The organism is Streptomyces sp. SX-6 (assembly GCF_059089585.1).
Map to the genome: position 1 here is coordinate 1 of NZ_JBTHHU010000014.1, position 55,591 is coordinate 55,591.

The 55,591-nt window shown below is 69.8% G+C and carries 51 protein-coding genes and 4 pseudogenes (1 of these 55 cut by a window edge); 19 read left to right on the top strand and 36 right to left on the bottom strand.

Annotation, left to right across the window (positions count from 1 at the left end; genetic code table 11):
- Positions 1–115, top strand: a pseudogene (locus ACV530_RS18540) (IS5/IS1182 family transposase); the annotation flags it as partial.
- A gap of 220 nt (positions 116–335) precedes the next feature.
- Here ACV530_RS18540 and ACV530_RS18545 read toward each other — a convergent pair.
- Positions 336–629, bottom strand: a complete 294-nt coding sequence (locus ACV530_RS18545; RefSeq protein ID WP_494333635.1) for a hypothetical protein — start codon at positions 627–629, stop codon at positions 336–338.
- Positions 630–755: 126 nt separating this feature from the next.
- Positions 756–2,438: a CocE/NonD family hydrolase gene (locus ACV530_RS18550; protein ID WP_494333636.1), complete on the bottom strand. Its 1,683-nt coding sequence runs from the start codon at positions 2,436–2,438 to the stop codon at positions 756–758.
- A gap of 459 nt (positions 2,439–2,897) precedes the next feature.
- Here ACV530_RS18550 and ACV530_RS18555 point away from each other — a divergent pair, with 459 nt between their 5' ends.
- Positions 2,898–3,992 carry a serine hydrolase domain-containing protein gene (locus ACV530_RS18555; RefSeq protein ID WP_494333637.1) on the top strand — a complete coding sequence of 365 codons (1,095 nt, stop codon included), beginning with the start codon at positions 2,898–2,900 and terminating at the stop codon, positions 3,990–3,992.
- Positions 3,993–4,152: 160 nt separating this feature from the next.
- Here ACV530_RS18555 and ACV530_RS18560 read toward each other — a convergent pair whose 3' ends face one another.
- Positions 4,153–4,875 carry a Pr6Pr family membrane protein gene (locus ACV530_RS18560; protein ID WP_494333638.1) on the bottom strand — a complete coding sequence of 241 codons (723 nt, stop codon included), beginning with the start codon at positions 4,873–4,875 and terminating at the stop codon, positions 4,153–4,155.
- Positions 4,876–5,090: 215 nt separating this feature from the next.
- Here ACV530_RS18560 and ACV530_RS18565 point away from each other — a divergent pair, with 215 nt between their 5' ends.
- Positions 5,091–6,257: an alpha/beta hydrolase family protein gene (locus ACV530_RS18565; protein WP_494333639.1), complete on the top strand. Its 1,167-nt coding sequence runs from the start codon at positions 5,091–5,093 to the stop codon at positions 6,255–6,257.
- 8 nt (positions 6,258–6,265) lie between these two features.
- Here ACV530_RS18565 and ACV530_RS18570 read toward each other — a convergent pair whose 3' ends face one another.
- From ACV530_RS18570 to ACV530_RS18585, 4 genes are all read right to left on the bottom strand, one after another.
- Positions 6,266–6,853 (bottom strand): hypothetical protein, encoded by a 588-nt coding sequence (locus ACV530_RS18570; protein ID WP_494333640.1) that lies wholly within the window; start codon positions 6,851–6,853, stop codon positions 6,266–6,268.
- Positions 6,854–7,090: 237 nt separating this feature from the next.
- Positions 7,091–7,702, bottom strand: coding sequence for a DUF4360 domain-containing protein (locus ACV530_RS18575; protein ID WP_494333641.1), 612 nt, complete (start codon positions 7,700–7,702; stop codon positions 7,091–7,093).
- 77 nt (positions 7,703–7,779) lie between these two features.
- Positions 7,780–8,508 carry a hypothetical protein gene (locus tag ACV530_RS18580; RefSeq protein ID WP_494333642.1) on the bottom strand — a complete coding sequence of 243 codons (729 nt, stop codon included), beginning with the start codon at positions 8,506–8,508 and terminating at the stop codon, positions 7,780–7,782.
- A 101-nt stretch (positions 8,509–8,609) separates the two neighbouring features.
- The gene (locus tag ACV530_RS18585; RefSeq protein ID WP_494333643.1) at positions 8,610–9,443 is read right to left on the bottom strand and encodes a TIGR02452 family protein; all 834 of its coding nucleotides are present in this window, start codon (positions 9,441–9,443) and stop codon (positions 8,610–8,612) included.
- Positions 9,444–9,667: 224 nt separating this feature from the next.
- On the opposite strand from ACV530_RS18585, the gene ACV530_RS18590 reads away from it, so the two are divergent.
- On the top strand, positions 9,668–10,066 hold the full coding sequence (locus ACV530_RS18590) for an SSI family serine proteinase inhibitor (RefSeq protein ID WP_494333644.1): 399 nt from the start codon (positions 9,668–9,670) through the stop codon (positions 10,064–10,066).
- 8 nt (positions 10,067–10,074) lie between these two features.
- On the opposite strand, the gene ACV530_RS18595 is transcribed toward ACV530_RS18590, so the two are convergent.
- The 5 genes from ACV530_RS18595 to ACV530_RS18615 form a co-directional block, all read right to left on the bottom strand.
- A complete protein-coding gene (locus ACV530_RS18595; protein WP_494333645.1) occupies positions 10,075–10,233 on the bottom strand; it encodes a hypothetical protein in 159 nt (52 codons plus the stop codon).
- Between the two features lie 120 nt (positions 10,234–10,353).
- Positions 10,354–11,310 (bottom strand): cytochrome c oxidase assembly protein, encoded by a 957-nt coding sequence (locus ACV530_RS18600; protein WP_494333646.1) that lies wholly within the window; start codon positions 11,308–11,310, stop codon positions 10,354–10,356.
- 125 nt (positions 11,311–11,435) lie between these two features.
- Positions 11,436–12,461 carry a 6-phosphofructokinase gene (locus ACV530_RS18605; protein ID WP_494333647.1) on the bottom strand — a complete coding sequence of 342 codons (1,026 nt, stop codon included), beginning with the start codon at positions 12,459–12,461 and terminating at the stop codon, positions 11,436–11,438.
- Positions 12,462–12,563: 102 nt separating this feature from the next.
- Positions 12,564–13,292: a type 1 glutamine amidotransferase gene (locus ACV530_RS18610; RefSeq protein ID WP_494333648.1), complete on the bottom strand. Its 729-nt coding sequence runs from the start codon at positions 13,290–13,292 to the stop codon at positions 12,564–12,566.
- Between the two features lie 19 nt (positions 13,293–13,311).
- On the bottom strand, positions 13,312–14,550 hold the full coding sequence (locus ACV530_RS18615; protein WP_494333649.1) for a Mur ligase family protein: 1,239 nt from the start codon (positions 14,548–14,550) through the stop codon (positions 13,312–13,314).
- 168 nt (positions 14,551–14,718) lie between these two features.
- Here ACV530_RS18615 and def point away from each other — a divergent pair, with 168 nt between their 5' ends.
- Positions 14,719–15,270, top strand: a complete 552-nt coding sequence (def, locus tag ACV530_RS18620; protein ID WP_494333650.1) for a peptide deformylase — start codon at positions 14,719–14,721, stop codon at positions 15,268–15,270.
- 37 nt (positions 15,271–15,307) lie between these two features.
- Here the strand turns inward: def and ACV530_RS18625 are convergent, their stop codons facing one another.
- On the bottom strand, positions 15,308–15,955 hold the full coding sequence (locus ACV530_RS18625) for a TetR/AcrR family transcriptional regulator (protein ID WP_494333651.1): 648 nt from the start codon (positions 15,953–15,955) through the stop codon (positions 15,308–15,310).
- Positions 15,956–16,118: 163 nt separating this feature from the next.
- Between ACV530_RS18625 and ACV530_RS18630 the strand changes: the two genes are divergently transcribed.
- On the top strand, positions 16,119–17,315 hold the full coding sequence (locus tag ACV530_RS18630) for an acyl-CoA dehydrogenase family protein (protein ID WP_494333795.1): 1,197 nt from the start codon (positions 16,119–16,121) through the stop codon (positions 17,313–17,315).
- Positions 17,316–17,650: 335 nt separating this feature from the next.
- Here the strand turns inward: ACV530_RS18630 and ACV530_RS18635 are convergent, their stop codons facing one another.
- The 3 genes and pseudogenes from ACV530_RS18635 to ACV530_RS18645 form a co-directional block, all read right to left on the bottom strand.
- On the bottom strand, positions 17,651–18,256 hold the full coding sequence (locus ACV530_RS18635) for a site-specific integrase (RefSeq protein WP_494333802.1): 606 nt from the start codon (positions 18,254–18,256) through the stop codon (positions 17,651–17,653).
- Between the two features lie 15 nt (positions 18,257–18,271).
- A pseudogene (locus ACV530_RS18640) lies at positions 18,272–18,429 on the bottom strand (IS5/IS1182 family transposase); the annotation flags it as partial.
- Positions 18,430–18,543: 114 nt separating this feature from the next.
- Positions 18,544–19,014, bottom strand: coding sequence for an RICIN domain-containing protein (locus ACV530_RS18645; RefSeq protein WP_494333652.1), 471 nt, complete (start codon positions 19,012–19,014; stop codon positions 18,544–18,546).
- A gap of 409 nt (positions 19,015–19,423) precedes the next feature.
- Here ACV530_RS18645 and ACV530_RS18650 point away from each other — a divergent pair.
- Positions 19,424–20,189, top strand: a pseudogene (locus ACV530_RS18650) (transposase family protein).
- Here the strand turns inward: ACV530_RS18650 and ACV530_RS18655 are convergent.
- From ACV530_RS18655 to ACV530_RS18670, 4 genes are all read right to left on the bottom strand, one after another.
- Complete coding sequence (locus tag ACV530_RS18655; RefSeq protein ID WP_494333653.1) at positions 20,177–20,941, bottom strand: WXG100-like domain-containing protein; 765 nt, start codon at positions 20,939–20,941, stop codon at positions 20,177–20,179. The pseudogene ACV530_RS18650 and the gene ACV530_RS18655 sit on opposite strands and share 13 nt — an antisense overlap.
- A gap of 102 nt (positions 20,942–21,043) precedes the next feature.
- Positions 21,044–21,514 carry a DNA-directed RNA polymerase subunit alpha C-terminal domain-containing protein gene (locus tag ACV530_RS18660; protein WP_494333654.1) on the bottom strand — a complete coding sequence of 157 codons (471 nt, stop codon included), beginning with the start codon at positions 21,512–21,514 and terminating at the stop codon, positions 21,044–21,046.
- Between the two features lie 340 nt (positions 21,515–21,854).
- A complete protein-coding gene (locus ACV530_RS18665) occupies positions 21,855–22,838 on the bottom strand; it encodes a TIGR01777 family oxidoreductase (protein WP_494333655.1) in 984 nt (327 codons plus the stop codon).
- 217 nt (positions 22,839–23,055) lie between these two features.
- Positions 23,056–24,390, bottom strand: a complete 1,335-nt coding sequence (locus tag ACV530_RS18670; RefSeq protein ID WP_494333656.1) for a hypothetical protein — start codon at positions 24,388–24,390, stop codon at positions 23,056–23,058.
- Between the two features lie 620 nt (positions 24,391–25,010).
- On the opposite strand from ACV530_RS18670, the gene ACV530_RS18675 reads away from it, so the two are divergent.
- Both ACV530_RS18675 and ACV530_RS18680 read left to right on the top strand, forming a co-directional pair.
- Entirely contained in the window at positions 25,011–25,811 is an 801-nt protein-coding gene (locus ACV530_RS18675) for an N-acetylmuramoyl-L-alanine amidase (RefSeq protein WP_494333657.1), read from the top strand.
- Between the two features lie 213 nt (positions 25,812–26,024).
- A complete protein-coding gene (locus tag ACV530_RS18680; RefSeq protein WP_494333658.1) occupies positions 26,025–26,657 on the top strand; it encodes an SMI1/KNR4 family protein in 633 nt (210 codons plus the stop codon).
- A gap of 289 nt (positions 26,658–26,946) precedes the next feature.
- On the opposite strand, the gene ACV530_RS18685 is transcribed toward ACV530_RS18680, so the two are convergent.
- Both ACV530_RS18685 and ACV530_RS18690 read right to left on the bottom strand, forming a co-directional pair.
- Positions 26,947–27,714, bottom strand: coding sequence for a hypothetical protein (locus tag ACV530_RS18685; protein WP_494333659.1), 768 nt, complete (start codon positions 27,712–27,714; stop codon positions 26,947–26,949).
- Positions 27,642–28,211: a hypothetical protein gene (locus tag ACV530_RS18690; protein WP_494333660.1), complete on the bottom strand. Its 570-nt coding sequence runs from the start codon at positions 28,209–28,211 to the stop codon at positions 27,642–27,644. The genes ACV530_RS18685 and ACV530_RS18690 overlap by 73 nt, the downstream gene beginning before the upstream one ends.
- Positions 28,212–28,610: 399 nt before the next feature.
- Here ACV530_RS18690 and ACV530_RS18695 point away from each other — a divergent pair.
- From ACV530_RS18695 to ACV530_RS18710, 4 genes and pseudogenes are all read left to right on the top strand, one after another.
- Positions 28,611–28,961: pseudogene (locus tag ACV530_RS18695) on the top strand (radical SAM protein); the annotation flags it as partial.
- Positions 28,962–29,163: 202 nt separating this feature from the next.
- Positions 29,164–29,436, top strand: coding sequence for a hypothetical protein (locus tag ACV530_RS18700; protein WP_494333803.1), 273 nt, complete (start codon positions 29,164–29,166; stop codon positions 29,434–29,436).
- Positions 29,437–29,503: 67 nt separating this feature from the next.
- Positions 29,504–30,091 carry a TetR/AcrR family transcriptional regulator gene (locus tag ACV530_RS18705; RefSeq protein WP_494333661.1) on the top strand — a complete coding sequence of 196 codons (588 nt, stop codon included), beginning with the start codon at positions 29,504–29,506 and terminating at the stop codon, positions 30,089–30,091.
- A 4-nt stretch (positions 30,092–30,095) separates the two neighbouring features.
- Positions 30,096–31,301 carry a GDSL-type esterase/lipase family protein gene (locus ACV530_RS18710; protein ID WP_494333662.1) on the top strand — a complete coding sequence of 402 codons (1,206 nt, stop codon included), beginning with the start codon at positions 30,096–30,098 and terminating at the stop codon, positions 31,299–31,301.
- 37 nt (positions 31,302–31,338) lie between these two features.
- On the opposite strand, the gene ACV530_RS18715 is transcribed toward ACV530_RS18710, so the two are convergent.
- From ACV530_RS18715 to ACV530_RS18740, 6 genes are all read right to left on the bottom strand, one after another.
- Positions 31,339–34,422 (bottom strand): amino acid adenylation domain-containing protein, encoded by a 3,084-nt coding sequence (locus ACV530_RS18715; RefSeq protein ID WP_494333796.1) that lies wholly within the window; start codon positions 34,420–34,422, stop codon positions 31,339–31,341.
- Positions 34,423–34,439: 17 nt separating this feature from the next.
- The gene (locus tag ACV530_RS18720) at positions 34,440–34,892 is read right to left on the bottom strand and encodes a pyridoxamine 5'-phosphate oxidase family protein (protein WP_494333663.1); all 453 of its coding nucleotides are present in this window, start codon (positions 34,890–34,892) and stop codon (positions 34,440–34,442) included.
- Positions 34,893–34,990: 98 nt separating this feature from the next.
- A complete protein-coding gene (locus tag ACV530_RS18725; RefSeq protein WP_494333664.1) occupies positions 34,991–36,019 on the bottom strand; it encodes a sulfotransferase in 1,029 nt (342 codons plus the stop codon).
- An 84-nt stretch (positions 36,020–36,103) separates the two neighbouring features.
- The gene (locus ACV530_RS18730; protein WP_494333665.1) at positions 36,104–36,340 is read right to left on the bottom strand and encodes a chaplin; all 237 of its coding nucleotides are present in this window, start codon (positions 36,338–36,340) and stop codon (positions 36,104–36,106) included.
- A gap of 97 nt (positions 36,341–36,437) precedes the next feature.
- Positions 36,438–38,057, bottom strand: a complete 1,620-nt coding sequence (locus ACV530_RS18735; protein ID WP_494333666.1) for a purple acid phosphatase family protein — start codon at positions 38,055–38,057, stop codon at positions 36,438–36,440.
- Between the two features lie 77 nt (positions 38,058–38,134).
- A complete protein-coding gene (locus ACV530_RS18740) occupies positions 38,135–39,181 on the bottom strand; it encodes a chitinase (RefSeq protein ID WP_494333667.1) in 1,047 nt (348 codons plus the stop codon).
- 126 nt (positions 39,182–39,307) lie between these two features.
- On the opposite strand from ACV530_RS18740, the gene ACV530_RS18745 reads away from it, so the two are divergent.
- On the top strand, positions 39,308–40,957 hold the full coding sequence (locus tag ACV530_RS18745; RefSeq protein WP_494333668.1) for a GMC oxidoreductase: 1,650 nt from the start codon (positions 39,308–39,310) through the stop codon (positions 40,955–40,957).
- Positions 40,958–40,983: 26 nt separating this feature from the next.
- Positions 40,984–41,748 carry a thioesterase II family protein gene (locus tag ACV530_RS18750; RefSeq protein WP_494333669.1) on the top strand — a complete coding sequence of 255 codons (765 nt, stop codon included), beginning with the start codon at positions 40,984–40,986 and terminating at the stop codon, positions 41,746–41,748.
- A 21-nt stretch (positions 41,749–41,769) separates the two neighbouring features.
- Here ACV530_RS18750 and ACV530_RS18755 read toward each other — a convergent pair whose 3' ends face one another.
- The 3 genes from ACV530_RS18755 to ACV530_RS18765 all read right to left on the bottom strand — a co-directional run bounded on the left by ACV530_RS18755 (position 41,770) and on the right by ACV530_RS18765 (position 47,485).
- Positions 41,770–43,944 carry a PIG-L family deacetylase gene (locus ACV530_RS18755; RefSeq protein WP_494333670.1) on the bottom strand — a complete coding sequence of 725 codons (2,175 nt, stop codon included), beginning with the start codon at positions 43,942–43,944 and terminating at the stop codon, positions 41,770–41,772.
- Positions 43,945–44,156: 212 nt separating this feature from the next.
- The gene (locus tag ACV530_RS18760) at positions 44,157–44,714 is read right to left on the bottom strand and encodes a GNAT family N-acetyltransferase (protein ID WP_494333671.1); all 558 of its coding nucleotides are present in this window, start codon (positions 44,712–44,714) and stop codon (positions 44,157–44,159) included.
- A 20-nt stretch (positions 44,715–44,734) separates the two neighbouring features.
- Complete coding sequence (locus ACV530_RS18765) at positions 44,735–47,485, bottom strand: bifunctional YncE family protein/alkaline phosphatase family protein (protein ID WP_494333672.1); 2,751 nt, start codon at positions 47,483–47,485, stop codon at positions 44,735–44,737.
- Between the two features lie 212 nt (positions 47,486–47,697).
- Between ACV530_RS18765 and ACV530_RS18770 the strand changes: the two genes are divergently transcribed.
- Positions 47,698–48,852: an alpha/beta hydrolase gene (locus ACV530_RS18770; protein ID WP_494333673.1), complete on the top strand. Its 1,155-nt coding sequence runs from the start codon at positions 47,698–47,700 to the stop codon at positions 48,850–48,852.
- Between the two features lie 9 nt (positions 48,853–48,861).
- On the opposite strand, the gene ACV530_RS18775 is transcribed toward ACV530_RS18770, so the two are convergent.
- Entirely contained in the window at positions 48,862–49,434 is a 573-nt protein-coding gene (locus tag ACV530_RS18775) for a nucleosidase (RefSeq protein WP_494333674.1), read from the bottom strand.
- Between the two features lie 110 nt (positions 49,435–49,544).
- Between ACV530_RS18775 and ACV530_RS18780 the strand changes: the two genes are divergently transcribed.
- From ACV530_RS18780 to ACV530_RS18790, 3 genes are all read left to right on the top strand, one after another.
- Positions 49,545–50,171 carry a helix-turn-helix domain-containing protein gene (locus tag ACV530_RS18780; RefSeq protein WP_494333675.1) on the top strand — a complete coding sequence of 209 codons (627 nt, stop codon included), beginning with the start codon at positions 49,545–49,547 and terminating at the stop codon, positions 50,169–50,171.
- Positions 50,168–51,373: an MFS transporter gene (locus ACV530_RS18785; RefSeq protein ID WP_494333676.1), complete on the top strand. Its 1,206-nt coding sequence runs from the start codon at positions 50,168–50,170 to the stop codon at positions 51,371–51,373. The genes ACV530_RS18780 and ACV530_RS18785 overlap by 4 nt, the downstream gene beginning before the upstream one ends.
- 147 nt (positions 51,374–51,520) lie before the next feature.
- Positions 51,521–52,414: a hypothetical protein gene (locus ACV530_RS18790; RefSeq protein WP_494333677.1), complete on the top strand. Its 894-nt coding sequence runs from the start codon at positions 51,521–51,523 to the stop codon at positions 52,412–52,414.
- A gap of 9 nt (positions 52,415–52,423) precedes the next feature.
- Here ACV530_RS18790 and ACV530_RS18795 read toward each other — a convergent pair whose 3' ends face one another.
- The 4 genes in view from ACV530_RS18795 to ACV530_RS18810 are tightly spaced (at most 40 nt apart) and all read right to left on the bottom strand, a layout consistent with a single transcriptional unit that may run on beyond the window.
- Entirely contained in the window at positions 52,424–53,032 is a 609-nt protein-coding gene (locus ACV530_RS18795; RefSeq protein WP_494333678.1) for a DUF1707 SHOCT-like domain-containing protein, read from the bottom strand.
- Between the two features lie 40 nt (positions 53,033–53,072).
- Positions 53,073–53,846 carry a MerR family transcriptional regulator gene (locus tag ACV530_RS18800; RefSeq protein ID WP_494333797.1) on the bottom strand — a complete coding sequence of 258 codons (774 nt, stop codon included), beginning with the start codon at positions 53,844–53,846 and terminating at the stop codon, positions 53,073–53,075.
- A gap of 40 nt (positions 53,847–53,886) precedes the next feature.
- The gene (locus ACV530_RS18805) at positions 53,887–54,681 is read right to left on the bottom strand and encodes an ABC transporter permease (RefSeq protein ID WP_494333679.1); all 795 of its coding nucleotides are present in this window, start codon (positions 54,679–54,681) and stop codon (positions 53,887–53,889) included.
- Positions 54,678–55,591, bottom strand: the 3' portion of a protein-coding gene (locus ACV530_RS18810; protein ID WP_494333680.1) for an ATP-binding cassette domain-containing protein. 31 nt of this gene lie beyond the right edge of the window; 914 of the gene's 945 nt are visible here — the last part of the coding sequence; its start codon lies beyond the right edge, outside the window; it ends in the stop codon at positions 54,678–54,680. The genes ACV530_RS18805 and ACV530_RS18810 overlap by 4 nt, the downstream gene beginning before the upstream one ends.

The following is a 55,591-nucleotide window of genomic DNA, read 5'->3' on the forward strand; positions in this document are numbered from 1 at the left end:
CGGCTACCGCCGCCTCACCGTCCGGTACGAACGCAAGGGCTCCCACTTCCTCGCCTTCCTCGGCCTCGCGGCCGCCCTCACCTGCTACAAGAAACTCGCCAAGATCACCACGTGAGACATCCTCTTATGTGCACCGGCGGAGCATTCGAATTTGTCTATGAACCGGTAGAGGGACTCACCTTGCGCCGTGGGTAGAGGGGCTGCCGGGCTTGATTCCGGCGAGCTGCACGCTCAGCTGAAGACGATCACGCGCCCCGGTCCTCGCGCCCGACGACGCGAGCCGTACTTCGAGCTATTGATGAGCAGGCGGCGCAGCATCCGGGCGCCGATCATGGCTACGGCCAGGTCGACCTTTCCACGGCGGCGGTGAACTCCTGCTGCCTGCGGACATCTGCCATGTCCCACGCGATGGCGTGGCGATGCAGGCCTGTGGTGGTGGCGTGCAGCAGCCGGGATCCGTACCGCTCGGCCCATGTGCCGATGTACCGGTTCCAGTACCGGCTGCCGTCGCCGGCCTCGGTGTCCTCACCGGTTCCCGGGTCGGCGAAGAACGCCGACACCCGGTACCGGTCAAAGGTCTGGGCGACAATGCCGTCCACCTCGTCACGGGGAGCCGTCCAGAGCTTCACGCGTGGCGGGCGCTCCCACACCCCGAGGGTGACCACGTGCCCGTCGGCGACGTGGCAGCATGCGGGGTGTGTGCAGCCGGGTCGGTGGGTCGTCTTTCGAGGGGGGACGTCTCTTCGAGCCCCCTGTCAGCGCAGCGGTACGGTCAGCCGGGCGGGGTCGTCCGCCGGGGAGCTGAACGACAACCGGCTGCCCAGCGGGGTGTCGCTGCCGTACATCGGGTCCTTGGTGTCCAGCACCAGCGCCAGCCGGTGCCCTGCGGGCAGGTCGTACGCGGTGGCGAACAGCGAGAGGTCCAGCGGTACGGCCTGTCCCGGTGCGGCGGACCAGCTCTGCGGGGCGTGGCTGATCAACTTGCCGACGCCCAGAGCGTTCACATCGTAGAGGTAGGCGAACGCCGTGCTCTTGGGTGCGGACGAGGTGACCGTGGTGTGGAGCTTCACCTCCCCGCGGATGTGCTGGGTGTCGGAGTACGGCGACGACTGCCAGACCGCCGCGAAGGTGCGGGGAAGCAGCGGGACCTCCACGGTCGGCGGGATGCCGAGGAACTGGTCGACCCCGCCGGACAGTTCGACGATGCCGGAGTCGGCGCCGGAGTCGACGCCGCCCGTGATGGACGTCTGCCAGCCGGTGCCGGCCGTGCCGCTCAGCGTTCCGGTGCCGAGCAGGTTGGCGGGGCCGAGCCGCAGCGTCCGGCTGTGCGTGCTGATCGACTGCCAGTCGGGGTGGGTCTCCTGCCCTGCGCGCTCCCTGACCTGTAGTTGAACCTCGTGGTCGTCGGTGCTGTTGCCGTTCAGGTTCTTCAGGTGCTGGTCGAGCCAGGCGCGGCCGTCGTCCCAGGCCGGGTTCTTCAGGCCCAGCAGGCCGCCCAGCTCCTGGGTGGCGTGGTCACCGGGGCGCAGTTCGAGGCGCTTGGGGCCGGTGAGCTTCTGGTAGAAGGCGGCGACCTGGCTGGGGTTGAAGATGCTGTCGTTCCAGGCGTTGGCGATGAACACCGCGGTGTGGTGGGCGTTGATGCGGTCCACATAGGTGCTCGGGGAGCGGGTTCTGGCCCACTCGACGAGGTCCGGGATGTTCTGGTTGGTGAACAGCTCGCTGATCGCCTGGTGGGTCTCGGGGCTCTGGCGGCCGGTGGGTATCTGTACGGCGGTCAGGGCACCGGCAGCTCCGACGTGCCGGGTCTGTCCGCCGTAGAACGCGTTGACCAGGTCGCCCCAGGCGCTCATCGCGGCCACCGCCTTGACCCGCGGATCGAAGGCGGCGCCCAGCAACGACATTCCGGCACCCAGTGAAAGGCCGGTCATGCCGATGCGGTTCGGGTCGGCGGGGGTGTGGGCCAGCGTCCAGTCGATGACCGAGGAGATGTCGGAGACGTCCTTCGGCCCCGCGACGTCCACCTTTCCGCCGGAGAGCCAGAAGCCGCGCACGGTGTACGTGACGACGACATAGCCGTCGGCGGCCAGCTTGCGGCTCTGCGCCAGGTACTCGAGGTCGTTCTGCCCCCAGGAGGCGGGTTCCACGACCACCGGGTAGCGGCCGTGCGCGTCGGCGCCGGGAGTGCCGGGGGCGGGGGTGAGTACATCACCCTTGAGGACGGTGCCGTCCTTCATGGGTATGTCGACCAGCCGCAAGGACCCGGTGGAGCCGGCCGGGGCGGCGCGGTGTCCGGCCGGTGAGGCGGCGGACGCGGGGGTGGCGGCGAACGTCCCGGTGAGGGCAAGTGCAGTGGCCACAACCGTACTTGTCGTCCAGCGGCGGGCGCGGCGCTGGTTGCGGTTGTGGCGTTCTCGGGTGGGGCCGGATCGCGTCATCGATGTCCCATCGGACTCAGACCGTGGTGCCCCTGTGGCACGCGAACGGTACGGGAGCTGGGAGCCTAGGGGGGCGGAAGTGGTAGCGGTAAGTACGCGATCAGCCAAGTCTACTGACCGGTAACTGTTGCCGCGGACGCTGCCGTGGCTGTGGAGCCGTTCCCGCGCCATCCCCGCCGATCCCGGTCCTGGCGACTCTGTCGCCCGGACCGGCCAAAAGTGGCCGGTCCCTGGCCTGGCCCGCTGACCAGCGCGAATGCGATTGTTCAGGGACCGCCGCCGAGCGAGGAAGCGGTGCTCGCCCCCGGGGCGAGGCCAACCCAGGAAAGTGGGAACTCAGTGAAGATTTGTCTCCCTTCGGGACCGAGCGGGCCCGAAATATCCGGTCAGGACAGCAGCGCGACCAGACACCGCGCCTTACCGCGGCTGGCGGCCATCGTTGCCGCTGCCGTCGTGGCGATGACGACGGCCGTGCCGGCACAGGCACGGCCGGCCGCCGACCACGCCGATACCCAGGCAGTGCTCGACAGCTATCAAGTCAATGCCGGGCCGGGTGCGGCTGTCCACGCCGGTAACCGCGCCGGCTCGTGGGATCTGCACAGCGGGACCGCGGAAACCGGCGTCAAGCGGGCCATCGGGTCCAACGACCAGTTCCGCATCGGCAGCCAGACCAAGACATTCACCGCGGTCGTGGTTCTGCAACTGGTCGACGAGGGCAAGGTCGAGCTGGACGCCCCGATCGAGCGGTATCTGCCCGGCGTTGTCGCAGGCAACGGCTACGACGGCACCAAGATCTCGGTGCGGCAGATCCTGCAGCAGACCAGCGGCATCCCGGCGTACGAGCCGGTAACCGATGCGCCCCCCGCCAACCCGGACGGCTCCTACGCGCTGGATGCGCTGGTGCGGCAAGCACTGAAGCGCCCCCCGGCCTCCAAGCCCGGTACCGCCTGGCTGTACTCGAACGCCAACTACATGATCCTCGGCCTGCTCATCGAGAAAACCACCGGCGTCTCGGCGGCCCAGGCAATCACCGGCCGGATCATCCAGCCGCTCGGCCTGACCCGGACCGCCTACCCCCGTCCCGGCGACAGGAAGCTCGATGACCCGTATCTGCCCGGCTATTCCGGCGCCCGGGTGGGCCCGTTCTACCTCTGGACCAAATCGACCTTCTCCGTGGAGCTGTCCAAGTACGCCACGGCCGGAGCCATCGCCTCGACCGAAGAGAACATGACCACGTTCGAGCAGGCACTGGCCGACGGCAAGCTCGTGTCACCGGCGATGATGGCCCAGATGCGCACGACGGTGCCCATGCCCGGTTGGCCCGCCAATATGGGTTACGGCCTCGGGCTGTGGCGGCTCGACCTGTCCTGCGGCGGGCAGGCCTGGGGACATTTCGGCGACTTGACGAACGGTCACTCGTCCGGGACCTTCGCCACCGACGACGGCCGGCACGCGGCGATGGTGACCAACGGCTACCTCTTCCTGAGCAACGCAGGGGGGACGCCACGGGCCCAGGTGATCGACTCCGCGCTGTGCGGCACCCCGGTGGGCTGATCCACCGACCCGGTGGGGGTTTGCCTGCTCGGTGCCGGCCTGTGCACAGTCGGCCAACCCCCACTCGGCTGCACGGAGCGAACAGCGACCCGGTGGACCAGAACCACTCCGTCCCGGCGCGCCGCTCTCGCCGAGGCCCGGGCTGAATCCCCTCGTTCCCCTACCGAAGAGCGCGCAGCCCGGGGCGGAAACGGTCGACCAGGAACACCACGAGAGCCAGGGCGTAGAAGGCCAGGCCGAATGTCACGGCGTTGCCGAGCACGCCTGGGTAGCCGTGGAGGTCGACGTCGAGGAAGGGGTAGGGGTAGCGGCTCTCGGCGCCCGGGGAGAGGAGGGCACCGCGGCCGAGGGCGAAGGCGAAGTAGAACAGCGGATAGAGCAGCCACTGTGCGGCGAAGACGAATCCGAAGCGGGCCGGTGCGCTCAACAGCAGCCAGTCGAGCACGGCGGCGATGGGGGTGACCGTGTGGAGGAGCTGGTTCGCGATCGATTCCAGCGGAGTGCGATCGGCGGTCATGGAGAAGCCGCTGGACGCGTTGTCGAGCACGAAGTGGAAGACGAGGCCCGTGATGCAGATATAGAGGAGGGCCGCGCCGGTGAGCCTGGGGGACACGGCGGGCCGGGCGGACCAGGCACGACGGGCGGACCAGGCGAAGACGAACGCGATCAGGATGTTCGACTGGATCGTGAAATAGCTGAAGAGCCGTCCGAGATCGTGCGAGTCGATCATGTCGAAAGCGATGCCGGTCAGCGCGGCCAGCGAGACGAGGGCACGGAAGACCGCCGTGAAGGGACGGCGGTCCATCGGGACGACGGCCGCCGCCGGGACGGTCGCGGTGCCCACCGTGCCGATGCGGGAACTGGAGGAGGACGGGTCGATCATCCGTCTACCCTACGGGTGTGCCGGCGCGGGCTGTCCGGCCGCCGTGGGGGCGGCATGATCGAATCCGGTTGCGGAGCCCCGGCCGCCGAGCCGGCGAATACCACGTGGAGTGGGCTGTCGGCCAATACCCCGGGTGACTTTCATACCAGCGAGTGATCAGGAGTCACTCCCTGAGGTGACGTCAGGAGCCGCACCCACCGTCTAGCGTCTCAGGCATGACCAGAACCCGTCGGACGGCCATAGCCGCTGCTGCCGTGCTCGCTCTCGTCGTGCCGCTCCCGATCGCCGGAGCCGCATTCGCCGCCGCTCCCGCCACGCCCGTGGCCTCGCACCAGGCCGCCGTCAGCCCCCAACTGCCGCGTCCCACAGGCCCGCACGCCGTCGGTCGGAGCATGCTCCACCTCGTGGACAAGCACCGGCAGGACCCCTGGGTGCCGGCAGCGGGCCCGCGTCAGCTGATGGTGTCGATGTACTACCCCGCTCGTCCCCGCACCGGCGGGCCCGCGCCCTACATGACCGTCGACGAGGCCCGGGGCATGCTCAAGCAGGTGCCGCAGAGCACATTCCCGCCCGAGGCGCTGGCCGGCGCCCGTACCTGGTCGCACACCGACGCGCGCCCGGAGCACGGGCGGTTCCCGCTCGTCGTGCTCTCGCCCGGTTTTGGGATGCAGCGAGCCACCCTCACGGGTCTCGCCGAGGACATCGCCAGCCGCGGGTACGTCGTCGCGGTCGTCGACCACACCTACGAGAACGCGGGGGAGACCCTCCCCGACGGGCGGACCGTGGGCTGCGACCTCTGCGACAAGCTCCATGACCATGCGGCCGTGCCCGAGAGCCGGGCCAAGGACGTCTCCTTCGTGCTCGACCAGCTGACCGGTGCCCGTCCGGCCTGGCGGTACGCCCACCTGATCGACAAGAAGCGGATCGGCATGGCCGGGCACTCCGTCGGCGGTGACTCCGCCGCCACGACGATGGCCGCCGACAAGCGGGTGCGGGCGGGGGTGAACATGGACGGCACCTTCTGGGAGAAGCCCGCGGCCGCGGGGCTGGGCAACCGTCCGTTCCTGATGCTCGGCACCAAGAACTTCCACAGCGCAGGCACCAAGGACACGTCCTGGCCCGAGGCGTGGAAGGACCTGAAGGGCTGGAAGCGCTGGCTCACCGTCGCCGGCACCGAGCACCTCAGCTTCACCGACGTCCCCGTCCTCGCCGCTGCGGCGGACCTCCCCGTGCCCACGGGCGAGCTCCCCGCGCCGCGCTCGGAACAGCTCACCCGCGCGTACGTCGGGGCCTTCTTCGACCAGCAGCTGAAGGGCATCCACCAGAAGCTGCTGGACGGCCCCTCCAAGGCGAACCCGGAGGTGGAGTTCCAGCGCCCCTGAGCGCCGGATCAGTGGCCGCCGGAGGGGACGTCGCAGCCGGTGTGGTCGGGGTAGCCGCCGAAGGTGTCCACCTGGGCGGAGGCTTGGCTCATCGAGCCTTCCAGGCACATAGGGGAGGCATCGATGAGAAAGCCGACCCCGGTGGAGCCGTTCTGGTGCACCTGTACCTTCCCGGCGGCGTAGCCGAGGCCGGTGAGCTTGCCGCGGGTGCTCTTCTCGGTGAAGTCACCGCTCTTGCGCAGCGGTTCGAGCGCCCTCTTGATGCGCTTGGCGGCCGCGAGCCCGTCGCAACGGCTCCGGCCGTGCAACGGGATGGGAACCCTGAAGCCGTGGTTCTCGGCGTAGTGATCGGTGGGCGGCCCGGCCGGGCCCGAAGTGTCCGTGTTCGGGGGCGGCGTCGGCGTGGGGCTCTCGCCGGGGCACGGAAAGTCCACCGGCACGCTCGGCGGCGTCGCTGTCGCGGCTCGCGAAGGCCTGCCCGCGCCAACGGTGTCGTCTCCCGGATGCTCCGTTCCGCACCCTGCCGCCGCCAGCATGGCCAGCACTGCCACGGCCGGTATCCCGACCCGGGCACCAGTCGTCCTGATCTTCGTCATGCCCCGATCTTCCCCTGCCTCGTTGCAGGTGACATGAGTACGCGTACTCAAAGGGGCCTGGTGGACATCCTGACCTTGATGTCGCTCTCGCCGTGCCCGGCGATTTCGTACAGGCCCAGGCGCCGGTAGAGGGCTCGGGCCCGCTCGTTGACCACGAGGACGTCGAGGGTGAGGTCCTGGCCGCGGCGGTGGCCGTCCGCAGGCCGATGGCCGTCGGCCTGGGGGCGCGGTCGGTGCTCAGGGGCACGGTTTCCAGCCGAGGTGGTAGACGGTGGCCGAGCCGCCGTCCGCCGATTCCATCGTCATCCAGCTGTCGGTCGGGACGCTGGCCTCCACCCGGAGCTCGGTGTTGAGGTTGAGATTGCGCTGTTCGCCGCACGGGGCGTAGACGTGAATGCCGACATCGTCGTCGGACACCTGCCAGCTGCCGTCGTACGGTCCCGGGAAGCTCCGGTTCACGGAGACCGTCTGCGACGATCCCTGGAACCAGCGGTCGGCTCTCAGTATGCCCCTGGTCCCTTTCTCCAGATGGGCGTAGCCGCCGTAGTCCGCTCCCGTGATGGCGTATGTGTAGCCCTGCGGGGGCTGGACGGACAGGTTCATCTGGCAGTTCCTCCGGCCGTCCCCCGGCCGTGCGACCCATTGCTGCTGGAAGATCGTGAAAGCGGTGTTGTCCGGGCTGACGCCCACATTGGCCGAACCTGGCGGACAGCCCGTCCCGTTGACCGTCATCACGTCGATCACGAGTCTCCCCGGCGGGGGCCCGCCGCCCGCGGCGGTCGCCCCGGGCGACAGTACTCCGGCCGCGAGCGCCACGGCTGCGCCACCGATCATCACCGGCCTGAACATGGGTCCCTCCCGCTGGTCCGTGGGGCACTGGGCTCCATGCCAGCACCGGGCGCGGGGCATGTACAGGCCAGGTTGCGTCAGACCAGCGCGAGGTCCTTGGTCAGGGTGGCCATGTCGATGCCGTTGACCTCTCCCACCTCCTTGTACTCCTCCGACAGCACCGCCCACGCCTCGTCGCCGTAGGTGGCCCACCAGTCCCAGGCCATCCGCTGGACGGCACCCCAGGTGATCACGTAGAGCCAGTCCGCGTCATACCCCAGCAGCGGGATCGCGTGGCCGCCCTCGATCGGCTGGTCCTGCCAGCCCGGATCCAGCGTCCACGGCAGGGCTTCCGCGAACTGCTGCTGTGCGTTGGCCGGTACCTGGATGCCCGCGTAGACCCCGCCGAAGAGCGCGATGGTCTGCTGGATCGCGGTCCGGTCGTGGACGTTGACCGGTGCGTACGCCACGACACGGTTGTCCCACAGGCCTCCGTTCTGCCAGGACTTGAGCACCTGGGACTCGACCAGGCCGGAGTCCTGGCCGCCGGACAGCCGCAGGTACTCGTCGACGACCTGCTGCTCGGTGGGCACCGGGTTCGTCGCCTTGGTCTGGGCGTTCCAGGATTGGATCGCGTGCGCGGCGGCGGCCATGGTGCAGTCGCCGTAGCGATCGTTGCCGTCCATGGGCCAGTTGGAGACGTTCGTCGCCCAGTCCACGGCTGCCGGTGGCTCGGGCAGCGGGGCCTTCGCATAGGCGGTGAAGTCCTTCAACGCGACCGGAAACTGTGGACGGAGCTTTCCGTACCTTCCTGCGACACGTGCCATCACTGATCCCTCCTCTATCTCGGATATCTCAGAAATCGGGACAGTGGGCTTCACTTTCAGCGTATCGGCAAATATCCGACAAAGACACCCCTTTCGGCCGGTTACCCGCTGGTTGGCGCCGCGAAGACAGCGCTGAAGGCCGCTCGTACCGGGGAGTCGGTGCGGCGGTCCAGGACGGCGAACACGATCCGCCCGAAGCGGTCCGCGAACCGGCCCCGGCCCGTGAGGTGACCGGCGAACGCGGCGGCCACGTGCGCCGGTTCGTTGCGGAAGACCCCGCAGCCCCAGGCGCCGAGCACCAGTTGGGGGTAGCCATGCGCGGCGGCCGCCTCCAGCACCCGGCCCGCGCGTGCCTCCAGGGCCGCCGGGATGCGCGCGGTCTCTCCCGGCGTGCGCTGCGCGATCACACCGGCGTTGGGGGCCGCGCAGGTCAGGAAGCCTGCCTCACAAGGGGATTCGAGAAGGGTGTCGTGGTCGTCGCGGAAGACGGGTACGCCGGGGGAGTGGATCACGCGGTCGCTGTAGAACGGACTGGGGGCGGCCCGGTGCGCGGCGTAGAACTCCGGGACCTCGCGCAGGCAGGCGTACAACGCCGAGCCGCGGCACAGGGATTCCTCCTGTGCCTGGGCACCCCGCAGATAACCCCCGCCGGGATTGCGGGCGGAGGCGAAGTTCAGCGCCGCCACCGGGCCGTCCGACGCCAGCCGGCGAACGGCTCCCAGGCTGCCTTCGTCGGTCACTTCGAAGACCGTCTTCCGTGCCGGGCCCTGCCGCTCCGGTACGGTCACCGGCCGCGGTCCGTACAGCCGGGTTCCCTGCCGTGCCCGGGCGATCGCCCCGGCGAGGTCCACCGGGCGGCCCCCGGGCGTGGTGTACGCTCCGGCCGCGACGATCTCTTCGGTCTCCCGCGCGATCTCGCGCAACCGCGTGCTCATGTTGTTGTGCCTCGTGCTGTCGTGCCTCGTGCGCTCGTGCTGGGTCACGAGCGCCGAGCCTACGACCCGTCACCACGCCGTGGCGAAGGGTTTTGCGCGGGCCACCGCCGCCGAGAGGGTGGCCGCGTCCCGCCACACGGGCGAAGGACCGGTGCGGCCCCTTGCCGCGTCACCGCGGTGCGCGGTGCTCTGACGCGGCACCCATGCCCCAGGAGGCACATTCGATGTCCGTACGCACCACCGTGACCACCACCGTGACCGCCGGCGCGCTGCTCGGCCTGACCTTGTCCCCGGCGGTGGCCGACGGACAGGAGCAGCAGGGACAGCTCTTCCTCACCGTCTCGGGGGCGCGGCACACCTGGATCCGGGGTGTGCAGCTGATCTGCCCCGGCTCCCGGCCGCGCACTCACCATCCGCATGCCGGCGAGGCCTGTGTGAGCCTCGCCGGGGTCCAGGGCAGGCCGGAAGCGCTGGTCGGCGAGCGCCGCGTGTGCACCCGCGAGGACGACCCGGTCACGGCCACCGCCGACGGCGACTGGCGCGGGGCGCCCGTGCATTGGCGGAAGGACTTCCCCAACGCGTGCGAGCTCGACGCGGCGACCGGCCCCGTCTTCCGCTTCTAGCGAGCCCCTCACGTGTCCCGGGCCACCAGGGCGCCTATGGTCGCCAGCCCCAGCACCACCCACGCGAACCACAGCCACGCATTGCTGCCCATGGCCACCGTATAGGCGGTCACCAGGACCAGTCCGCCGACGGTCAGCCATGCCATCGCCTTCGCCGAGCCGTGCATCCCGCACCTCCTCACGGCGGTCCCGACGCATATACCCGCACATATGCGCGGACCGGGGGGAGGAGACCATCGTCTCCTGGCCGCGGTCCTTGCCGCCACCGCTTCAGGGGGCGGAGAGAATCACCGGCCGCGCGCCTGGAGCGAGGCCAAGTACGCGTTGTAGGCGGCCAGCTCCTTGTCGCCGTCCCGATCCGCCGCGCGGTCGGAACGCTTCGCCTGCCGCTGCTCGGAGCGGTACCACTGGTACACCAGCGCCAGCAGCACCACCACCGACGGGATCTCGCTGAACGCCCAGGCGATGCCGCCGCCCGCCTTCTGGTCGTCGAGCGCGTCGATGCCGAGCGAGGCCATCGGGTGCTTGTACGTGCCGATCATCGGCTCCGACGCCATCATCAGCGAGATGCCGAAGAACGCGTGGAACGGCATACCGGCGAACAGTTCCAGCATCCGCATCACGTAACCCGGCCGGTGCGGGCCCGGGTCCACGCCCATGATCGGCCAGAAGAACACCAGGCCCACCGCCAGGAAGTGGACCATCATCGCGATGTGCCCCGCCCTGCTCTCCATCAGGAAGTCGAAGAGCGGCGTGAAGTAGAGGGCGTACAGGCTCGCGATGAACATCGGGATCGTGAACGCCGCGTGCGTGATGATCCGCATGTAGCGGCTGTGCAGCAGCGCGACCAGCAGCTCGCGCGGCCCCTTGCGCCCCCGCCCGGCCGCCGGCAGGGCCCGCAGCGTCAGTGTCATCGGCGCACCCAGCAGGAGCAGGATCGGGGACAGCATGCTGATCACCATGTGCTGGACCATGTGCACGCTGAACATGACCATGCCGTAGTCGTTCAGCTTGGTGCACATCACCAGCCAGATCGTCACGATGCCGGTGACCCACGCCACCACCCGGCCGATCGGCCACTTGTCCCCGCGCCGCCACAGCCGCACCACGCCCCAGCCGTACAGCGCGAGTCCCAGCAGGCAGCCGGTCATGAAGAACGGGTCGCCGCTGAACTCCAGGCCCCGCGCCAGCGTGAACGGCGGCATGTCCATCATCATCATGCCGTGATGCCCGCTGTGATCCATCCACTCTCTCCCAATTCGGACCAATGCGCCGGGACCAGAGTAGAGGCGCCCCCGGCCGGTGCCGATGCCGGGGGCGCCTTGAGTGACCAGCTCACAGCAGTTGTCAGCTCACAGCGGTGATCGGCTCACAGCACGCACTCCGCCTCGGCGTACCGCTCCCACGGCACCGTCTTCAGCCGCTCGACCGCCTCGGCCAGCGGCACCAGCGTGATGTCGGTACCGCGCAGCGCGGTCATCATCCCGAACGCCCCGCGGTGCGCGGCCTCCACCGCGTGCCAGCCGAAGCGCGTCGCCAGCACCCGGTCGTACGCCGTGGGCGTACCGCCGCGCTGGACATGGCCGAGGATCACCGGACGCGCCTCCTTGCCGAGGCGCCGCTCCAGCTCGACGGCCAGCTGACGGGCCACACCGGTGAACCGCTCGTGCCCGTACACGTCCGTACCGCCGCTCTCGAAGGCCATCGAGCCCTCGCGCGGCTTGGCCCCCTCCGCGACCACCACGATCGCGAAGCGCTTGCCCGCCTCGAAACGCTTGCCGACGACCGCGGTCAGCTCGTCGATGTCGAAGGGACGTTCCGGCACGACGATGGCGTGCGCCCCGGCGGCCATGCCCGACTGCAGGGCGATCCAGCCCGTATGGCGGCCCATCACCTCGACGATCAGGACCCGCTGATGGGACTCGGCCGTCGTCTTGAGCCGGTCGAGGGCCTCCGTCGCGACGCCCACCGCGGTGTCGAAGCCGAAGGTCACATCGGTGGACGCGATGTCGTTGTCGATGGTCTTCGGCACCCCCACGATGGGCAGCCCCGCGTCCGACAGCAGTCGCGCCGCCTTGAGCGTGCCCTCGCCGCCGATCGGGATGACGGCGTCCAGGCCGAGCTCCGCGGCATTGGCCTTGGCCCGCTCGACGCCTTCCCGCAGCTGCGCGGGCTGTACCCGGGACGAGCCCAGGACGGTGCCGCCGGTGGCCAGGATGCCGGCCACCGCCTCCAGGTCCAGCGGGCGGTGGTCGCTCTCCAGCAGACCGCGCCAGCCGTCGCGGAAGCCGATGACCTCGTCACCGTGGTCGACGACCGCGCGGTGCACGACGGATCTGATGACGGCGTTGAGACCGGGGCAGTCGCCGCCGGAGGTGAGTACACCGATGCGCATGGCAGGGGAACCTTCACAACAGGGCCGGAGACCGGACCCCGTCGTCCGGCTGGATCCCCGCCACCCTACTAAGCCGGGGCGGCGGGGAGCGTCAGCGTTCCGCTATGCGGGCTGGGACGCCGCCGCGATGCGCTCGTTGCGCAGCGCCTCGTACCAGCGGTCGTCGACCGGCGGCAGGGCGTTGACGTCCAGCGCCAGCTTCAGCAGCATGTCCGCGATCAGCGGATTGCGTGCCATGACCGGACCGTGCATGTACGTACCGAAAACGGTGTCGTTGTACGCGCCCTCGGTGCCGTCACCCGTGCCGTTGCCGTTGCCGAAGCGCACCCGCGCGAACGGGCGGGCGTTCGGGCCGACGTGGGTCACGCCCTGGTGGTTCTCGAAGCCGGTCAGCGGCGGCAGCCCCAGCCGGTCGTCGATGTCGGCCAGCACGTCGCCGACGCAGCGCTCGTTCTCGCCGCGCGTGCTGACCACGTCCAGCAGGCCCAGACCCTGCTCGCGCTGGCCCAGGTCGTTGATGAACTCGTGGCCCAGGATCTGGTAGCCGGCGCACACCGAGAAGACGATCGCGCCGTTGGCGACCGCGCGGTTCAGGCCGCCGTCCCGGCGCAGCCGCTCGGCGGCCAGCCGCTGCGGCCGGTCCTCGCCGCCGCCGATCAGGTAGATGTCACCGGAGGTCGGGATCTGCTGGTCGGACCGGACGTCCAGGCGCTGGACGTCCAGCCGGCGCTGGTGCGCCCGCCGCTCCAGGACCAGGACATTGCCCTGGTCGCCGTAGGTGCTGAGCAGGTCGGGATAGACCCACACCACACGCAGACTGTTCTGGCTCATGCTCGCAATTCTCCTGGCTTCAGTTGCCGACGCGGCGGCGGAGATCCTGGAACGCCGTGTAGTTGGCGATGACCTCGATCCGCCCGGGCGGGGCGGCCTGCACGGCCTCGTCCACGGTGTCGCACACCCGGAAGTCCAGGCCCGCGACCTCGAGCCGCACCGCGAGGTCGAGCCTGCGGTCGCCGATGACGAAGATCGGGTGGCCGGCGAGGCGGGTGTAGTCCACGTCCCACAGCCACGAGGTGTCGGTGCCGTCCGCGCCCCGCGCGTTCACCGACAGCAGCACCGGGGCGGGCGGGCCGTCGATCAGCGAGAACGTCTCGAGCCAGCCGGCCGGGTTCTTCGCGAGCAGCAGCCGCAGCTCCCGGCCCTCGAAGGTCACCACGTCATAGCGCCCGGCGACCGCCTGGACCTGGTACATCCGCTCCAGCGCCACCTGCGGCGGCACCCCGAAGGTCGCGGCCACGGCGGCGGACGTGGTGGCGTTCGCCTTGTTCGCCCGGCCCGGCAGCTGCAGGTGGATCGGCCACGCGGACCCGTGCGGGTCCAGCACGTAGTCGCCCGACAGCGCCCAGCTCGGGGTGGGCCGGCGGAAACCGCACTCGCCGCAGAACCAGTCGTCGCCCGGGCGCTGCATCACACCGCCGCACGACGGGCAGGACCAGGCGTCGTCCTTCCATTCCTGGCCGGCCGCCACCCACACCACATTGGGCGAGGAGGAGGCGGCCCACACGATCAGCGGGTCGTCCGCGTTCGCGATCACCACGGCCTTGGTGCCGGTCAGCCCCTCGCGCCACTTCTCGGCCAGCATGCGGGTCTCCGCGGCGCGGTCCAGCTGATCGCGCGAGAGGTTCAGCAGCGCTATGGCCTTCGGGTTCACGTCCCGGGCGACACCCGCCAGGTACTTCTCGTCCACCTCGATCACGCCGTAGCGCGCGTCCGAGCCACCGGCCAGGGCGGAGGTGATGCCCGCGGGCATGTTCGCGCCCAGCGCGTTGGACACCACCGGTCCGCTGGCGCGCAGTGCCTCGGCGATGAGGCGGGTCGTGGTCGTCTTGCCGTTGGTGGCCGAGACCAGGACCACGTCGAGGTGCGTGGCCAACCGGGCCAAAAGGTCCGGGTCCAGCTTGAGGGCGACCTTGCCGCCGATCACCGATCCGCTGCCTCGCCCCGCAGCTCGCGACACCGCCGCCGCGGCCCGGCCGGCCGTCACGGCCAGCTTGGCTCGCGGCGACAGCGGCCCAGAGTTGCCTGCCATCGTCCTAGATCCTCCTTGCATCCACCGCCGCGCCTGAATCCCTGGTCCGTACGCCGGCCCGCCCCCTTCGCGCCGAACCGCCGGCCAGGAGGCTTCGGTCGGGGATCAGCCTATCGAGGTCCGGCAGTGGGCCCGAACCTGCCACCGTCGGAACGTAGGGTTGTCGGTATGCGAAGAGGCTCGATTCCCGGCAGTTCCGGACTCGTGCGGCCCGTGCGGCTGCTCGGTGACCCGGTGCTCGGCGCACCCTGCGAGGAGGTCACCGCGTTTGACGCGGACCTCGCCGAGCTCGTGGAGTCGATGTTCGCCACGATGTACGCGGCGAACGGAGTGGGGCTCGCCGCCAACCAGATCGGTGTCCCGCTGCGGGTGTTCGTCTACGACTGCCCCGACGACGAGGACCGCCGCCATCTCGGACACATCGTCAACCCGCGCCTCGTGGAGACCGGGGGTGTCACCGTCCGCGGGCCCGAGGGCTGTCTGTCCCTGCCCGGTCTGGAAGCGGGCACGCCGAGGTCCGACGAGGCCGTGGTCGAGGGCTTCCGGGCCGACGGCTCACCGGTGCGCGTCAGCGGCACCGGGTTCTTCGCCCGGTGCCTCCAGCACGAGTGCGACCACCTCGACGGAGGCCTGTACGTCGACAAGCTCACCGGACTGCGCCGCCGCCGCGTCCTGAAGGCGGCGCGGCGCGCACCCTGGGCAGCGGACGCCGGGGACTAGGGGGGTGGCCGATGGGTCGGTGCGGGCCCTCCCGGGCTCAGAACTCCGGCCCGTCCGCCCGGTTGCCCGCGGTGGCCAGCCGGCCCCACAGCAGGTCCGTGAGATGCCGCACCAACTGCTCGCGGGGGCAGGGGCGTTCGCGCAGCCACCAGTCGCCGGCGGCGTGCATCATGCCGACGACCCCGTGCCCCCAGACCCGGGCGGCCTCCTCGCCGTCCGGCCCCAGGTCGACCCGTTCGGCGATCACCAGGGCCAGTTCCTCGCCGAGGCGGCGCAGCAGCGGCGCGGAGTGCCGGCCCACGTCGAAGCCCTGGTCCGGGGACTGGCTCTCCTCGGCCGGGTGCATCAGGAACCGGTACACCTGGGGCCGCGCCTCGATGGCCGCCAGATAGACGTCCAGGGTCTGCTCGACCCGTGCCCGCCGCTCGCTGGACGCGTCCAGCGAGGCGCGCAGCCCGGCCAGCAGTGCGTCGGTGTGCCGTACGGCGAGCGCCCGGTACAGGCCGCCCTTGTCGCCGAAATGGCGATAGAGAATCGGCTTGGTGATGCCCGCCTCGGCGGCGATGGCGTTCATCGACGCGCCCGGTCCGTCCCGCAGCACCACCCGGTCCGCGGCCTCCAGCAGCTCCTTGCGGCGCCGTTCGGTCGTCCGCTGCTGGTCTTCTCTTTGGTTGGTCTCCACCATCGCCTCCCCGCCCCTGTGTTCACGTAGCGCTTGCGCAACGTAACACCCTCATGCCGGGGAGGAGTCGTAGGGGGAGGGGGAGTTGACAGTCGCTACTGGCGGGTAACACACTCGCGTTACCGCACGTAAGGGTGATCGGGGAGGGTCCGTGACCGAGTTCGTGATGGAGCTGAACGACGATCAGAAGGCCGTCCGCGACTGGATCCACGGCTTCGCCGCCGACGTCATGCGGCCCGCCGCCGCGGAGTGGGACGAGCGCGAGGAGTTCCCCTGGCCGGTGGTCCGGGAAGCGGCCAAGATCGGCTTGTATTCGCTGGACTTCTACGCCCAGCAGTTCTTCGACCCCACCGGCCTCGGGATCCCGCTCGCCCTCGAGGAGCTCTTCTGGGGCGACGCCGGCCTCGGGCTCGCGATCGCCGGTACCGCGCTGGCCGCGGTCGGCGTCCTCACCAACGGGACCGACGAGCAGATCGGCACCTGGATACCGCAGATGTACGGCGACGTGAACGACGTGAAGGTGGCCGCCTTCTGTTCGTCCGAGCCCGACGCGGGCTCGGACGTCTCGGCCATGCGCACCCGCGCCGCCTACGACGAGGCCAAGGACGAATGGGTGCTGAACGGCACCAAGACCTGGGCCACCAACGGCGGCATCGCCAACGTCCACGTCGTCGTCGCCGTCGTGGACCCCGAGCTCGGCGCGCGGGGCCACGCGTCGTTCATCGTCCCGCCGGGCACGCCCGGGCTCTCGCAGGGGCAGAAGTTCAAGAAGCACGGCATCCGCGCCTCCCACACCGCCGAGGTCGTCCTCGACGGGGTGCGGGTCCCCGGTCACTGCCTCCTCGGCGGCAAGGAGAAGCTCGACGAACGGCTGGCCCGCGCCCGCGAGGGCCGGACCGCGAGAAATGCCGCGATGGCCACCTTCGAGGCGTCCCGGCCGGCCGTCGGCGCCCAGGCGGTCGGCATCGCCCGCGCCGCCTACGAGGTGGCCCTCGACTACGCCAAGACCCGCGTCCAGTTCGGCCGCCCGATCATCGAGAACCAGGGCGTCGCCTTCCAGCTCGCCGACATGCGCACCCGCATCGACGCGGCCCGGCTGCTGGTCTGGCGCGCCTCCTGGATGGCCGTCGCGGGCAAGCCCTTCACAGCGGCGGAGGGCTCCATGTCCAAGCTCTTCGCGGGCGAGACCGCCAAGACGGTCACGGCCCAGGCCATGCAGATCCTCGGCGGCAACGGCTACACACGCGAATACCCGGTGGAGCGGATGCACCGCGATGCCGCGATTTACACCATTTTCGAAGGCACGAGCGAGATCCAGCGGCTGGTGATCGCGCGGGCGCTGTCGGGGATGCCGATCCGGTAGGGGATGCGCAGGTGAGCGCGGTCGTGGCCGGTCATGCGGGGGCTTCCGCCTCGCAGGCCCTGGGGGACGGAAACCGGCCCCCAGCCGCTTCTGGGAGAATTTTGGGAGATCGCTTTCGGCGGGAAGAGTGTGGCGCGGGGTAAGGGCCGAACTCGCGCCGATCGATCACCGGCTTCCATGCCTCTTCCCACAGGGACTGCAGGTAGTCGGCGATCATCAGCTCCATGCCGAGCGTGACGTGCAAGTACGTCCCCTCGACGCCAGGAAGCTCATGCCCCAGCCGGGCCTCCACGGCAACCCTCGGGAGGTTGCCTTCGTCGAGCCACGTCTTGTGGCTATGGCGCAGACCGTGTGGGGTGAGCCCTGCCACGCCGAGCACTGGGCGTACACCGACCCGGGCTTTGGCGCCGCGGACCACATCGCGGGGTGCTCTGCCTTCGACCATCGGGTGGAAGGTGTCGGTGTACCAGTCGCCACCGCGCAGCAGTGCGGCCTCCCTTCGGCGCGGTGAACACCCACTCCGAGGTCGGCCGCCAGCCCATCAACTGCTTGATGAGCGTGGCCAGGAAGGGAGGGATGATCAGGCCGCGCCCCGAGTCGTACTTATTGTCGATCTCGGCGAAGACGCCATTGATGTACTGGCTCTGCTGTGTTGTGTGGATGCGTGCACCTGCGCCACTGTCCTTGAGAGACAGTTGGTCGCGGTGCAGGCCGGCGGCTTCGCCGATGCGGAGCCCGGTGTAGGCGGTGGTAATCACCAGCGCGTACTCGTTGAGGCCGTGCATCGTGAGCCCATTGCGAGCGATCAGCAAGGCCTGCCGCGGAGTGGCTATGACCTTGTTGGTCTTGGGCTTTGGCTTGTACTTACCGTGCCTCCCGCTCCTACGCGAAGCCACTGGGTTGTCACCACGCAGCTGCTCAGTGACGGCGTCGTCCAGCATCGTGCGGAAGGTAGTGAAGCAGCCCAACTTCCTCCAGGGAGAGCGGAGTTCACGCCTTCGGGCATAGATCAGCCACGAGACATGCTCCACGAGCTCATGTGGGATGTCGAGCATGGAAGGATACGGAACCAACGAAGCCCCCCGGCCGTCGGCGTGTTGAGTGAGATCACCACACCAACGACGAGAGGCTTCGCCATGTCACCCATCCTGACCAGCCCTTTTCGCTCCCAGCCCACAGGATGAAAAAGGTTCACTGGGGGTGTCGGTGTGAAACCCCTCCGGTATCGCTAATTCCAGAGCCAGTACTGGTAGGCGTTGGTGTGGTCGTTGCTGCATGGGTAGGCAATTGCGTTTCCGGTCTGGCCGCCGTCCAGGCACTTGGTGGAGTCATGCACCCACCGGAAGACGTAGTACGTCTGGCCATTGATGTTCTTCGCGGCTTCCTTCGTCCAGTGCTGGTAGTCGCCGCCGTTGCACGGGCCTTCCCCGTTGTTGCTGCCTACGCCAGGGTCGATGCAATTGCCGGAATTTGTCTGAAACTGATAGTAGTTCGCTCCTGCAGGGGATATGTCGCGCCACCACTGGGCCCCGGAGCCGTTGCAGGGCCAGGTGCTCATGTAGTCGCCAGCATCGAGACATTGCTGCTTCGCCTCATTGAACATCGTGCCGTTCTTCCACGCGGCATTGGCTGTGCCGCTCTGTGCCATGACAAAGAGGGCCAATGGTGCAACTACGCCAGCGATGACTCGCAGCACCATCGCCCTGGCTCTCTGCATGTTCCGGAACATTTTGTCCCTTTCTGCAGCTGCACGTGGCTCAGGATGCGCCGATAGGCATCCTGATCTAGCGGATCGCCTCGGAACGTAGATGCGCATCCAGCCCTGGTCAACCATTCGAATGTAAGTGGAATCTGCTCATTCGATTGAGTTCCCGCAGTAGAGACCTTCGCGGTACCGCCTGGCCTGACATAAGATTGCCCTAAACATCTCATGTGAGTGTGATTGATCACGCCTGTCTCTGACTTGGGGCGTGGTGAGGGCACGGTGTTCGGCCCAGCGGCCGTACAGCAGGGCTGCGGTGGTGTTACTGAACCTTTTTCATCCTGTGGGCTGGGAGCGAAAAGGGCTGGTCAGGATGGGTGACATGGCGAAGCCTCTCGTCGTTGGTGTGGTGATCTCACTCAACACGCCGACGGCCGGGGGGCTTCGTTGGTTCCGTATCCTTCCATGCTCGACATCCCACATGAGCTCGTGGAGCATGTCTCGTGGCTAATCTATGCCCGAAGGCGTGAACTCCGCTCTCCCTGGAGGAAGTTGGGCTGCTTCAAGCAAGCCCTGCTCGCACTGGCCCACCTGCGGAAGAACGAGACGTGCGCGCAGCTAGGAGCCGGGTTCGGGGTCTCGGAGGCGACCGCCAGGCGCTACGTCGAGGAGACCGCAGAGGTCCTGGCCGCATGGGCGCCGGTTCTGCGTGAGGCCCTGGTGGGCCTGGGTGAGGGCGACTTCGTCATCGTTGACGGCACGTTGATTCCCATCGACCGGATCAAAGCGGATGAGCCGTACTACTCGCAGAAGCACCGGAAGCACGGCAGTGGTTCTCCCGAGCGGTGCCCGGCCGGACTCATGACCTCACCGCGGCCCGCGCCCACGGCATCGTCCAGGCCTGCCTCACCCGGCAGATCCTGGTTCTGGTCGACCGGGCCTACCAAGGTGCCGGCGCCACCGTGCGCACCCCGTATTACCACCACCGCATCCAGCCGCCGCACTACCACCGGTTCAACCGTGTGCATGCCCGATTCCGCGCTCCGGGCGAACGCGCCTTCGCCCGCCTCAAGTCCTGGCGCATCCTCCGCAGAGCCAGATGTTCCACCAACCGCATCGGACGCATCGTGGACGCCATCCACACCCTCCTCACCTGCAGTTATTCAGGATGAAAGAGGTTCAGTAAGGGCTTTCTCGATGTGGTCCGCGTCTTGTCACAGGCCTTGGCCAGCTGATTGCACGCGGCCACCAGGTTTGCCACAAGGGTTTCATCTTCCTGTGCCCTATCCGGAGGGTCGCTGAAATCGACCGTGCTCTTGAAGTACTGGTCGAACGCCATGGCCGCCTCGCCGGCATGCGCCCTGTTCGCCGTTCTGGCATACGTCTGTGCGTCACCGAGGAACCGGTGCGTCAACTGACTGGCGTGACGCCATGATCGCGCGATTGTACGGACCTTGTCTGGGTCTCCCCGGTAGCGGTTGCCGCCGCCCGGTGCGTACTGGTCGTACCAAGCCGTATCGCCCACAATGTCCGGTAGATGATGGCCCAGGCCCAGGAACGACTGCGTACATTCCTCTGTCGGGTCACCCATGCCCGCAGTCGCGTCGTCTTGCTGAGCCATGAAGCTCGCGGCAATCGCGCTGTCGGTCGCGATGGTCTCGCGAGCGGTGCGCATGAGTGCCTTGCCGCTGCCGCCGAAGATGTAGGCGCTGAACCCAATCTGGTTCAGCGTGGTGGTCGCGGCAGGCTTGTACACTCTCGCGAACGCGTGGCCGGCATCATCGTCACCAGCCATCCCCTTCTGCTGGGACAACTCTGACCCCAGTGCGATAGCGGTGTCCCGCGCGGCCTTCATGACAGTGTCGGCCAGCCCCATGGACGCCTTGATCATCCCAGAGGGGATCATGCCCATACGGTCAGTCACTCGTACTCCTCCCCTAAGCGCATCCATCTGTTCTATCGCAGCGCGCCATGAGGTGGCAGTGGAGGGGAAGGCAGGGGGTGTAGGGCCGATCCTGAAGCTGCGTCAGCGGCGTACCGCGTTCCTGATCCGTTGCATGGACTGCCAGCCAATCTGGCGAATGTTGTGCAGAGTCTCTTCGTCGGTAGCGCGTAACTGATCCAGAGTGGTGATGTCCTGCCGGACCAGAGCATTGGACAGCCTGTGCCCGGTGCAGTCGTGGCCGAGTAGGTCCCGCAACTGCCCCTCGGGAGTTCCGGGGTCACATCGTGCGTTGCATGAGGGTCGCCTTTCCTGCGGGATGGGTTGCGTCGGCGCTTCCTCTACGTTCACGCTTTCGCTTGACACAGCGTGTTCTGCCTCGGCAGCAGTTGCGGCTGCAACCGCAGCGGCGAACGGGACATGCCCGTTCAGCGACGGTCCGAGGGCTGTCCCTTCACTATGCAGGCCCGGCAGTGTCGCCACGACCGCGACCGTTCCGGTCTGTTCACTGCGCACGGCAATCACGGTCCATCGACCGAGAGGAGTGCCAGCCACGGCTCAGGTCCTTCTCTGTGAGATCTGTCGCGCTTAGTGTCCCGCCTGACGGTTCTGCTGGCGGACCGAACGCCAAAACGGCCTTCTGGCCACGCTGACTTGTACGGTGACCACGAGAACGACCGGGCAGGCCGGATCTGGAGCTCACAGCGCCGAGCAGGGAGCTGGCCAGGGTGCTACCTGCGCAGGATGCCCTGGACGGTGCCCAGTGAGGTGCCGACCCGGGTCGCGATCTTCCGAGCTCATGGCTTGAACGGGCGCCTCCGAGCTGGCAATCCGCTCCACTTCGTCGAGTGGCTCTGTACACGAGAACAGGATCTGGTCCGCTTCTTGTGGTCGTCTACGCAGCGTGGCTCGATTGACGGGCGCGCCGCGGTGCCGCACGAGCCAGCCTGGCCCGCTGTACGAGGGATGTAGCGGCCCTCTCCCACTCGGGATACGCGAAAGCGAACCCGGCTGTGCGCAGCCGGCCCGGCACCACCCGGCGGCTCTTGAGCAGCAGCTCCGTGTCCGAGCGCAGCGCGAATGCCCCCAGCTCGGCCATCCAGCGCGTCGCCGGCAGCCCCACCGGGACGCCCCAGGCCGTGCGCAGCGCTCGCATGAAGTCGCGGTGCGGGAGGGGGGTGGGCGAGGCGAGGTTGACCGGCCCCTCGAGGTCGTCCTGGGCGATCAGGAATTCCACCGCCCGCACGAAGTCCTCGTCGTGGATCCAGGAGACGTACTGCGCGCCGCCAGCCACTGGGCCGCCCAGCCCGAGTCGCGCCAGCCGCGACAGTACGTCGAACACACCGCCCCGGTCCGGGCTCATGACCATCGCCGAGCGCAGCGCCACCTTGCGCGTCGCGGGAGTCCGCGCCTCGGCCTGGGCCCGCTCCCAGTTCTTCGCGATCTCGACGCTGTATGCCCAGTAGTCCGGCACCCCGGCTTCCGAGCCTCCGATCACCCCGGTCGTCTCGTCGTGTGCCGCGTCGAAGCGGTGGGCGTAGACCGTCGCCGTACTCATCTGCAGCCACACACGCGGCGGCCGCGCGGCAGCGGCGATCGCCTCACCCACCACCCGCGCCGAATCCACCCGCGAATCCATCATCGCCTGCAGATTCTGGGCGGTGTAACGACAGGAGACGCTACGCCCGGCCAGGTTGATCACGACATCGCAGCCGTCGATCGCCGCGGCCCAGCGGCCGAGTGTGACCCCGTTCCATCCGATGTCGTGCGCCCGCACGGGACGCCGGGTCACCACCGTGACCTCGTGACCGGCCGCCGTCAGCGCACGATCGAGAATCCTGCCCACCTGTCCGGTTCCCCCGGGCAGCACTACCTTCATCGAACCCCCTCGGCTTCGCTCGACAACACCGTAACTCTTCTTTTTGAACACGTTCAACTCGGGAGTTCGGTGCACGTCAGGGCGAGGCGGCCGACACAGGCGGGCGGATTGGCGTTCACTTTGGTGTGCGAGTCGGTCAAGGCATCCGCGGGTGGCCGCCGTGCGGCCGGAAGCTCCATCTGTCGGCATGGGCGTCGCAACGGTGAGAGCGAACGGGTCACCGGCCCTGTGCGAGGTCAACCAGCCGGTGCATCCATGCTGGTGGCAGTGCCGGATTGGCTGCGGCGGCGCACGCGCTGCGCGGTAGCGTGAGACGCCGCAGCAACTCACCGGCGGGGAGCCTCGGATCCCGTACCGCCCACACTCCCACCTCCGGATCGTCGGCCAGCCGCAGCGGCAACTCCGGCCCGGCCTCCGGGCCGTCCAACGCGGCATATCGCAGCCGGGGATTGGGATCGTCCGCAAAACGGGCCAGACCTGGCCGGGCGAAGTTGCGATGATTGCGCAGGGCTGACCAGTTCCGGTCCTGCGCCGTGGCGTACAGCTCCACCAGCAGCTCGTGCGGCGCGTCCCGGCAGTGCTCACAAAGGTAGCGCCGCACCCAGGGGTCCTCGTCCGCGGCCAACCGCGCCACCACGTCGGACGGCAGGTGCGGCTGCCTGGCCAGTGCCCGTCGCAGTCCGACATGCGCCGAGGCGGCGATCCGCCGCGCCGCATCGGGCTCCCCTGCCCGCTCCTGGACCCAGGACGGCCACGGGCCATGACCCATCACCGTGTACACGATCGAGACCCGCTGCTCCTCGGTCAGGTCCTCCCGCATCGACAGGGCCAGCCGGACCATGTCCTCGGGGTCCTCGGCGAGCCGGAGCGCCGTCGCGAGCGGCACCGCGGGATCACCGGCAGCCTTCCGCCGGACGTGCCCGTCCGCGTGCACCACCCGGTCCTCGGCTGTCAGCACCCCTGGTTCTTCCGCAACGCGGAACAGCATGGAGATCTTCTCGCGCACCTGCACAGAGGGATCATTGAGCAACCGCTCCTGTATCGGCTGCGCCAGCCGTTCCCACAGCTCCGGGCTCAGCACCGCGGCCCGTACACCGGAATCCTCGTCCCCCAGGAGCCGGTCCTGCACGGCAGGAGGTAGCCCCCGATAGGGGCTAATTATGCGTCTGACCTTCGGGTCTGTGTCCTCTGCCAGTATCTCCAGCACCCCTGCCGGAATCCGACGCCCGAAGTCGGTGAGCAGCGCCGCGTACGCGAACCTGACCCGGGGCTCCGCATCGCACGCGAGTCGCGCCAGCACATCGACATCCGCAGTCGGATTCTCCACGACATCCAGACGGTGCTGCATCCGCGACGACGCCACCGCGACAGCAGTCGCCTCGGCATCGAGCTCCCGCCAGCGGAGCGGGGACGCCGGCAGCTCCTCGAACTCCAACAGCCGCTGCAACACCGCCCCCGGCAAAGCCGGATTGCACGCCAGCCCGCACAGCCACTCCCGTGCTACGTCCTCATCCGTACTGGCCCGCTTGAGGGCCGCATCCACCCCGTGCATCCGACCATTCTCTACCGCTCAACAGGTCGTTCGCGAGGCGCTGTCTGCTCTCGTGAACATCGACCTCGCACCGATACGGGTGCCTTCCGAGTCGATGTCCTGTCTCACTCAATCGAGTCGTTTTCTCACGGACCGAGTCGTTCGGGCTTCTGTCTCAGCGAACCTCGTCGCGCCGTTGAGGGTGTCGGGGGTGCTGGATGGCTGTACCGGCAGGGGTGGATCAGGCAGGGACGTGCATCGAGTTGTCCTACCTGCTCGCAGCTGTTCTGGCTGCACTGGCATGACGGTGAGCGGGCGCGTCGGCACGCCCCGGACTGCTTCGTTCGCTGAACGGAGTTCGACCGGAGTGGTCACTTCGCGGCCATGGAGGAGCCGGGTCCTGCTCGTCGGCGACATCCGCGCCTTCTTCCGTACCCTGCGCGGCCTCGCGAGCCACCCGTGACGCGCCCGGCTCCATCCACCCGAATGCGGTCCGTGTCGTCCACAGGGTCCGCGGCCAGGGCATGCAGATTCTGAGCTGCACCCCGTTGGACGCTCGGACCGTCATGGACCGAGCCATTCCGCTCTCTTCCGCTCCAGTGCCGTCCTGGCCGGAGCTTCGGCCATGCCCTGGAGAACCTATGGCACGCATGCCCGGCGCCGCCTGGCGGCCCGTCGTCAACGCCCACAAGAACGGTGTCCTCGAACACCGCGGCCTGGTCCTGCACGTCCAGGACGGCACCAACAGTCCCTACGGCTACTTCAACAATCCCGCCAAGCCGGTCAGCTCCGACTTCTGGGTCAGCACCATGGGACGGATCGAGCAGTACGTCGAGACCGGCGTCGACTACGCCTTCGCGCAGCATCTGGGCAACCCGTACTACGCCAGCGTGGAGACCGAAGGCCACCCGGACACCCCGCTCACCTCTGCCCAGGTGGAGGGGGTGGCGCACATCTACGCCTGGGGGAACTCCACCTTCGGCTGGCCGCTGCAGGTCGTGGACAGCACGACCCAGCCCGGTCTGACCTGGCACGGCGTCGGCGGCGACGCCTGGGGCGGGCACCCGCACTGCCCCGGTGACAAGCGCAAAGCACAGCGCGGCCGGATCATCGCCCGCGCGACGGAGATCCTGGCGCTCGACACGGACGGCGAGCCCAGCATCGACCTCGGCCGCCTCATCACCCTGACCCGCTCCGACCCGGGCGCCGCGCAAGACCACCTGACCTACCCCGACGGCGTCCGTCTCGTCGAGGGGGCGCTGCACGCCAAGGGCCTGCTCGACAACATCAACACCAACGGCGACTTCGGGTGCCTCACCATCGCGGCGTACGCGGCGTGGCAGCGGCGCCTCGGCTACAAAGGTGCCGCGGCGGACGGCGTCCCCGATCAGCTATCCCTGACCAAGCTCGGCCAGCGGTGCGGCTTCACGGTCACTGCCTGACCGAGTAGGTCGACATCAGCCGGCTTGCCGACATGCCACGAGCCTGGTCCACAGCGGACTGATCACACGGGTCCGCGACTACATGGGGTGTTCACGAGAGGCTGTGACCTGCCGTATTGGCGGGTCTTGAAGATCGCTCCCCAGAAGCCGGGAGATCGTTCCCCAGACCTTCGGCCGGGGTCGGCTGTCAGTGCCACGGCCTAGGGTCGCGCCATGACTCGCATAGATCTGAGTGCCTTCGATCAGGCGTGGGACGGTTTTGCCTCCTGGCTGGCAGCGAACTCGCCAGCGGACCGTGCGGCGTTACGGCTGCCTGCTACCCGGGAGGAGATCTCTGGGCTTGAAGCAGGGCTGGGCTTCCCTCTCCACCCGGAGCTGCGGGCCTTGCTGGAGCGGCACAACGGGGTCGTCGGTCTCCGGAATGACGTGCCGGTGGGGGGACAGCCGGGCGGCTTCCTCCCGCTGAGGCATCGGCTGAGCTGCACGAGCGAGATCGCGTCGACGCACCGGTGGCTCGTCGGCTTCGGCGAGGACAACCTCGCGTCCGGGCTGTGGGAAGAGGACCATCTCAACGGCCATGCTCATCAGTGGGTCCCGTTCGCACTCCCCATCGACGGGGGCATCGCTTTCATCGACCACCGCCCCGGCCCGACGTATGGCCACGTCTATGAGATGGGCATCGGCTCGGGCGACATCGACGGAGTCGAGTGGGTGCCCAGCCTGGCCAGGCTGTTCCATGATCTGACCGAGTCCCTGGAAGCCGGAACACCCTTCAAGTGGTACTGGCCAGGCCTCTGCGAGCTGCCGTCAGGACAGCGTTGCGTCGACTGGGATATTCGAACCTGAGCCAAGCGCTGCCACTTCAGGCCGGCGTGAAGCCGACTGGCAACGTCTTGCCAGCTGGTCCAACTCCCGGGCGGCAGTTGACGGTTTGGCGTGCTGGGGCGCCTGGTGTTCCCTACCGTGTGCGGCGTTGAGCTGATCTTCTGGTGATGGGGGGCCTGGGCGGGGTCGGCAGGCGACGAGGTCACTGCGGCTCAGGGCCTGCGGGCGGCTGTCAGGTTCTACTCGGCCAAGGCTGACAAGCTGCAAGGTCACCATGGGGAGTTGGAAGCAGAGCCGGCCGCGTTGCAGGTCAAGCTGGCTGCGGTGCAGGCCGACATGGCCAAGGCCCGGACTGCGCGCGATCAGCTGGCCGATGCTCTGGAGGAGCTCCTCGCAGACGTTCCGCCCCCTCCCCAGGAGACTGCACAGGCACCTGAGGAGCCGGACTCTTCGGCTGACGGAGAGGCAGGTCCTGCCAGTCGGCCGGGTGCGGAGTCCGGCAGCGGCCGCACGGGCTCTTCCCCGGAAGGGGCGAATTGTGGGGGAGACCGGTCGCGGCCTTCGCCCGGCTGTGCGGATGCCCGGCCGCGTCGTCCGTCGTCCCCAGCGCGCCGACTTCGAGTGCGGCTGGTACCGCGGCACTGGCCGTGTGCAGCTGACACAGCAGATCGCCGCTGAAGCCGAGGGCGTACATGCCGAGCAACGCCTGCAGGGCGACGGTCAGTTCACGTGCCGACAGCCCGCCGTCGGCCGCCCGCAAGGCGAGCGGCAGCACCACGGCCAGGTGCGCGCCGAGCAGGATCACGATCGCCAGGGCGTGCCGCCGCGGGCTGATCCGTGCGCGGCGCAGCCGTACGATCCCCTCCCACCAAGCCGTACTGAACCGCTCCACCAGCCAGGGGCGCAGCCCGAACAGCCGCACTTCCTTGGCCGCGGGTGCGGTGGTGGCCAGCTCGCGCAGGTAGGCAGCGCGCCGCAGTTGCCCCGTCTGTGCGCCGTGCGCGCTCACGGACCGGCCGATCTCCTTCTCCTGCCAGCGGCCGGTGACCACCCAGCCGGCACCGAGGACCAGCGGCATCCACCAGTCCCCGGCCAGCCGAGCAGGACCGCGCTGACCAGGCCGGTCAGTCGCAGGGGCACCAGGCCCGCCGGCGCGATGACCGCCTGGCCGGGCGGATGCGCACCCAGGGCGACCGCCCGCGCCCGCTCGATGCGGTCGGCCACCTCGGGGTCGTCCAAATGCCCGATCTGCGCGGGCCGCAGGGCGCCGTCCACCGTGCGCTGGGCCATGGCGCCGTCGACCGCGGTGCACAGGCGCGCGGCGGCCATGGTGCGGATCGGGTCGAGCGCCACGTCGAGGACGAGCACGAGCGCGAGCAGAGCGAGCCCCGCCACCATGCCGCTCCGGGACGGCGGACTGCCGGTGAGCGCGGCCACCAACTGTCCTGTGGCCAGCGGCAGTAGCGCGGCACCCGAGGCCTGCGCCAGGACGAGTACCGCGAGCGCGAGGGTCAGCCCCCGCGCGATCCGCGGCAACTGCCGTACCAGAGCGACGACATTGCTGCTGTGTGCCATCACCGGATTCACCCTCCGCCGGATGGGAGAAAGTGCGCCGAAATGAACGCGGTGGCCACCTCAGAACAGAAGCGGCCACCACATGTGCGTCTCACCGTCAGTCGCCGACGGTCGGGGGCGGATACATCATGGCGATTCACCTCCTCTCGGCGGGACCACTGCTGCGGACGCCAGGAACGCTACGGCGGAGCGCTCGGCGGGCGAATCCGTAATCGGGTACGGAAGTTCGGCGCGCAAGTACGCAGTCGGCGCCTCCGTATCCCGTACGTACGCTCCGTGCGTACCGCGCGTCCGTCCTTGCGTACCGCTCCACGGACGACCGGACACGTGGTGCGTTCCTAGGGTGCGGGGCCAGGACTGCACGCCGGCCACCGACTGGGAGAGGCACCCGTGGACGATATGAAGAACCCCAACGCGGTCATCTGGGACGTGACTTTCGCATGCCCCTTGCGCTGCGTTCACTGCTATACGGAATCGGGCCGGCGGCCCGCGAAGAATCTCACCCACGACGAGATGCTGCGCGTCGCGGACGCCATCATCTCCCTGCACCCGAAGATGATCACGCTGTGCGGTGGCGAGCCGCTGACCATCAGGCGGATCGCCGACGTGGCCCGGCACTTCGACGAGGCGGGGGTGCGGGTCTTCCTCTACACCAGCGGCTGGGCCCTGCCGGCCGCGGCGGTCGAGGCGCTGTCGGACGTGGTGACCAAGGTCGTGGTGAGTCTGGACGGTGCCACCGCCGCGACCCACGACCGGATCCGGGGCCGGGCCGGGTCCTTCGAGCGGGCGACAGGCGCCCTCGCCCGGATCGAAGCGGAGGCCGGGCGGCGGCTCGCGGACGCTGGAGCGGCTGCGCAGGGCCGCACCGCCGTCGGTCACGGTGGAGACGACCGAGAACTTCGAGGTTCAGATGAACCCGGAATTCCTGGCCCGCACCCCAAGCTTCCGGCCCATGGAGATCGAACCGGACGGCGAGGTGCGCGCGATGCCCATCTACGAGGGCACCGTGGGCAGTCTGCTCACCGAGGACCCGCTGGTGCTGTGGCGGCGTTCGTACGAGCGCTGGGCGGACCCGTTCGTCGTCGAGCAGCTGGGCGCCATCCGCACCCGCGCCGACTGGGCCGAGGCGGTGCGCCGTATCGACGCGCGGTTCGCCTCGCCCGAGGACCGGACCCGCATCGTACGGCGGCCGGTGTTCGTGCCGGCACAGTCTCCGATCCGATAGGGGACTGGAATTTGCCTAAAGGCTTTAGGTAACTCCATAATCGGTCCTGCCGAGCGGAAGGAAGGCCATGGCACGCGCAGGACTGACCACGGAACGCCTCGCCAGGGCGGGCGCCGAACTTGCCGACGAGGTCGGCTTCGACCAGGTGACCGTCTCGGCGCTCGCCCGGCGGTTCGACGTCAAGGTCGCGAGTCTGTACTCGCACGTGAAGAACTCCCAGGACCTCAAGACCCGGATCGCCCTCCTCGCCCTCGAGGAACTCGCCGACCGGGCCACCGAAGCCCTGGCGGGGCGGGCCGGCAAGGACGCCCTGACCGCCTTCGCGAACGTCTACCGGGACTACGCCCGGGAGCACCCCGGGCGCTACGCCGCGGCCCAGTTCAGGCTCGATCCGGAAGCGGCGGCCGCCAGTGCGGGCGGCAGGCACGCGCGGATGATGCGGGCGATCCTGCGCGGCTACGACCTGACGGAACCCGACCAGACCCATGCTGTCCGGCTGATGGGCAGCGTCTTCCACGGCTACGTCGCCCTGGAAGCGGCGGGAGGTTTCAGCCACAGCGCCCCCGACTCACAGGAATCCTGGGCACGGGCCCTGGACGCCCTCGACGCACTGCTGTGCAACTGGCCCGCACGACAGACACGATCGGCAGGTTGAGACGATGCAGGTTGAGACGATGTACGACTGGATCACCACGCCCATCACCGCGGACCTCCTGCGCGGTGCCCTCGACCTGGAGCGCACCGAGCACGGGGTGCTGCCGCACCGGCTGCCCGCCCGGGCCCGCGCCCAGAACATCGACGCCCAACTCGCCCTGGCGGAAGCCCAGCCCGCCGGTGTGCGCCTGGTCTTCCGGACCCGTGCCACCGCCGTCGAACTGGACACGCTGCCCACCAAGCGGGTCTACGCGGGCGCCCCGCCCCGCCCGGACGGCGTGTACGACCTGCTCGTCGACGGCAGCCTGGTCGGCCAGGCCTCCGTGTCCGGCGGCAACACCCTGACCATCGACATGGCCGCCGGGAGCGCCACCCGGCAGCCCGGTCCGGCCGGCACCCTGCGCTTCACCGGGCTGCGCGACGGCGTCAAGGACGTCGAGATCTGGCTGCCGCACAACGAGACCACCGAGCTCGTCGCCCTGCGCACCGACGCCCCGGTCGAGCCCGCACCGGACCACGGCCGCAAGGTGTGGCTGCACCACGGCAGTTCGATCAGCCACGGCTCCGACGCCGCGAGCCCCACCACCACATGGCCCGCGCTCGCCGCCTCCCTCGGCGGCGTGGAACTGGTCAACCTGGGCCTGAGCGGCAGCGCCCTGCTCGACCCGTTCACTGCCCGAGCTCTGCGGGACACCCCCGCCGACCTGATCAGCGTCAAGATCGGCATCAACCTGGTCAACGCCGACCTGATGCGCCTGCGTGCCTTCGCCCCCGCCGTCCACGGCTTCCTCGACACCATCCGCGAGGGCCACCCCACCGCACCGCTGCTGGTCGTCTCGCCCATCCTGTGCCCCATCCACGAGGACACGCCCGGACCCAGCGCCCCGGACTTCACCGCCCTCGCTGCCGGACAACTGCGGTTCCGGGCCGCGGGCGACCCGGCGGAGCGCGCGGCCGGGAAGCTGACCCTGGGCGTCATCCGGGACGAACTGGCCCGGATCGTGGCGCAGCGGGCGGCCGAGGACCCGAACCTGCACCACCTCGACGGCCGTGCCCTCTACGGCGAGCCGGACGTCGCCGAACTCCCGCTGCCCGACGAGCTCCACCCGGACGCCGCCACCCACCGCCGCATCGGCGAACGCTTCGCCGGGCTCGCCTTCGCCGCCGACGGCCCCTTCGGCGTGCCGATGCCCCCGCTCGTCACCAACTGAACGGGGGCATCGTGAGAGAGGGGAGCAGAGAGGGGAGTTACGACGCGGGACGCTCCAGGTACCCGGTCGTGTAGAAGTACTCCAGGTAGCGGTCCAGCAGCTCCGCATCCACCGGCGGGCAGACCAAACCGCTTGCGGCGAGGTCGCGTTCGACGTTGGCCCGCCCCAGTACGGGGAAGGTGCCCTCGAAGTACATCTCCTTGACCGACATGTCCGCCTTGTGGGTGCGGTCCACGCACAGCGACATGAACGGCGCCGTCGCGCTCGTCGGGTTCTCGGCCACGTGCCGGACCAGCTCGTCCACCCACTGCGCATAGGGGAGTTCACGGATGGGGTGCCCGGCGGCGCGCATCCGGTCGAGCATGTCCTGGAAGCTCGCGGGCCGCGGGTTGGTCAGGTGGTACGTACGGCCGGTCGCGGGGTGCGTGGTGGCGATGTGCACGATCGCGTCCGCCAGGTAGTCCACCGGCACGAAGTCCATCGGCAGCGGGATGTCGGGGGCGAGCCCGGTCTCCGCGATGGTCTTGAACAGCGAGCAGATCGCCGTCTCGGTGTTGCAGGCGCCGCTGCGCCGGTCACCGGTGATCTCGTACGGGCGGTAGACGGCCACCGGCACCCCCTGGCGCGCGGCGTCCTGGAGCACCTGCTCGGCAACCCACTTGCTCTCGGCGTACCCCATGGTGAGCCGGTCGGCGTGCTCGAGCGGCAGGTCCTCCCCGACCTGCCGTACGCCCGCGGTGCCGAAACCGGCCACCACCGCGATGGTGGACAGGAAGTGCACCGGTACGCCACGGCGGGCCGCCAGCCGTACGATCTCCCGCGTGCCGTCGACGTTGGCGCTGCGCAGCGCCTCGTACGGGTACAGGAAGTTCACCTGCGCCGCCGAGTGGACCACGAGGTCGAGGGTGTCCGCGAGTTCCTCGGCGCGGCCCGGGTCCAGGCCCAGGCCGGGGCGGGCGAGATCGGCGGGGAAGCACACGACGCGGTCGGCGGCCTCGGGGTGCTCCAGGCCGTAACGGGCCAGGTTCTCGAGCACCTTGTGCCGGGCGTGCGCCTCGTCGCGGCTGCGCACGGGGCAGTGGACCCGGGCCCCGGTGGTGCGCAGGAAGCAGTCGAGGAGGAAGGCGCCGACGAAGCCGGAGGCGCCGGTCAGCAGGACGTCCCGCGGCTGCTGCCACTGTGGCTCGGGCCCCCGGCGCTCCGGCAGCTCGAAACCGAGCCGGCCCTCGGCGTGGAAGTCCACGGCCGGGCCGTCGGCGGACACGTTCTTGCCCCGCACGGCGTCCACGGCGGAGGCGAAGCCCTCCAGCGTGGGCCGGCGCAGCAGGCTGTGGATCAGCGTGCTGCCGTGCCGGGCGTCGAGGTCCAGCGCGGTGAGGGTCCGGTTGACGGCCTCCGCCGCCAGGAGCGAGTCACCGCCCAGGCCGAAGAAGTCGTCATCGGGTCCGGGGCGCACCGACAGGACCGTCTGCCACACCTCGGCCAGCGTCTCGTGCAGGCCGGACAGGCGCACGGGCGCGGGCCGTTGGTCCTCGCCCGGATCCGCCAGGGCGCGCAGCCGCTGCCGGTCGACCTTGCCCGCGGCCGTCACCGGGAACGCGGCGACCTCCGTCAGCCGGGACGGCACCGCCGCCGCGGGCAACCAGGCGGCGAGGTGCTTGCGGACGCGGTCGACGGGCACGGCCGTGCCGGGGCGGGCGGGCGTCACGTACGCGGCGAGCGTGTCCCCGTCGAGCTCGACGACGGCCTCGCCGACCGCGTCGTCCGCCCGCAGCCGGGCCTCGACCTCGTCCAGCTCGATGCGGTGCCCGCGGAGCTTGACCTGCCGGTCCGCCCGCGCGCGGTACTCCAGCGCGCCGTCCTCGCGCAGCACGGCGCGGTCACCGGTGCGGTAGAGACGCGTACCGGACCCGCCGGTGGTGAAGCGTTCGGCGGTCAGTTCCGGGTCACCGAAGTACCCCAGGGCCAAACCGTCCCCGCCGACGAACAGTTCGCCTTCTTCTCCCGCGTCCGCGACGGTGCCGTCCTCGCGCAGCACATGGCACGAGGAGTTCTCCAGCGGGCGGCCGATGGGCACGGCGGTCGCTCCGGGCGGCACATCGTGCACCAGGTGCGCCGTGGACACCACGCTGTTCTCGGTCGGGCCGTAGAAGTTGACCACCGTGGTGTCCGGGCAGGCGTCCAGCACGGCGCGGGCCAGATCCGGGGCCATGGCCTCGCCGCCCGCCGAGACGAACCGCAGCGTCCGCAGCGTATGCGGCCGGGTGCGCGCCACGTGGTGGAACACCCCGGTGGTCAGATAGGCGATGGTCACCCGGTCCTCCAGGAGCCGGGCCTCCAGCGCCGCGGGGGACAGCAGTTCCTCACGGTCCACCAGGACCAGGCACGCGCCGCCGAGCAGCGCCGACCATATCTCGATGGTGGAGGCGTCCGAGGACAGGCCGTAGGCGTGGAGCACCCGGTCCCCGGGCCGCGGCCGCTGGGAGACCAGGTCGGACGCGGCGAGCCGGAGCACGCCGCGGTGGGGTATCGCCACCGGCTTGGGGCGGCCGGTCGAGCCGGAGGTGAACATCACATAGGCACGGTCGTCCGGGCCCGGAGCGGACTCGGCCGGCCGGGACGGCCGGGCGGGCGCCGGGCCGTCGAGTTCGACACGCGTGCGCACCCGCCGGATACGGCAGACACTGCCCGGCAGCGTCACGACCGTGTGCACCGCGGCGTCCTCGGCCATCGCCTGAAGCCGCCTGGGCGGGGAGGTGTCGTCGAGCGGGACGTACGCGGCGCCCGCCTTGAGCACGCCGAGGAAGGCGACCAGCGCCTCCAGCGAACGGCCGCCGTACACGCCGACGTTGTCGCCGCGCCGGACTCCGGCGTCACGCAGCCGCTCGGCCAACGCGTCGGAACGTTCCTTCAGTTCGCCGTACGTGAGGGTCCGGCCGTGATGCATTCCGGCTGTCGCACGCGGACGTATTTCCGCCCGGGCGTCGAACGCCCGGGATAAGCTCTGCAAGCTCTGCGAATTCTCGCCCGAATCGGCTTCGAAAGCCGTCGTGGGACGGGCGATGGTGTCGAGCGGCGCCACGGTGGCACTCTCCCTGTTGCTCTGTGTCTTGTTTTTCACGGCTGTCCGGCCGTGAATCAGCTGAACTCCGCCGCGAATGCAGAGAAATCGGCGGTACGCCACCGCTGCGGCTTCATGCGCAGCAGAACGTCCTCGGTCAGCTGGTGGCTATTGGTCTCCAGATAGGCCGGCGCCGTCTCCGCGTCCAGGTACCGGTGCGCCAGGGCATCCCGGTCGGCCGGGGGCACCGGGTCCTCGACGGCCACCACCGGGCCTTCCACGCTCACATACCGGTACGGTGCCGTTTCGTCCTGCACGCACAGGCTGAACCGCCCGGCGTCGCGAACGAGGCGGCCCTTCACCGAATTCCGCCCGGTCTGGACGATCACTTCTCCGCCGGGGCGGTAGTCGTACCAGACCGGGACGAGCAGCGGAGCGCTCCCGCCCCGCGGGTCGTCAACTCCCAGAACCCCCACATGCAAACCGGAGAGAAACTTCTCCCGGTCCTCGACGGACATGCCAATGTCCATTGCACGCACCTCACTTGTGAAGATCCTTCAACGGCCTCACAAGCACTGCCCTCACGCACCTTGTTCAATCACCGCCGCGGGCGATTGTCCGAAAACGATCATGCGCGCCTCGCGAGGGCGGCCTCTCCCGCGGCGCAGCTCCGGCGCAGTGCTGCGAGCTCGTCGTCCGGCAGCCGGAGGGACGCGCCGCGGCGGCTGCCGTCGAGCATCGCGCGTCCCGTGGCGAGCCACTCCGCGCGCGGTTCCACCCCGATGAACGCGGCGAGGCGTTCGAGTTCCCGGTCCGGCTCGTCCAGTACGTCCTCGTAGGCCAGCGTGGTGCGCGACGGCGCGGGCACGGCGTCCAGATGGGCCACCGCTTCGGCGACCAGGCGTGACCACAGGTCGCCGAACGCGGTGAGCGGAATGGGACGATCCCACACCAGGGCCGGGTCGAAGCGCTCGCCGAGCAGGGGAGCCAGATCGGCGGGGAGGGCCCGGACGTGTTCCTCCGTGAGGTCGGCGAAGTGGTCCACGCCGGACCGGCTGAGGATCTCGCGCAGCAGGAAGATGGTCCGGTAGCCGGAGTGCTTGCTCATGGAGAGGGCGCAGTCGGGCCCGGACCGGACCAGGTGGACGAACCGTGCCTCCGGGAACGTCGCCCGCAGTCGGGGTGTCCACGCGGTGGAGTAGCCGGAGCGCTCGACGACGGCGGTACGGCCGAACCGTGCGCACAGGGCGCCGAACAGTGCCCGGTAGTGCTCGGCCGCAGGGCGGTGCGGCCATTCCCGGACGTCGTCGGCGAGGTCGTCGAACAGCGTGTCCGGGGTGTCGGAGAGGTGCGGCAGGACCATGAGCAGGACGGCGGGGATGCCGGCGGTTTCGGCTGAGTACCGTCCGGGAGCTCGCGTATAGAGGAACTCGGGGAGAGGGATGCCCGAGCGGATCATGGTGTCGAAGACCGGGTTGGGGTCGGCCAGCAGCCTCCAGAACTCCGGCCCGGAGAGCGGGTGTTCGGGAAACCCGTCCGATCCCACGGATGCGAGCAGCTCATTGAGGCTGAGTACATCGGGATGGGCGCGGACGATCCGGGACAGAGCGGTCGACCCGCTCCGCCCTGTACCGACGACGAAGGTCAGTGTGGGCACCGACCGCACGATAGCCGGATCCGGCCGGGACGTCATCGGCGCAGTGATGACATCCCGGCCGATCCGTGCCGGGGTCAGCCGGGGTCAGTGGTTGAAACTCGCGTTGCCCATCGAGGGGTTGTTGGCTCCGAGGATGTCACCGGCGTTGCCGGTGGCGTTGACCGGAACGTTGAGCGGGACCTGGAGCACGTCGCCGGAGAATGCGCCGGGGGAGCGGGAGGAGCATCCTTCGGCCTCGTCGCCGGCGGCGGCGGGGCCCGCGCAGGCGAGCAGGGCGGCGGCTACCAGGCCGATCGAGGCGATGACGGTACGTGCGCGCATGGTGTTCCTCCAGTGCTGTAGGGATCACGGAGGTTTTCACCAGTTAGATAATCTGAATAACGCTCATCGCCCGGACGGACGCGCAACTTTCATCCCTTCAGGCCCGCTGACCTCCCCGCTGCCGGGCGTCCGAGCGGGAGCGTTCCAGGGTGAAGACGTCGACCGGGGTCAGGTCGCCGTGCGGCCCGTCGAAGGTGTAGTAGGTGACCCGCATCCGGGTCCGGCCGCCGCGGCGGTCACCGGGGTCGACGTCGAACGCGGCGAATCCGTGGGTGTGCTCGCGGTCCTGCACGGCGGCCCAGGGCGCGTCCTCGGATATCCACACGGGCTCCTTGTGACCGGACGACGTCTTCTCGTCGCTCAGGCGGACCAGGACCCGGGCGTGCGGGGTGTCGAAGAGGTCGTCCTGGGAGGTGGCGATGTTCCCTCCGGCGCCGATGACCATGTGGACCGTGCCCTTGTCGGTGTCGATCAGGTCGGTCCGGGTCGAGACCGGGATCGGGGTGCGGGCCTCGTTGGGGAGGGTGCCGCGCACGGGGTGCGACCGCTCGTAGTGGTGCTCGTGGCCGCTGACCACCAGGTCGACGCCGTACGCGTCGAACAGCGGGCCCCAGGCGGCGCGCACCCCCAGGTCGCTGCCCGCGCTCTTGTGGCTGGAGATCATCGGCTGGTGCATGCACACCACGATCCAGTCGATGTCCCGGTTCCCCCGCGCGGCCTTCAACTCCCGCTCCAGCCAGCGCTGCTGGGCGCCGTCCGAGTAGCCGCTGATATAGGTGTCCCCGCCGTCCTGGATCGCCACGTCGTCGTTGGCGAGGCTGATGAAGCGGACCGCGCCGACCGTGAACGCGTACCACATGCCCCGGGTCTCCTCGTCCGAGGAGGCGGACGGCTGCGGCAGCGCGAAGTAGGTCTGGTAACCGGCGGCGCCGATGGGGCCGTTGCCCTTCTCGTTCTCGTGGTTGCCCGCGCACGGCATCCAGGGGCGCAGCCGGGTGGAGCGGCTGTTGCCGATGAACCAGTCCGCCCAGGTCGCCACCCGGCTCGTGCCCCACGCGCCGGCGATCGCCGCGTAGCACAGGTCGCCGTTGACCAGGTTGAACAGCGGGGCGACCCGCTCGACGGCGGACACGATGTCGGCCGAGGCGGGCGAGCCCACCTGGCTGCTGGTGTGCAGCGGGTAGCGGTTGACGGGGGAGGGGACGCCGTCCGGCAGGTGAACGACCCGCCGCAGGTTGGGCGTTGCCTGGTCGCCGAAGCTGGTGAAGGTGAAGGCGCTCCGGCCGTGCGGGGCCGTGGTGAACGAACCGGTCTCCGGGGTCGCGCCGTCGTGCCCGGCCGTATAGAGGTAGGCGGTCGCCGGGCGCAGGCCGGTGATCCGGGCGTGGTGGACGTACACCTCCTCCTTCGACAGGCCGTCGCGGTAGGTCCGGGTCTCGGCGTCGACGACCCGCCCGCCGTGCCCGCCCTCGGGCGAGCCCAGCCGCACCTGCGGGCGCCGCACCGACTGCGGGGTGATCCAGGAGACGGTCATCTCGCTCGACGGGTCCGTGCCGAACTGCAGGTGGACGCCCAGGACGCCGGGTGCCCCCAGCCGGTGCGGCCTGCTCTGCAGCAGCGGTGCTGCCGCGGCGGCCTCCCCGGCGGTGGTGCCGACCACCGGGATGGCCGCCGCCGCCGTCGAGCCCTTGAGGACGGATCTGCGCGTGATCGCCATGAAACACCCTTGGTGACGTGGGGGGTTGATGATTCAGCCGACCCTAGGTGATCAATGGTGATCTTGACCAGGTCATTTCAACGATGCTGGAGTGCCTTGACGTTGTCCCCGAACGTCCACGCCCTCGACCCGTCCCAGTTGACCGACCAGGTCATCAGTCCCTTCAAGCCGCCGCCGTACGTGTTCCACGCCTGCGCCACAAGGTCCGGCGTCATATAGCCGCCCCCGGCGCCCGGTTGTGCGGGGAGGCCGGGGACCTGCTTGTCGTAGGGCACCCTGATGGTGGTGCCCTGCACGACGAGCCCGGTGTTGAGGCAGTCCGTCTGGGCCGTGAACCCTTCCACCGTGCCGGCGGAGTACGAGTCGCCGGAGCAGCCGTACATGTTGCCGTTGTAGTACTGCATGTTCAGCCACCAGAGGCGGCCGTTGTCGGCGTACTTCTTCACGATGGGCAGGTACGCGCCCCAGATCGAGCCGTAGGTGACGCTTCCCCCGGTGACATAGGCCGCCTCGGGGGCCATGGTGAGGCCGAACTCCGGTGGCATCCGGTCGAGTACGCCGTCGATGACGCGGATGAGGTTGGCCTGCGAGGGCGACAGCCGGTTGATGTCGCCGCTGCCCGTGAGGCCGGTCTCGATGTCGATGTCGATGCCGTCGAAGTGGTACGCCTTGAGGATCGGCACCAGCGTCTCGACGACCCGGTCGGCGACGGCCTCGGAGCCGAGGTCGATGCCGGAGGTCGCGCCGCCGATGGACATCAGGACGGTGAGACCGGACTTCTTCGCCTCGCACATCTCGGCGGGCGTCGCGACCTTCACCGTCGCGTCCATCCCGTCCTCCCACAGCACCGTGCCGTCCGAACGGATCACGGGGAACGCGGCGTTGAGCACCGTGTAGCCGTGGTCACGGATACGGGGGTCGGTGACCGGGGTCCAGCCGAACGGCGGGTGGACGCCGTTGGCCGCTCCGTCCCAGTTCTCCCAATAGCCCTGCAGGACGGGGCCCGTGGGTCTCGGCCGGACCGCGCACGGGTCGTCCTCCGCCGTGCTCGGGGCCGCGGCCACCAGCAGTTGCACGACGCAGGCCAGGACGACGGCGATCAGGGTCGGTCTGAGGGCGCGCATGCGCGGATTCTCTGTCTCCTTGACGGTTTAACCAAGGCGAGAAACCGGCCATGGTGCGGGCCGGTTGACGCCGTCTCTGCTTCCATGGCGCCCGACCGCCATCGGCTCGGAGAGGTCAGGTGCACCATGACGGCATATCGGTACCTTTCACGTCGTCGTCTCCTCGGCGCGGCCGCCCTGGGGGCGGCGGTGCTCACCGGAGCGACCACGATCTGCGCGGCTCCGCAGGCCCGGGCGGATGCCAGGGTCCGCGACGGCGCGTTCGTACCGGCGGTGGTGGTCGGCACCGGATACGGTGCGGCCGTCAGTGCCCTGCGACTCGGCGAGGCGGGCATCGAGACGCTGATGCTCGAGATGGGCCAACTGTGGAACCGGCCCGGGCCGGACGGCCGGATCTTCTGCAGGATGACCGCCCCCGACCGGCGCGCCTGGTGGTTCAGCTCCCGTACGCAGGCCCCGCTGTCCACGTTCCTCTGGCTCGATGTGGTCAACCGGAACATCGAGCGCTACGCCGGGGTGCTGGACCGGGTGAACTTCGATGAGATGGCCGTGTACGTGGGGCGGGGAGTCGGCGGAGGCTCACTGGTCAACGGAGGCATGGCCGTGGTGCCCAGACGCGTGTACTTCGAGGAGGTGCTCCCGCTGGTCGACTCCCGGGAGATGTACGGCCGTTATTTCCCGCGGGCGACGACGATGCTCGGGGTGAACGGCATCCCGCGGGACTGGTTCGAGAGCACCGAGTGGTACAGGTATGCCCGGGTGGCGCGTGGGCAGGCGGCCAGGGCAGGGCTCCGTACGGTATTCGTGCCGAATGTCTATGACTTCGGCTATATGCAGCGTGAGGCGGCCGGAGAGGTTCCCAGGTCTGCGCTGGCCACGGAGGTCATCTACGGCAACAACCACGGCAAACGGAGCCTGGATCACACCTATCTGGCCGCCGCCCTAGGCACCGGCCGGGTCACCATCGCATCCCTGCACCACGTCAGGGCCGTGAGCGGTCGCCCCGGCGGCGGCTATGTGCTCACGGTCGACCGGACGGACGCCCACGGCAGGCGGCTGGCCCGCAAGGAGATCGCCTGCCGTCACCTCGTCCTGGCCGCGGGCAGCCTGGGCTCGACCGAACTCCTGCTGCGCGCCCGTGAGACGGGGACGCTGCCCGGCCTCGGCCCCGAGATCGGTACGGGCTGGGGACCGAACGGCAACGTCATGACCGCCCGGGCCAACCACCTCTGGAACCCCACGGGAGCACACCAGTCGTCGATCCCCGCGCTCGGCATCGACGACTGGGACAACTTGGATACTCCGGTCTTCGCCGAGGTCGCCCCGCTGCCCGCCGGCCTGGAGACCTGGGTCAGCCTCTATCTGGCCATCACCAAGAACCCCGAACGAGGCACGTTCGTCTACGACAAGAAAACGGACCGGATGCGCCTGGACTGGACCCGCGACCAGAACCGGCCGGCGGTCGAGGCCGCGCGCTCGCTCTTCGGGCGGATCAACCGGGCCAACCTCACGGCGTACCGGTACGACCTGTTCGGCAGCAAACCCAAGGCGTTCGCCGACGACTTCTGCTACCACCCGCTCGGCGGCTGCGTGCTCGGCAGGGCCACCGACGACTACGGGCGCGTGCGCGGCTGCCGTAATCTCTACGTCAACGACGGTGCGCTGATTCCCGGTTCGATCGGCGTCAACCCGTTCGTCACCATCACGGCCCTGGCCGAGCGGAACATCGAGCGTGTCATCGCACAGGACATCGCTCCCGGCGGACGGGGCCGTTGACACACCCTGGAAGGAACAACAGTCACGTGAGCAGCAACACCGCCGACAACGGCCTGTGGATCCGCAGGTACGAGCCGCGCCCGGACAGTGATGTCCGGCTGGTCTGCCTGCCGCACGCCGGTGGTTCGGCGAGCTTCTTCTTCCCGGTGGCGAAGGCGATGCCGTCCTTCGCCGACGTCCTGGCCGTGCAGTACCCGGGCCGTCAGGACCGTCTCGCCGAGCCCCGCATCGAGTCCATTCCGGAGCTCGCCGACCGGGTGTTCGCGGCCCTGCTCCCGTGGGCGGACCGGCCGTTGGCCTTCTTCGGGCACAGCATGGGCTCGGTGCTGGCCTTCGAGGTCGCCCGGCGCTTCGAGCGCGAGAAGGGCATCGTCGCGACCACGCTCTTCGCCTCCGGGCGCCGGGCGCCGTCGGTGCAGCGCAGTGAGAGCGTGCACCTGCGCGACGACGCCGGCATCGTCGCCGAAATGCAGAAGCTGCAGGGCACCGACTCCCAACTCCTCGGCGACGAGGAGATCCTGCGCATGATCCTCCCGGCCATCCGCTCCGACTACCGGGCCATCGAGACCTATGCGTACGAACCCGGCGAACCGCTGCAGTGCCCCCTCGTCGCCCTGACCGGTGACGCCGACCCCCGCGTCACGATCGACGAGGCCAAGGCGTGGGCCGGCCACACGACGGGGCCGTTCGACCTCAAGGTCTTCACCGGCGGCCACTTCTACCTGGCGCACCACCAGGCGGAGATCAACGCGGAGATAGCCGGCCGGCTCGAGGCGGCGCGCGGAGCCTAGCCCGCCCGCACGGGGGGCGGGCTACGACGACTGGACGTCGCTGTTGTCCTGCCCCTCGTGCGAGAGCCAGCTGGCGAAGGCCGACGCGCTCGCGCCGCGGCCGCGTGTGCTGCTGAGCCGGCCGTCCATGCCCAGGACGACCACGGCCGTACGGCCCTGCGCGTCCCGCACGATGCCGGGCGTGCCCCGGTACGGGGCGCCCTGCCCCCGCCACGGGCCCGGGCGTCCGGAGCCCACGGACAGCCGGGCCTCGCCCTTGTCGTCGCGGCCCGCGACGACGACGGTGCGGCCGTCCTGGAGGAGCGCCACCCGGCCGTAGCCGCCGACGGCCGGCAGCTCGGCCGTCTTCTGCCAGCGCTCCTTGTCCGGCTGCCAGTCGGCGATCTGCACCTGGGACCGGGCGGTGCCGGGCGCGCGGGTGGCCAGGCGCATCCCGCCGCCGGACAGCGGGACGAGGCTCAGCTCGCCCGCGCTGGTCGGCAGCCGGGTCGGGTCGGCCATGCGCGGCGGTTCTCCCGGATTGTCGGACATCCAGTGCAGGACCGTCTTGGTGTCGGCGGCGACCACGTGCATCCGGCCCCGCTCGTCCACCTCGGCGTCGAGCCCGTCCTGGATCCGCACCGGCTCCCCGTCCACGGGCAGGTGGTCCCAGTCCGCCCAGTTGCGCCCGCCGTCGCCCGTACGGAACATCACGCCACCCGCCCAGTCGCGCGCGAAGACATGGACCGTGCCCTTCTTGTCCAGGGCGGCGACGGGATAGCCCACCTCCATCGACCGCTCCGGGTCGTCCTCGGGAGAGCCGAGGGACTCCCAGGCGGGGAACTCCGGGGTCCTGCCGCGCCCCGTCGGGCCCGTCTGCCGGGTGGTGACGATCTCCCGCCGGTGCGGCGAGCCGGGCGTCGGCAGCACGGTGCGCATGGAGAACAGCTGCAGCGAGCCGTCGGCGTGGCGCAGCACCTGCACCTGGCCCTCCAGCATCGAGCCGCCGGCATGCGCCGGCCCGGACCAGGCGCCGCTGCCCGCCCTGGTCTCCGTCCAGCACTGCACGGCACCGTCCAGCAGGGCGAAGGCGGCGAGCCGGCCGTCGGGGAGGGGCTGCACCCAGCGCTGGGTGCCCGTCGCGCGGTGGCGGCAGTTGTCGGACCAGCGCACGTCCTTCGAGCGCTTGCCGACCTTGCGGTCGCCGCAGCCCGAGGGGTCGCCGCAGTCCTTGCCGTCCGCCCAGCCGTAGGTGTCGAGGATCTTGATCTTGTGCGAGGTGGTTCCCGCGTCGAGGTTGGTCGGCAGGAGGGAGACCTCGTAGCCGACGTAGCTCTCCACGGCCGTCGGACGGGAGCGCTTGCGTCCCCAGTACTCGGCCAGTGCCGCCTGCGTGAAGTGGGCGGCGGTCGTGTGGTCCTGGTGGTCGTAGTGCAGCAGGCCCTCCAGCACCGGGGGCACGTTCGGGTAGCGCTCCTGCTGTGCCCGGTGGGTCGGGTTGGGGTCCAGGGTGCGCACGACGGTCGGCCGGTAGCGCTCCAGCACCGCGACGAGGGAGTCGATCACCTGCTGGCGCTCGTAGTGGAAGACGCGGTCGACGGGGCTGTCCGTCGGGACGAGCGTCGGCAGCGTCCTGGTGGCGCCGACCCACAGCCCGCGCAGGCTCTCGACCCGCGGCACCTTGAGGTACCGCGCCTCCACCAGCTCCATGAAGATCAGCTGTATCTGGGGGGCGGCCCGCAGCGTGTGCAGCTCGGCGTGGAAGCCGTGCAGCAGCGTGGTGGTCTCCACCTTCCAGGGGCTGAGCCAGTTGCCGGTGGCCATCTGGGCGGTCGCCTCGCGGAGGCCGTTGATTCTGGCGCGGACGAACTGCGGACGGCGCTCCGGCAGCTTCCCGTAACCGGGCGTCTGGTAGAGCGCGTTGCGCCCGTCGGACTCACCGCCGGTGAGACAGACCGTGACGGTCGGGGCGCCGCTGCGGACGGACTGCTCGAGCTCCGGGTTCATGAAGTACAGCGCGTCGTCCGGGTGCGCTATGACGTGCACGAACGACTCGGACGTCACGGCCTTCGCGGGGCTCGCGGGGAACTCCCCGTGCCGGTGCTGCGGCGCCGCGTCGGGCGAGAGCCACTGCCAAGCGCCCACCGCGGCCGACCCCACCACCAGCCCACCGCCGGTGAGCTGGAGCATCCGACGCCGCGATATCCGCTCGGGCACAGGTGTCCCCCTTTTTCCTGCGCCGGAGAGCGCGGTAGTGCAAACAACTGGTAAGAAAAGGGGCGAAGTTCAACAATCGCCCCGTCACCGAATCGGTACGATCCTACGACTCGGGGTCCGCTGTTTTCCGACTGTCGTGTAACAGCCAGACGTCGGCGAGGCATAGATTCCGAAGCGATCACGCAAACATCGGACGAAGGGCCTGTGAACCGTCACCCGGGCTGCCGGTCGTGGAGGATTCGCTGGAAAAGGACGTGGTCACGCCACTCGCCGTTGATGTGCAGGTAGTTCCGGGCGATGCCGATGCGCTCGAAGCCGCACTTGGCCAGCACCCGCTGCGAGGCCGCGTTGGCGAGCACGGTTCCGGCCTCGATCCGGTGCAGCCCGAGCACGTCGCCGGCGGCCTGGCAGGCCGCCTCCACCGCGGCGGACGCCAGGCCCCGGCCGGTGTACGGGGCGGCGACCCAGTAGCCGAGGTTGGTGCTGTGGAACGCGCCCCGCACGATGTTGTTGAGGTTGACGACGCCGGCGATCTCGCCTCCCGCGTCCAGCACCCAGGGCATCACGCGCCCGGCGCGGCGCGACTGTTCCAGCTCGGCCAGGCGGGCGGCCTGGCCCTCCTCCGTGTAGAACGCCTCGTTCCGGCGGGGCTCCCAGGGGCTCAGGTGGTCACGGTTCGCGGTATAGGCCCGGGCGAGGGCCGCCGCGTCGTCCGTGACCACCGGGCGCAGGACGACATCAGTGGTGATGGTGAGGTGCTTGGTTGGCATGCCCCCACCATAAAACGGTGTCAGTCCAGCTCTTGCGCGGGCTTGTCCTTGCCCGGGACCTCCTCCGGACCCAGGATCCGGGAGTCGCCCGGGTACGGACGGCGCCAGCCCGTCGCCTCATACCAGGCAATCCGGTTCATTTGCGCCGGATTGACCCGGTCGAGTTCGGGCTCGGTGCCGCCGGTCGACTGTCGGGCGCTCCACTGCTCCCACTGTCCGGCCAGCCGCTCCATGCCGTTCGGCACGCGCAGGTTTCCGGGCGGGGCGGCGGAGGGGTTCTTCTTCAGCCCGCGGTCCAGCGGCACTTGATTGGGCAGCGCGGTGAACGGGCGGGTGTCGGGGCGGTCCGTGAAGGCGTCGAACATCGGCTCCGCGGCCCGGTCGAGCTGGTTCATCGGCTGGATGCCGAGGATCTGCTCGATGGTGCGCACCACGTTGAGCTGCGAGTAGTAGGTGCTCACCACGGCCCCGTGCCGTGCGTACGGGCTCGCGATCCACAGCGGCGCCCGGTGTCCGTCGACGTGGTCGACGCCGTCCTGCGAGTCGTCCTCCAGGACGAAGACCGCGGACGACTTCCAGAACCTGCTGTGCGAGAGCGCGTCGACCAGCCGTCCGACCGCCAGGTCGTTGTCGGCCACCATCGCCGTCGGGTAGGGGTCCTTGCCGCTGGTGCCGGCCGTGTGGTCCTGGGGCAGCGTCATCAGCGTCAAATTGGGCAGTTTGCCGGTCTTTTCCGCCTTCCGGAAGTGCTGGAGCCAGACATCGATGCGGTATTGGTCCGGGATGTCCGTGTCGAAGGTCGGGAAGTCCGGCTGGTTGATCGCCGTCAGGGAGGGGATGTCGGACGTGCTCGGGTACTTGCCCGTCGGCACCGGCAGCTCACCGCTCTCCTTGCCCTCCAGGATGCGGGACGCCTTGTACCAGTCCGACCAGCTGGGCTCTCCCTTGGGCGGCAGCTGGAGGTTGACGTACTCGCCGTAGTTCTCGGCGGTGCGTCCCGCCCGCCGGGCCGCGTCCCACAGGAAGCCGGTGCGCTGGTAGGCGAGCGCGTCGGCGCCCTGCGAGGGGTAGCTGCGGTAGAAGGCGCCGAACTCCTTCTCTATGTAGTCGTTGGCGTCGGCCTGGGTCAGCCAGTTGTGGCCGTCCGCGGACAGCGTTCCCTCGTCGTAGAAGTTGTCGAACAGGCCGAACCGCTCGGACAGCGCGTGCTGGTTGGGGGTGATGTCCCTGCCGAACTGGGCGAGCCCCGGGTCGCTGTCGCCCTTGCCCATGTCGCCGTGCACCTGGTCGTAGGTCCGGTTCTCCTTGACGACCAGGAAGACGTGCTCGATCGGGGAGCGCTCCCCGAGGTGCGCCGGGACGGGCACCGGCCGGGCCAGCGGGTCGGCGAGGTTGCCGCGCCCGAGCAGCTTCTCCCAGTCGTTGTTGACGAACACGCGGTGCGTGAGCCTGCCGAGCTGCGACGTGGAGGGGCGGGCGAACACGGTGAGGGTGCCGGTGTCGTTGTAGGTGTTGTGCCCTGTCGCGGGTTTGGTGTCCGGCCCGTCGTGGACGGTGGAGACCGGGCCCCTCGAGCCGATGCCCCTGGCGTTGGTGACGACGACCTTGCGCAGCCGCGCGTCGTACTGGACGTTCACCGGGTACCAGTCGGTGGGGATCAGCCCCTCGTAGTGCACGGGCGTGCGCGGCCCGGACCAGCGGTACTGGGCGAGGGCGTTGTCGCGGCCGAGCGACACCAGGATGTGCTCCGGGTCCGGCATGGTGATCGCGTTCGGGTGGCTGCCGGTCTTCGAGCCGGGAAGCGGGTTGGTGTTGAACGTCTGGGTGACGCGCTGCCTGCGGATGTCGATGACGGAGACGGAGTCGGCGTTGCTGTTGGCCACGAGCAGGGAATCGCCGTGCAGATGAAGGGCGGTGGGCTGGAGCCCCACCTTCACCGTGCCGGTCTCCTTCCCGGCGGCGAGGTCGACGACGGACACGGTGCCGGTGCTCGCGGCCCCGGTCGTACGGTCGGCGACCAGCGGTGTGCCGTCGGACAGATTGGTGAAGTCCTGCGGCCCGGCCGGGCGTCCGCCCTCGTTGCTCACGTACGCCCGGCCGCCGGCGACCACGACCTGGCGGGGAGCGTTGCCGACCTTGATCTCCTGGACGAGCCGGGCGGCCTCGGTGTCGACGACCCCGAGCGTGTTGCTGCCGTTGAGCGCGACGTACAGCCGTGAGCCGTCGGGCGAGAGCGCCATGCCGCCGGGCAGCGCACTGCCGTGGGGTCCGCTGAGCTTGACGACGCGCGGCCCCGAGACCTTGCCGTTCCGTCCGACGGCGAACCGCACCAGATCGCCGGCCTGCGGGAACCACAGGCTCTTGCCGTCGGGGGAGTACACCGGTCCGTCCGTGCCCGCCGACCCGTCGCCGATCCGAGGGTCCTTGCCCGTGCCGGTGCCGACCTGCTGGATCACCTTGCCCGAGCGGGCGTCGAAGACGGTCAGGAATCCGGTGAAGCTCTTCCAGGTCAGGGCGGCGACCCGGGTGCCGTCCGGGCTGAGCGCGCTGGACAGCAGCCGTCCGCTGTCGATGCGGTGGCGGGTGCCGAACGGGCTGATCCGCTGGTTGGACGGGAGCAGGATGCCCTTCGCGGTCTCGGTCCCGTCGACCTTGTCCTTGCCGAAGCCCCCGTGCGGGCCGGCGGCCCCGACGGCGGCGGTGGAGGTGAGCGCGGCGGCCATGGCGAGCGCCGCGACGGCGATGCCTCTGTGTCTGCGCAGCTGTCTCATGGCGGAAGACGGTACGACTGGCATGAGCATGCCGATAGGTCCGGTGCACGACGGCGAAGTGGACAGCGGGCAAAGCTTCGCCCAGGCGGCCGCACCATGATCCACCCCCTACTGCGGTATCACTCCACGGTTGGCCCCGTGGTCCGACGCCCGGCCCCGTACCCCCTTCCTACGTTTCCCTCGCCACCGCACAGGACGAGGGAGAACCATCCATGCACCGCCACCGCTTCAAGCGCACGCTGGTCGCCGCCGCACTGACGACGACCGTCATCGCGGGCACGGCGGGCTGGGCCACGGCCAACCGGCAGGAGCCCGTCACCGGCCCGCCGGCCGGCACCGCCGCCTGGCGCGCGGACCACTCCCTCCACCGCACCCTGCCCGACCCGGCGACCACCGCCCCGGCCGACGTCGCCCGCTTCTTCGGCTCCCTCACCACGGTGCGGCAGCACGAACTGGCCGCCCGCCACCCCATGGTCGTCGGCAACCTGAACGGCGCGCCCATGGCACTGCGGTACGAGGCCAACAGGCTCGCGATCGCCGCCGAGCGCGCCAAGGAGCGCGACCGCGCGGCGGACCGCACGCTCCCGGAGTACGAACGGGACACGGCACGCGAACGCGCCGACCGCTACGCCCGGCTGCTCGAACCGGGCCGCCAGATCCTCGCCTTCGACCCGCGAGGCCGTGGCCAGCTCGCCGAGGTCCACGGCAACTGGGCGACCGCCGAGCGCACAGCCGTGATCGTCCCCGGTTCCGACATCGACCTCGCCTCCTTCGACCGCGAGCACGACCAGTACGGCACCCCGGCCGGCATGGCGAAGTCCCTGCGCGCCGAGATGGCCCGCCGGTCGCCCGGCACCCCCACCGCCGTGATCGCCTGGGCCGGGTACACCACGCCCGTCGGCGTCGGCATCGACGCCGCCACCGGCCGGCTGGCGAAGGCCGGCGCCACACGCCTCGACGGTTTCCTCGCCGGGCTGGCCGCCACCGGCACCACCCCGCCCGCCGTCTTCTGCCACAGCTACGGCTCGGTCGTCTGCGGCCTGGCCGCGCCGGAGATCGACCGCACCGAGGCCACCGACCTCGTCGTGCTCGGCAGCCCGGGCGTACGGGCCGACTCCGCCGCCGATCTGCGCACCGGCGCCCGCGTCTGGGCGGCGCGCCGCGACGACGGGGACTGGATCGGCGACGTCCCCAACGTCCGCCTCTTCGGCCTGGGTCACGGCACCGACCCGACCTCCGAGGACTTCGGCGCCCGCGTCGTCTCCTCGGCGGGCGCGCACGGCCACACCGGCTACTTCGCCCCCGGCACGGAGTCGCTGCGCAACTTCGCGGAGATAGCCCTGGGGGAGTACGGCTCGGTGCGGTGACTTCGCTTGTCAGCCGAGGTTGTCCCGGACCCAGCCCGCCAGCACCTTCGCGCAGTCGTCGACCGCATCGCGCCACAGACGGGCGGCGGCTTCATCGGCCTCGTCGCTGACGTTCTTGATCAGCCGTATCGGCACCCCCGCGCGCCGGGCCACCGTGGCCAGCGCGTACCCCTCCATGTCCACCAGATCGGCCCGGGCCGCGAGCCGTTCGCGCTCGGCCGTCCCCGAGACGAAGGCATCGCCGGTGGCCAACGTGGGCCCGTCGGCCGCGAGTTCCAGGGGAGCGCCGTACGTCTCGCCCGTCAGCGTGCGCAGCACCTCGGAGTCCAGGTCGTGCTGGATCACGGTCGCCACCTCGTGCGTCCCGATCAGGCCCGGACGCAGCGCACCCGCCGTGCCCAGGTTGACGATCGAGGAGGGAGCCTGCCCCCGGCCGAGGACGGTCGCCAGCGCGGTTGCCGCATTGACCTTGCCTATCCCCGTGAGCAGCACGGGGAGGTTCCCGTCGAGGTGGGCGGCTTCCTCCTTCACCGCGAGGACGAGAAGGGGGCGATCGGGGGTGATTTCTCCTATGAGATCCATTGGGTGCACGTTACGGCGTATTCGAAGAGTTGATCAAGGCAAGCCCATCCGCCAAGACTTCTTCGCGAAAACCTCTTTGCGAAGAAGTCTTGGCAATCTAGAGTGCCGCCATGACCGAACTCCGGCCCGACAGCGGCCCGTTGAAGCCCGATCCCGACGCCGACGTCATCCTGGACGCCAAGGGCCTGCGTGCCCTCGCGCACCCCGTCCGCGTCCAGCTGGTCGGGCTGCTGCGTACGCACGGGCCGTCCACCGCCACCCGGCTCGCCGAGCGCATGGGCGTCGGCTCCGGCGTGACCAGCTACCACCTGCGACAGCTCGCCGCGGCCGGGTTCGTCAAGGAGGACGCCGAGCGCGGCAACGCCCGCGAACGCTGGTGGAAGGCGGCGCACCAGGCGACCTGGTTCACCGACAAGGAGCTGATGGAGCAGGAACCCGAGGCCACCGCCGCGTACTACAGCTCCATAGCAACCCTCCACGCCCTGCGCACCCAACTCGCCCTCAACCAGATGCCGTTCATGACCCAGGAGTGGCGGCACGTCCTCGGCCTGGGCGACTGGCGGCTGCGGCTCACCCCGCAGGAGACCGCCCGCCTCAAGGACGAGCTGAGCTCCGTGCTCGCCCGCTACCGGAGCGACGCGGGAGAGCCCGCTTCCGACGGCACCGAGCGGGTCCTCGTCGTCACCCACTTCCTGCCCGAGCCGGACGTGCACGACGACGAGGTGCACCAGCCGTGAAGGCGCTCGTCGGCGTCCTGGCCGCCACCTCCGTGGCACAGACCGGCACCCGCGTATCGGCCATCGCCCTGCCGTGGTTCGTCCTCGTCACCACCGGAAGCGCCGGACGCACCGGGCTGATCGCCTTCTGCGAGATGGCTCCCTATGTGATCGTCAAGGCCCTCGTCGGCCCGCTCATCGACCGCTTCGGACCACGGGTCGTCTCCTGGAGCGCCGACGCCCTGAGCGCGACCGCGGCCGCCCTCGTACCGCTGCTCCACGCCCTGGGGCTGCTCCACTTCTGGATGCTGCCACTGCTGGTCGCCCTGATCGGTTCCGTACGCGGCCCCGGCGACCTGGCCAAGGACGTCATAGTCCCGGAAGCGGCCGACCGCGGCGGGGTACGCCTCGAACGCGCCACGGGATTCACCGGCGTGATCGACCAGCTCGCCACCACGGTCGGCCCCGCTGTCGGCGGCGCGCTGATCGCCGTCGTCGGGCCGCTGACGGCGCTGCTCGTCAACGCGGGCTGCTTCGCCATGGGTTCGGCCATCATCGCCTTCTCGCTGCCACGCGGCATGGGACGGCGTACGAAGGGGAGCAGCGAGCGTTATGGGCAGCGCATGCGCGAAGGCTTCGCCTTCCTGCGAGGCGAACCGCTGCTGCTGACCATCTCCGTGGTCGTCGGCATCACCAACATGCTCAACACCGCTTTCTCGCAAGTCCTCCTGCCCGTCTGGGCACAGCAGTCCGGGCACGGCCCCGGCGCGATCGGCCTGACCCGCAGCGTATTCGGCATCACAGCTGTCTGCGGAAGCCTCATCGCCGCCGCGATCGCCCACCGGCTGCGCCGCCGACTGGTGTTCTTCGCGGGCTACCTGCTCGACGGCGCCCCGTTGTTCCTGGTCCTGGCCCTCGGCGCCCCGCTGTGGGGGGTGACGCTGGTCTTCGCGATATCCGGCTTCGGCGGGGGCTTCCTCAACCCGATCCTCGGCGCGATTTCGTACGAGCGCGTCCCCCGCGAACTCCTCGGCCGGGTCCGGGCCCTGGGCGGCGCACTCGCCTGGTCGGGCATCCCGCTCGGCGGCCTGCTCGCGGGCGGCCTGATCGCGGCGGCGGGGCTCGTACCGGCGCTGTTGGTGACCGGTACGGCGCACGTTCTGACGGTCGGAGTGGCTGGGTTGCGCCCGGAGTGGCGCGGGATGGAGCAGGTTCGGTCGTAAGCGGTCAAGTGGCGGGTGGGGGAGGGGGATTGGCATACGGTCGCGGCAACCCGGTTGCTCCGCCCGAACACGGAGCGACCCTCGAACGCTGTAACCAGCAGCACCCGAGGGTCTACACCGCCAGGAGAGCTAGAGGACTCCCAAACCGTGCTCAAGCATGCTAGCGCCCTCGAGGGCCGTTTCACTCAGGTTCCGAATGACATCATCCGCAATCCGCGCCTCGGTTCGGATGCTGTACGCCTGCTGCTGTTGGTGCTCTCCCTCGCCGACCCCTCGGGTCTGTCGCTGTGGGAGGCGGCATGCCGCGTGGACATGAAGAAGGCGGCTTTCCAACGGGCGAAGAATCAGCTGAAGGACGAGGGGTACGTGCACGAGTGGCGGCGGCAGGGAGTAGGCGGCCGGTGGGTGACCACCCAACTGGTCTCCAACGTGCCCCTCGAGGCCAGGGAGGCCGCCGCGATCCGTGACGGCTTCCGACCGACGGACCCAAAACCGGCGATCGGTCAACCGACGGGTCGGGCCGTCGGCCGTTCCCAACAAAACACTGGGGAGAACACTCACCTCCCGCCCTCCCAGCCCTCCCCGCCGCCAACCAGCCTGCCCGCACCGCTGGTTGAGCGCGGAGCGTACGTCCTGGCCTCCGTCTCCCACGCCGAGCGGCAGCTGCGGCTCACCGGGCGCGACATCCAGGACCTCGCCCCGCTCGCGGGCGAATGGCTCCTGCGCGGCGCCACCTTCGACGACGTACGCAACGCCCTGACCCAGGGCCTGCCTCAGCCCATCCAGTGCCCCGCCGCCCTCATCCGCAACCGCCTCACCCGCAAAATGCCCGACCTCCCCACCGCCCGCCAGATCGCGACGACCACCGCACCGCCACCCCGGCAACTCCGGTCCTGCGCCGGGGACTGCGGCCGCATGATCCGGCCCGCGACCGAAGACGTCACCCACTGCCGCGAATGCCGCCTCGGACAGGACATCCCCGGCGCGGTCACCGCAACTCAGCGCGGGATCACGGCCGTCCGCACGGCGCTCCGCCGATGAGGGCGCGGATCACTTCCCGATGCTCTTCTGCTTGCGCTTCTGGAGACGGCGTTCCTCGGCCGGAGGCAGTTGGTGGACGACATGGACACTGCCGCAGATCGCGGTGCCAGTGACATTGACTCGGTGCACTGCCTGGCCCGTGCTTTCCCGGTCCTGCTCGAATCCACCCACGATTCCTGTGCCCGAGACATGGACCTCGACGTCTTCGGGAACGACGACATAGATGGAGCTGACCCACGAGTTGACGTGAATGGTCGTCTCCGGACCGGTGAACCGTGCCTCCCGGAGATCGATCACCCCGGAGCCGGCGAACGCGGTACCGCGGTACTTGTCCCCCACCAACCAGCGCCCCGTGCGGACGAAACTGCTGACGATGCCGGCATCCTTGGTCGAGGTCGGCGTGCTGCTCGTCCAGGAGACCGGCTGCAGGTCCCTCACTATGGATTCCAGTTCGGCCTTGGACTTGGCGCTGTACACCAACTCCAGGCGCTCATCCAGCTCGTCGGCGGAGACCCGGCCATCGGCGGTGGCGGCTTGCAGTACGGCCGCGGTCCGCTCGCGGTCGGCATCGGAGGCGCGGAGTGCGGGGGTGGATTCGGAGGGCTGTGAAATGTCCATGGTCCGAGCGTACGTCCGTCGAGTGCCTGTCGGTTGCGCCTCATACCGGGTCCAGGCGCTCGAGTTTGGTCCAGCCGGTCCAGCCGCGCTTTTTCAGCAGCTCGATCAACCGACGGGCCGGCGGCACGGCCTCGAAGGCCAGTGTGTCCAGCATCTTGACGAACGACGGCTCGATGTCGGCATCGTCGATGTAGTCCTCGCCCCGCTCGTCGGCCATCTCCGTGATGTAGGCGGCCAGCCTGTCGGCCAGTTCGACCAGCCGCGGGTCGTCGTCGGTCCAGTCGAGTGCCCGGCCCAGGCCGAGATAGAAGTCGATGAGATGCGGGTCGGCGAGCTGCTCCCGTTTACGCGCCATCCATTCCGGGACTCGCCCGGGTGAATGTGCGGCCAGCGGGATCCATCCGTCACGTTCGACCTCGACGATCCGCTCGTCCACCCCGAACTCCCGCAGCCGGTCGAGGAACTCGACCACCTCCGGGGGCAGCGCCAGGCTGTCCCCGGAGGCGAGGCGAGCGATCCGTTCGCGGTGCCGCTGCCGCTCCCGGATCTCCGCCCGCAGCCGCTTGTCGATGTCGGCGACCGCCGCGGCGAACTCCTCCTCGTCCGCGTGCAGCAGCTCCTGCACGCGCGCCAGCGGGACTCCGGCCCCGGCGAGGGTCCGGATCCTGATCAGCGCGACCACGGCGCCGGCGTCGTACCTCCGATAGCCGGAGTGGTCCCGCTCCGGCTCCGGCAGCAGCCCCTTGGCGTGATAGTGCCGCACCGCGCGCACCGTCACCCCGGCGTACGAGGCCAGCTCGCCGATGGTCAGCAGCATGGGATCAGTCTCCTTGATTCGCGGCTCAGTTCGCGGCTCAGTTCGCGGCGCGGGTCCGGTAGAGGTGCCGCGACCAGAGGTAGCCGGCCAGTCCGATCACCGCACACCAGCCAACAGCCCCCAGCACGTCCGAACCATGCGGCGATCCGGCCAGCAGACCGCGGAAGGCGTCCATGACCGGCGTGAACGGCTGGTGCCCGGCGAACCACCGCAGCCCGGCCGGCATCGACTCGACCGGCACGAACCCGCTGCCCACGAAGGGCAGCAGCACGAAGATCATCGGCAGGTTGCTCGCGGTCTCCGGGTCCGGGCTGGCCAGCCCCAGCGCCACGGTGAACCAGGTCATCGCGAACGACAGCAGCGCGAGCAGACCGACCAGGCCCAGCCACTGCACCGCCGAGGCGGCGGACCTCAGACCGAGCAGCAACGCCACCCCGAAGACCACCACGAGCGCGAGCGCGGTCTGGACCATCGCGCCGAGCACGTGGCCGGTGAGCACCGAACTCTTGGCGATGGCCATGGTCCGGAACCGGTTGATGATCCCGTTGGCCATGTCGGTCGCGACCAGGACCGCGGTGCCGATGGACACACTCGCCACCGTCATCATCAGGATTCCGGGGGTGATGAACGTCAGGTAGTCGCCGCGATCCCCGGCCCCGGCTCCTGGCAGACCGGCGCCCATGGTGCCGCCGAAGACGTAGACGAACAGCAGCAGGAACAGCAGCGGTTGACCGACCAGCATCACTGTCATCGACGGGTACCGGGCCATGTGCTTCAGGTTGCGACGCAGCATGGTCGCCGAGTCGCGCACGACGTACGTCGCGATGCTCATGCCGACACCTCCTCGGTGGTGGGGTGGCCGGTGAGGGCCAGGAACACGTCATCCAGGTCCGGGGTGTGCACGGCGAGCCCGGTGACCGTGTCGTCGTCGATCTCGTCCAGCAGCCGCCGCAGCGCGGGAAGGCTGCCGTCGTGCGGCAAAGTCACGCTGAGCGCCTCGGCGTTCGGGCTCGCTCCGGGCAACCGGCGTGCCAGCTCGGCCACTCGCTCGCTGTCAGGGGACCGGAGCTCGATGTGACCGCCGGGGACCAGCCGCTTCAGCTCGGCCGCGGTGCCCTCGGCGACCAGCCGGCCCCCGTCGAGCACACCGATCCGGTCGGCGAGTTGGTCGGCTTCCTCGAGGTACTGGGTGGTGAGGAAGACCGTGACCCCGTCGGCCACCAGCTCCCGCACGATCCCCCACAGCTCACGGCGGCTGCGCGGGTCGAGACCGGTGGTCGGCTCGTCGAGAAAGATCAGCCGTGGTCCGGCCACCAGGGTCATCGCCAGGTCCAGCCGCCGCTTCATACCGCCGGAATACGTCGCCGCGCGCCGGTCGGCAGCATCGACCAGGCCGAACCGCTCCAGCAGCTGCTCGACCACGGTCTCCGCACGGCTCCGGCCGAGATGGCCCAGGTCGGCCATCAGCCGCAGATTCTCCCGCCCGGTCAGCAACTCGTCCACGGCGGAGAACTGCCCGGTGACCCCGATCGACGCACGCACCCGGTCGGCCTCACGGCGCACGTCATACCCGGCGACCCGAACCTCACCGGCGTCCGCCGGCAGCAACGTGGACAGGATCCGGACCGTGGTGGTCTTGCCTGCCCCGTTGGGCCCGAGCAGGGCGTAGACGGTGCCCGTGGGGACGGCCAGGTCGACTCCGGCGACCACCTCTTGGTCGCCGTACGACTTGCGCAGCCCGG

Coding starts and splice junctions, on each gene's coding strand:
- ACV530_RS18550 (WP_494333636.1), bottom strand. CDS start 2,438: ATGACGCGATCCGGCCCCACCCGAGAACGCCACAACCGCAACCAGCGC.
- ACV530_RS18555 (WP_494333637.1), top strand. CDS start 2,898: ATGACGACGGCCGTGCCGGCACAGGCACGGCCGGCCGCCGACCACGCC.
- ACV530_RS18560 (WP_494333638.1), bottom strand. CDS start 4,875: ATGATCGACCCGTCCTCCTCCAGTTCCCGCATCGGCACGGTGGGCACC.
- ACV530_RS18565 (WP_494333639.1), top strand. CDS start 5,091: ATGACCAGAACCCGTCGGACGGCCATAGCCGCTGCTGCCGTGCTCGCT.
- ACV530_RS18570 (WP_494333640.1), bottom strand. CDS start 6,853: ATGACGAAGATCAGGACGACTGGTGCCCGGGTCGGGATACCGGCCGTG.
- ACV530_RS18575 (WP_494333641.1), bottom strand. CDS start 7,702: ATGTTCAGGCCGGTGATGATCGGTGGCGCAGCCGTGGCGCTCGCGGCC.
- ACV530_RS18580 (WP_494333642.1), bottom strand. CDS start 8,508: ATGGCACGTGTCGCAGGAAGGTACGGAAAGCTCCGTCCACAGTTTCCG.
- ACV530_RS18585 (WP_494333643.1), bottom strand. CDS start 9,443: ATGAGCACGCGGTTGCGCGAGATCGCGCGGGAGACCGAAGAGATCGTC.
- ACV530_RS18590 (WP_494333644.1), top strand. CDS start 9,668: ATGTCCGTACGCACCACCGTGACCACCACCGTGACCGCCGGCGCGCTG.
- ACV530_RS18595 (WP_494333645.1), bottom strand. CDS start 10,233: ATGCACGGCTCGGCGAAGGCGATGGCATGGCTGACCGTCGGCGGACTG.
- ACV530_RS18600 (WP_494333646.1), bottom strand. CDS start 11,310: ATGGATCACAGCGGGCATCACGGCATGATGATGATGGACATGCCGCCG.
- ACV530_RS18605 (WP_494333647.1), bottom strand. CDS start 12,461: ATGCGCATCGGTGTACTCACCTCCGGCGGCGACTGCCCCGGTCTCAAC.
- ACV530_RS18610 (WP_494333648.1), bottom strand. CDS start 13,292: ATGAGCCAGAACAGTCTGCGTGTGGTGTGGGTCTATCCCGACCTGCTC.
- ACV530_RS18615 (WP_494333649.1), bottom strand. CDS start 14,550: ATGGCAGGCAACTCTGGGCCGCTGTCGCCGCGAGCCAAGCTGGCCGTG.
- def (WP_494333650.1), top strand. CDS start 14,719: ATGCGAAGAGGCTCGATTCCCGGCAGTTCCGGACTCGTGCGGCCCGTG.
- ACV530_RS18625 (WP_494333651.1), bottom strand. CDS start 15,955: ATGGTGGAGACCAACCAAAGAGAAGACCAGCAGCGGACGACCGAACGG.
- ACV530_RS18630 (WP_494333795.1), top strand. CDS start 16,119: ATGGAGCTGAACGACGATCAGAAGGCCGTCCGCGACTGGATCCACGGC.
- ACV530_RS18635 (WP_494333802.1), bottom strand. CDS start 18,256: ATGCTGGACGACGCCGTCACTGAGCAGCTGCGTGGTGACAACCCAGTG.
- ACV530_RS18645 (WP_494333652.1), bottom strand. CDS start 19,014: ATGGTGCTGCGAGTCATCGCTGGCGTAGTTGCACCATTGGCCCTCTTT.
- ACV530_RS18665 (WP_494333655.1), bottom strand. CDS start 22,838: ATGAAGGTAGTGCTGCCCGGGGGAACCGGACAGGTGGGCAGGATTCTC.
- ACV530_RS18670 (WP_494333656.1), bottom strand. CDS start 24,390: ATGCACGGGGTGGATGCGGCCCTCAAGCGGGCCAGTACGGATGAGGAC.
- ACV530_RS18675 (WP_494333657.1), top strand. CDS start 25,011: ATGGCACGCATGCCCGGCGCCGCCTGGCGGCCCGTCGTCAACGCCCAC.
- ACV530_RS18680 (WP_494333658.1), top strand. CDS start 26,025: ATGACTCGCATAGATCTGAGTGCCTTCGATCAGGCGTGGGACGGTTTT.
- ACV530_RS18685 (WP_494333659.1), bottom strand. CDS start 27,714: ATGCCGCTGGTCCTCGGTGCCGGCTGGGTGGTCACCGGCCGCTGGCAG.
- ACV530_RS18690 (WP_494333660.1), bottom strand. CDS start 28,211: ATGGCACACAGCAGCAATGTCGTCGCTCTGGTACGGCAGTTGCCGCGG.
- ACV530_RS18700 (WP_494333803.1), top strand. CDS start 29,164: ATGGAGATCGAACCGGACGGCGAGGTGCGCGCGATGCCCATCTACGAG.
- ACV530_RS18705 (WP_494333661.1), top strand. CDS start 29,504: ATGGCACGCGCAGGACTGACCACGGAACGCCTCGCCAGGGCGGGCGCC.
- ACV530_RS18710 (WP_494333662.1), top strand. CDS start 30,096: ATGCAGGTTGAGACGATGTACGACTGGATCACCACGCCCATCACCGCG.
- ACV530_RS18720 (WP_494333663.1), bottom strand. CDS start 34,892: ATGGACATTGGCATGTCCGTCGAGGACCGGGAGAAGTTTCTCTCCGGT.
- ACV530_RS18730 (WP_494333665.1), bottom strand. CDS start 36,340: ATGCGCGCACGTACCGTCATCGCCTCGATCGGCCTGGTAGCCGCCGCC.
- ACV530_RS18735 (WP_494333666.1), bottom strand. CDS start 38,057: ATGGCGATCACGCGCAGATCCGTCCTCAAGGGCTCGACGGCGGCGGCG.
- ACV530_RS18740 (WP_494333667.1), bottom strand. CDS start 39,181: ATGCGCGCCCTCAGACCGACCCTGATCGCCGTCGTCCTGGCCTGCGTC.
- ACV530_RS18745 (WP_494333668.1), top strand. CDS start 39,308: ATGACGGCATATCGGTACCTTTCACGTCGTCGTCTCCTCGGCGCGGCC.
- ACV530_RS18760 (WP_494333671.1), bottom strand. CDS start 44,714: ATGCCAACCAAGCACCTCACCATCACCACTGATGTCGTCCTGCGCCCG.
- ACV530_RS18765 (WP_494333672.1), bottom strand. CDS start 47,485: ATGAGACAGCTGCGCAGACACAGAGGCATCGCCGTCGCGGCGCTCGCC.
- ACV530_RS18770 (WP_494333673.1), top strand. CDS start 47,698: ATGCACCGCCACCGCTTCAAGCGCACGCTGGTCGCCGCCGCACTGACG.
- ACV530_RS18775 (WP_494333674.1), bottom strand. CDS start 49,434: ATGGATCTCATAGGAGAAATCACCCCCGATCGCCCCCTTCTCGTCCTC.
- ACV530_RS18780 (WP_494333675.1), top strand. CDS start 49,545: ATGACCGAACTCCGGCCCGACAGCGGCCCGTTGAAGCCCGATCCCGAC.
- ACV530_RS18795 (WP_494333678.1), bottom strand. CDS start 53,032: ATGGACATTTCACAGCCCTCCGAATCCACCCCCGCACTCCGCGCCTCC.
- ACV530_RS18805 (WP_494333679.1), bottom strand. CDS start 54,681: ATGAGCATCGCGACGTACGTCGTGCGCGACTCGGCGACCATGCTGCGT.